At 60.7% G+C, this 56905-nt stretch carries 50 protein-coding genes and 3 pseudogenes; 3 read left to right on the top strand and 50 right to left on the bottom strand.

The window, feature by feature from the left end; translation table 11 throughout:
• Positions 1 to 90 precede the first annotated feature (90 nt).
• Positions 91 to 1368 carry an RsmB/NOP family class I SAM-dependent RNA methyltransferase gene (locus RV045_RS12380; RefSeq protein ID WP_423236100.1) on the top strand — a complete coding sequence of 426 codons (1278 nt, stop codon included), beginning with the start codon at positions 91 to 93 and terminating at the stop codon, positions 1366 to 1368.
• A 16-nt stretch (positions 1369 to 1384) separates the two neighbouring features.
• Here RV045_RS12380 and alr read toward each other — a convergent pair whose 3' ends face one another.
• Together alr and RV045_RS12370 are read right to left on the bottom strand one after the other, a co-directional pair.
• Positions 1385 to 2512, bottom strand: coding sequence for an alanine racemase (alr, locus tag RV045_RS12375; RefSeq protein WP_423236099.1), 1128 nt, complete (start codon positions 2510 to 2512; stop codon positions 1385 to 1387).
• 35 nt (positions 2513 to 2547) lie between these two features.
• Positions 2548 to 3009 carry a CBS domain-containing protein gene (locus tag RV045_RS12370; RefSeq protein ID WP_423236098.1) on the bottom strand — a complete coding sequence of 154 codons (462 nt, stop codon included), beginning with the start codon at positions 3007 to 3009 and terminating at the stop codon, positions 2548 to 2550.
• A gap of 198 nt (positions 3010 to 3207) precedes the next feature.
• On the opposite strand from RV045_RS12370, the gene RV045_RS12365 reads away from it, so the two are divergent.
• Positions 3208 to 5418, top strand: coding sequence for a S8 family serine peptidase (locus RV045_RS12365; RefSeq protein WP_423236097.1), 2211 nt, complete (start codon positions 3208 to 3210; stop codon positions 5416 to 5418).
• Here RV045_RS12365 and RV045_RS12360 read toward each other — a convergent pair.
• From RV045_RS12360 to RV045_RS12285, 16 genes are all read right to left on the bottom strand, one after another.
• Positions 5405 to 5938, bottom strand: coding sequence for a TlpA family protein disulfide reductase (locus tag RV045_RS12360; RefSeq protein ID WP_423236096.1), 534 nt, complete (start codon positions 5936 to 5938; stop codon positions 5405 to 5407). The genes RV045_RS12365 and RV045_RS12360 overlap by 14 nt on opposite strands.
• Before the next feature lie 23 nt (positions 5939 to 5961).
• A complete protein-coding gene (gene sbcB / locus RV045_RS12355; protein ID WP_423236095.1) occupies positions 5962 to 7488 on the bottom strand; it encodes an exodeoxyribonuclease I in 1527 nt (508 codons plus the stop codon).
• Between the two features lie 60 nt (positions 7489 to 7548).
• Positions 7549 to 7902, bottom strand: a complete 354-nt coding sequence (locus RV045_RS12350; protein WP_423236094.1) for an STAS domain-containing protein — start codon at positions 7900 to 7902, stop codon at positions 7549 to 7551.
• Between the two features lie 16 nt (positions 7903 to 7918).
• Positions 7919 to 8611 (bottom strand): MlaC/ttg2D family ABC transporter substrate-binding protein, encoded by a 693-nt coding sequence (locus RV045_RS12345; RefSeq protein WP_423236093.1) that lies wholly within the window; start codon positions 8609 to 8611, stop codon positions 7919 to 7921.
• A 183-nt stretch (positions 8612 to 8794) separates the two neighbouring features.
• Entirely contained in the window at positions 8795 to 9688 is an 894-nt protein-coding gene (locus RV045_RS12340; RefSeq protein ID WP_423236092.1) for an MlaA family lipoprotein, read from the bottom strand.
• Position 9689: 1 nt separating this feature from the next.
• On the bottom strand, positions 9690 to 10178 hold the full coding sequence (mlaD, locus tag RV045_RS12335) for an outer membrane lipid asymmetry maintenance protein MlaD (RefSeq protein ID WP_423236091.1): 489 nt from the start codon (positions 10176 to 10178) through the stop codon (positions 9690 to 9692).
• Between the two features lie 33 nt (positions 10179 to 10211).
• Positions 10212 to 10997 (bottom strand): lipid asymmetry maintenance ABC transporter permease subunit MlaE, encoded by a 786-nt coding sequence (gene mlaE, locus RV045_RS12330; protein WP_423236090.1) that lies wholly within the window; start codon positions 10995 to 10997, stop codon positions 10212 to 10214.
• Positions 10994 to 11812 carry an ABC transporter ATP-binding protein gene (locus RV045_RS12325; RefSeq protein ID WP_423236089.1) on the bottom strand — a complete coding sequence of 273 codons (819 nt, stop codon included), beginning with the start codon at positions 11810 to 11812 and terminating at the stop codon, positions 10994 to 10996. Before RV045_RS12325 ends, mlaE begins: the two co-directional genes overlap by 4 nt.
• 36 nt (positions 11813 to 11848) lie before the next feature.
• Entirely contained in the window at positions 11849 to 12460 is a 612-nt protein-coding gene (gene folK, locus RV045_RS12320) for a 2-amino-4-hydroxy-6-hydroxymethyldihydropteridine diphosphokinase (protein ID WP_423236088.1), read from the bottom strand.
• Positions 12457 to 14088 (bottom strand): polynucleotide adenylyltransferase PcnB, encoded by a 1632-nt coding sequence (gene pcnB, locus RV045_RS12315; protein ID WP_423236087.1) that lies wholly within the window; start codon positions 14086 to 14088, stop codon positions 12457 to 12459. The genes folK and pcnB overlap by 4 nt, the downstream gene beginning before the upstream one ends.
• Complete coding sequence (locus RV045_RS12310) at positions 14085 to 14831, bottom strand: HAD family hydrolase (protein WP_423236086.1); 747 nt, start codon at positions 14829 to 14831, stop codon at positions 14085 to 14087. The genes pcnB and RV045_RS12310 overlap by 4 nt, the downstream gene beginning before the upstream one ends.
• 139 nt (positions 14832 to 14970) lie before the next feature.
• A complete protein-coding gene (locus tag RV045_RS12305) occupies positions 14971 to 15891 on the bottom strand; it encodes a hypothetical protein (protein ID WP_423236085.1) in 921 nt (306 codons plus the stop codon).
• A 787-nt stretch (positions 15892 to 16678) separates the two neighbouring features.
• Complete coding sequence (locus RV045_RS12300) at positions 16679 to 16861, bottom strand: hypothetical protein (RefSeq protein WP_423236103.1); 183 nt, start codon at positions 16859 to 16861, stop codon at positions 16679 to 16681.
• 35 nt (positions 16862 to 16896) lie between these two features.
• Complete coding sequence (locus tag RV045_RS12295; RefSeq protein ID WP_423236084.1) at positions 16897 to 17706, bottom strand: hypothetical protein; 810 nt, start codon at positions 17704 to 17706, stop codon at positions 16897 to 16899.
• Positions 17703 to 18071 (bottom strand): hypothetical protein, encoded by a 369-nt coding sequence (locus RV045_RS12290; RefSeq protein ID WP_423236083.1) that lies wholly within the window; start codon positions 18069 to 18071, stop codon positions 17703 to 17705. Before RV045_RS12290 ends, RV045_RS12295 begins: the two co-directional genes overlap by 4 nt.
• Positions 18072 to 18110: 39 nt before the next feature.
• Positions 18111 to 18341: a hypothetical protein gene (locus RV045_RS12285; protein ID WP_423236082.1), complete on the bottom strand. Its 231-nt coding sequence runs from the start codon at positions 18339 to 18341 to the stop codon at positions 18111 to 18113.
• A 306-nt stretch (positions 18342 to 18647) separates the two neighbouring features.
• On the opposite strand from RV045_RS12285, the gene RV045_RS12280 reads away from it, so the two are divergent.
• A complete protein-coding gene (locus RV045_RS12280; protein WP_423236081.1) occupies positions 18648 to 19691 on the top strand; it encodes a hypothetical protein in 1044 nt (347 codons plus the stop codon).
• Here RV045_RS12280 and RV045_RS12275 read toward each other — a convergent pair.
• The 32 genes and pseudogenes from RV045_RS12275 to RV045_RS12120 form a co-directional block, all read right to left on the bottom strand.
• The gene (locus RV045_RS12275) at positions 19681 to 21132 is read right to left on the bottom strand and encodes an aldehyde dehydrogenase family protein (RefSeq protein ID WP_423236080.1); all 1452 of its coding nucleotides are present in this window, start codon (positions 21130 to 21132) and stop codon (positions 19681 to 19683) included. The two genes, RV045_RS12280 and RV045_RS12275, sit on opposite strands and share 11 nt — an antisense overlap.
• A gap of 33 nt (positions 21133 to 21165) precedes the next feature.
• Positions 21166 to 21990, bottom strand: a complete 825-nt coding sequence (locus tag RV045_RS12270) for a carbohydrate ABC transporter permease (RefSeq protein ID WP_423236079.1) — start codon at positions 21988 to 21990, stop codon at positions 21166 to 21168.
• Positions 21987 to 22868, bottom strand: a complete 882-nt coding sequence (locus tag RV045_RS12265) for a carbohydrate ABC transporter permease (protein WP_423236078.1) — start codon at positions 22866 to 22868, stop codon at positions 21987 to 21989. Before RV045_RS12265 ends, RV045_RS12270 begins: the two co-directional genes overlap by 4 nt.
• A 3-nt stretch (positions 22869 to 22871) precedes the next feature.
• The gene (locus tag RV045_RS12260; RefSeq protein ID WP_423236077.1) at positions 22872 to 24215 is read right to left on the bottom strand and encodes an ABC transporter substrate-binding protein; all 1344 of its coding nucleotides are present in this window, start codon (positions 24213 to 24215) and stop codon (positions 22872 to 22874) included.
• 51 nt (positions 24216 to 24266) lie between these two features.
• Positions 24267 to 25406, bottom strand: a complete 1140-nt coding sequence (locus RV045_RS12255; protein ID WP_423236102.1) for an ABC transporter ATP-binding protein — start codon at positions 25404 to 25406, stop codon at positions 24267 to 24269.
• A 72-nt stretch (positions 25407 to 25478) separates the two neighbouring features.
• Positions 25479 to 26234, bottom strand: coding sequence for a cytochrome b561 domain-containing protein (locus RV045_RS12250; protein ID WP_423236076.1), 756 nt, complete (start codon positions 26232 to 26234; stop codon positions 25479 to 25481).
• Positions 26235 to 26255: 21 nt separating this feature from the next.
• Positions 26256 to 27185, bottom strand: coding sequence for a dihydrodipicolinate synthase family protein (locus RV045_RS12245; protein ID WP_423236075.1), 930 nt, complete (start codon positions 27183 to 27185; stop codon positions 26256 to 26258).
• A gap of 8 nt (positions 27186 to 27193) precedes the next feature.
• Positions 27194 to 28390, bottom strand: a complete 1197-nt coding sequence (locus tag RV045_RS12240; RefSeq protein ID WP_423236074.1) for an L-rhamnonate dehydratase — start codon at positions 28388 to 28390, stop codon at positions 27194 to 27196.
• Between the two features lie 62 nt (positions 28391 to 28452).
• Entirely contained in the window at positions 28453 to 29496 is a 1044-nt protein-coding gene (locus RV045_RS12235) for a 4-hydroxythreonine-4-phosphate dehydrogenase PdxA (RefSeq protein ID WP_423236073.1), read from the bottom strand.
• Between the two features lie 10 nt (positions 29497 to 29506).
• Positions 29507 to 30613 (bottom strand): ABC transporter substrate-binding protein, encoded by a 1107-nt coding sequence (locus tag RV045_RS12230; protein WP_423236072.1) that lies wholly within the window; start codon positions 30611 to 30613, stop codon positions 29507 to 29509.
• 54 nt (positions 30614 to 30667) lie between these two features.
• Positions 30668 to 31765, bottom strand: coding sequence for an ABC transporter permease (locus tag RV045_RS12225; RefSeq protein WP_423236071.1), 1098 nt, complete (start codon positions 31763 to 31765; stop codon positions 30668 to 30670).
• A complete protein-coding gene (locus RV045_RS12220; protein ID WP_423236070.1) occupies positions 31762 to 33294 on the bottom strand; it encodes a sugar ABC transporter ATP-binding protein in 1533 nt (510 codons plus the stop codon). Before RV045_RS12220 ends, RV045_RS12225 begins: the two co-directional genes overlap by 4 nt.
• 17 nt (positions 33295 to 33311) lie before the next feature.
• Positions 33312 to 34241, bottom strand: a complete 930-nt coding sequence (locus RV045_RS12215) for a YncE family protein (protein WP_423236069.1) — start codon at positions 34239 to 34241, stop codon at positions 33312 to 33314.
• A gap of 11 nt (positions 34242 to 34252) precedes the next feature.
• Entirely contained in the window at positions 34253 to 35176 is a 924-nt protein-coding gene (locus tag RV045_RS12210) for an SMP-30/gluconolactonase/LRE family protein (protein ID WP_423236068.1), read from the bottom strand.
• The gene (locus tag RV045_RS12205; RefSeq protein WP_423236067.1) at positions 35176 to 35898 is read right to left on the bottom strand and encodes a FadR/GntR family transcriptional regulator; all 723 of its coding nucleotides are present in this window, start codon (positions 35896 to 35898) and stop codon (positions 35176 to 35178) included. The genes RV045_RS12210 and RV045_RS12205 overlap by 1 nt, the downstream gene beginning before the upstream one ends.
• A 95-nt stretch (positions 35899 to 35993) precedes the next feature.
• The gene (locus tag RV045_RS12200) at positions 35994 to 36209 is read right to left on the bottom strand and encodes a hypothetical protein (RefSeq protein WP_423236066.1); all 216 of its coding nucleotides are present in this window, start codon (positions 36207 to 36209) and stop codon (positions 35994 to 35996) included.
• A 51-nt stretch (positions 36210 to 36260) separates the two neighbouring features.
• The gene (locus RV045_RS12195) at positions 36261 to 36644 is read right to left on the bottom strand and encodes a hypothetical protein (RefSeq protein ID WP_423236065.1); all 384 of its coding nucleotides are present in this window, start codon (positions 36642 to 36644) and stop codon (positions 36261 to 36263) included.
• Complete coding sequence (locus RV045_RS12190; RefSeq protein WP_423236064.1) at positions 36641 to 38947, bottom strand: hemagglutinin repeat-containing protein; 2307 nt, start codon at positions 38945 to 38947, stop codon at positions 36641 to 36643. The genes RV045_RS12195 and RV045_RS12190 overlap by 4 nt, the downstream gene beginning before the upstream one ends.
• 106 nt (positions 38948 to 39053) lie before the next feature.
• Positions 39054 to 39305 (bottom strand): annotated as a pseudogene (locus tag RV045_RS12185) (toxin-activating lysine-acyltransferase); the annotation flags it as partial.
• Between the two features lie 224 nt (positions 39306 to 39529).
• Positions 39530 to 40096 (bottom strand): hypothetical protein, encoded by a 567-nt coding sequence (locus tag RV045_RS12180; protein ID WP_423236063.1) that lies wholly within the window; start codon positions 40094 to 40096, stop codon positions 39530 to 39532.
• Positions 40097 to 40462: 366 nt separating this feature from the next.
• Entirely contained in the window at positions 40463 to 43693 is a 3231-nt protein-coding gene (locus RV045_RS12175) for a hemagglutinin repeat-containing protein (protein WP_423236062.1), read from the bottom strand.
• A gap of 64 nt (positions 43694 to 43757) precedes the next feature.
• Positions 43758 to 44288, bottom strand: a complete 531-nt coding sequence (locus RV045_RS12170; RefSeq protein WP_423236061.1) for a hypothetical protein — start codon at positions 44286 to 44288, stop codon at positions 43758 to 43760.
• A complete protein-coding gene (locus RV045_RS12165) occupies positions 44285 to 44542 on the bottom strand; it encodes a hypothetical protein (RefSeq protein ID WP_423236060.1) in 258 nt (85 codons plus the stop codon). Before RV045_RS12165 ends, RV045_RS12170 begins: the two co-directional genes overlap by 4 nt.
• A 1-nt stretch (position 44543) precedes the next feature.
• Complete coding sequence (locus tag RV045_RS12160; protein WP_423236059.1) at positions 44544 to 44870, bottom strand: hypothetical protein; 327 nt, start codon at positions 44868 to 44870, stop codon at positions 44544 to 44546.
• Entirely contained in the window at positions 44867 to 45865 is a 999-nt protein-coding gene (locus tag RV045_RS12155) for a hypothetical protein (protein ID WP_423236058.1), read from the bottom strand. The genes RV045_RS12160 and RV045_RS12155 overlap by 4 nt, the downstream gene beginning before the upstream one ends.
• 119 nt (positions 45866 to 45984) lie before the next feature.
• Positions 45985 to 46836, bottom strand: coding sequence for an Imm49 family immunity protein (locus tag RV045_RS12150; RefSeq protein ID WP_423236057.1), 852 nt, complete (start codon positions 46834 to 46836; stop codon positions 45985 to 45987).
• Entirely contained in the window at positions 46833 to 50057 is a 3225-nt protein-coding gene (locus RV045_RS12145) for a hemagglutinin repeat-containing protein (protein ID WP_423236101.1), read from the bottom strand. The genes RV045_RS12150 and RV045_RS12145 overlap by 4 nt, the downstream gene beginning before the upstream one ends.
• A gap of 48 nt (positions 50058 to 50105) precedes the next feature.
• Positions 50106 to 50279, bottom strand: a pseudogene (locus RV045_RS12140) (hemagglutinin repeat-containing protein); the annotation flags it as partial.
• A 131-nt stretch (positions 50280 to 50410) separates the two neighbouring features.
• Positions 50411 to 50767 (bottom strand): Imm8 family immunity protein, encoded by a 357-nt coding sequence (locus RV045_RS12135; RefSeq protein ID WP_423236056.1) that lies wholly within the window; start codon positions 50765 to 50767, stop codon positions 50411 to 50413.
• Complete coding sequence (locus RV045_RS12130) at positions 50764 to 54279, bottom strand: hemagglutinin repeat-containing protein (protein WP_423236055.1); 3516 nt, start codon at positions 54277 to 54279, stop codon at positions 50764 to 50766. Before RV045_RS12130 ends, RV045_RS12135 begins: the two co-directional genes overlap by 4 nt.
• A gap of 202 nt (positions 54280 to 54481) precedes the next feature.
• Positions 54482 to 55381 (bottom strand): DUF7832 domain-containing protein, encoded by a 900-nt coding sequence (locus RV045_RS12125; RefSeq protein WP_423236054.1) that lies wholly within the window; start codon positions 55379 to 55381, stop codon positions 54482 to 54484.
• Positions 55382 to 56905, bottom strand: a pseudogene (locus tag RV045_RS12120) (hypothetical protein); the annotation flags it as partial.

The raw sequence follows: 56905 nt of genomic DNA, 5'->3' as shown, positions 1-56905 counted from the left end.
TTGTTTTCGTCAAAAAAATGTCACAGAGACGCCACGCACCCCAGTGCAACACAGGGCCGTCAGAGCAGTGGCTTGTCGTCATAATGGCGCATGAGCCCCAAACAACTCCTTGATCTGGCCCAGCAACTCGTTCACGACGTGCTGACTTTCACCTACGCGTCCGACACCTGCGTGTCGTCGTTTTTCCGGCGCAACAAGCTGCTGGGTCCGCGAGAGCGTCATGCGCTGGCCGAAACCACCTATCAGGTGGTGCGTCAGCGCCTGCTTTATACGCACCTGGCGCTGGACGGCAAAAAAACCACGCCCGAGAACCGGGCCCAGCTCGAGCGTCGTCTGGTGCTGCTGGGCTGGCAGGGCCGTGATGTTGATCTGCACGCTGGATCGACCGTGGACGAGCGCGACTGGCTGGCCAAAATGCGCAAGACCGATCTGGCCGCGCTGCCGGACAAGCTGCGCCACAACCTGCCCGACTGGCTGGCGCAGCGCCTGCGCGATCAGGCTGGGGACGATTTCTGGCCGCTGGTCGAGGCACTGCATACCCCCGCACCGCTGGATCTGCGTGTCAATGCCCTGCGCATCAAGCGCGAGGCCGCGATTGCCGGGCTGCAGGAGGACGGCATGGTGGCTGCGCCCACGCCCTATTCGCCCTGGGGCCTGCGCGTGCAGGGCAAACCCGCGCTGAACCGCAATGAGATGTTCCTGCGCGGCGACATCGAAGTGCAGGACGAAGGCAGCCAGCTGCTGGCCCTGCTGGTGGATGCGCACCGGGGCGAGATGGTCGCCGATTTCTGTGCGGGCGCGGGCGGCAAGACGCTGGCGCTGGGCGCGTCCATGCGCAACACCGGGCGGCTGTATGCGTTCGATACCTCCGGCCACCGGCTTGCGGCGCTGAAGCCGCGCCTGAAGCGCAGCGGGCTGGACAACGTCTACACCGCGCAGATCGCTCACGAGCGCGACGAGCGCATCAAGCGGCTTCAGGGCAAGATGGACCGCGTTCTGGTCGATGCGCCCTGCTCGGGCATGGGCACGCTGCGGCGCAATCCAGACCTGAAATGGCGCCAGTCGCCCGCCGCGCTGGTCGAGCTGGCCGCGCTTCAGACCCAGATTCTGGCCAGCGCGGCGCGGCTGGTGAAGCCGGGGGGCCGCCTGGTCTATTCAACCTGCAGCCTGCTGCGTGAAGAAAACGAGGCCATCGCCGAGGCCTTTGGCAGCGCCACGCCGGGCTGGACCCGGCTGGACGCCGCCGCTGTGCTGGAGAAAGCCGGTGTCGAAAACGCGGCCGACCTGGTGCGCAATGGCGATCTGCGCCTGTGGCCGCACCGCCACGCCTGCGACGGCTTTTACGCGGCGGTCTGGCAGAAGGACTGAAAAAACCGCAGCCGCTTCAGACCACGGTGCGTGGCACGCGGGGTGCCAGCGCGCACATCAGCTCGTAGCCGATGGTGCCTGCGCTGGCCGCGACATCGTCGATGGACAGCACCTGAGCGCCATCGACGCCCCACAGCGTGACGCGGCTGCCGTAGCCGGCCTGCGGCGCGGGCGTCAGATCAACGGCCAGCATATCCATCGAAACCCGGCCCAGCGTGCGTGTGCGCACGCCATCGACCAGCACAGGCGTGCCCGTGGGCGCGTGGCGCGGATAGCCGTCCGCGTAGCCGCAGGCGACGATGCCCACGCGCAGCGGGCCTGAGCCTGAATGCTCGAAAGTGCCGCCATAACCCACGCGGCCACCGGGCGCCACGTCCTGCACAGCGATGATCTGGCTGAACAGCGTCATGGCCGGGCGCAGGCCCCAGCCGGTGGCCGTTTCGTGCGGATGGCTGGGCGAGGCGCCATAAGCCAGCACGCCCGCGCGCATCCAGTCGGCCTGAACGGCTGCCCCCACACCGCCTGAAGCGGCAGCATCGGCGCGCAGTGTGGCCGCGCTGTTGGCGACCGTGCGCTCGCCCGGCAGATGGGCGGTGAACGATTCGAACAGGGTCAGCGCCGAGCCAACGCCCTGCGCCAGACCGCCCGCAGCATCGGCGCAGGCCAGGTGGGTCATCAGGCTGATCTCGTCCACCTGCGTCAGCGCATCCAGCCTCGCCCAGGCGCTGCCCAGGGCCTGCGGCGCAAAGCCCAGGCGGTTCATGCCACTGTTCATCTTCAGGAAAACACGCAGACCCTCGCGGGCCTTGTGTGCGGCCAGGGCGTCGATCTGCTCGGTGCAGTGGATGACAGGCCACAGGTGAAGACGCGAGCAGATTTCGTAATCGCGCGGCTCAAAAGTGCCTTCGATCAGCAGGATGGGCCCGCGCCAGTCCAGATCGCGCAGCGTCTGCGCCTCGTGCAGGTCGAGCACCGCGATGCCATCAGCAGCCATCAGCCCCGGAAAAGCGGCGCGCAAGCCGTGGCCATAAGCGTCCGCTTTGGCAGCGACCATCAGGCGGCTGTCGGGCGCGTGGCGGCGGGCCACCGCGAGGTTGTCGCGGATGGCGCCGGTGTCAATGCGGGCGGAAATCGGGCGGGGCATGCGGACGACGGAAAAAGCCGGGGATGGGCGACGCCTCAGGCGCTGGGACGCGCGGCGTCTTCTTCCTGCGGCCAGTCGCGGATGTAGGCCTTGAGCATGCGGTTTTCGAAATCCTGGCTCTCGACCACGCTGCGCGCCACGTCGTAAAACGAGATCACGCCCATGAGCTGCTCGCCGTCCATCACCGGCATGTAGCGCGCGTGGCGCGCCAGCATCATGCGGCGCACGTCGTCGACATCGGTGTCGGGCGAACTGGTCAGCGGCGCCTTGTCCATCACGGCGCCGACGACGGTATCGCCCACGCTGCCGCCGTTGGCGGTGATGGCCTTGATGACCTCGCGGAAGGTGAGCATCCCGGCCAGCTGACCCTGGTGCATGACCACGAGCGAGCCGATGTCCAGATCGCTCATGGTGTGGGTGGCGCGCGCCAGCGGCTGCTGCGGATCGACCGTGTACAGGGTGTTGCCTTTGACCTTGAGAATGTCGCTGACTTTCATGGGGGGCTCCGAGTTGCGCCGGTACTCTGCTTCCGGCAGGGCCCACAGATGGTAAGCGCTGACACCGGCAATTGACAGGCCGCAAGGCCTTTTTTTCGCCATCCGCGATCCGGGTCTGCCCTTACCCTGAGTGCAGGCGCCGCTGTGGGCGTCGCACTGCTGCGGGCGATCCAGCCCCCAACCAACGACATGCCCCGAATGTCCCGATTTTCCCGACGGCCTCTTTCTGCCCTGCGCGGTCTGAGCGCCCTGCTGGTCCTGGCCCCCGCCGCCCTGACGCCCGCCCTGGCGCAGGATGCGCTGCTGCCCGCGCCGCAGGTGCTCAGTGCGCCCGCTGACACCGCGATCCAGCAGGTCGTGCTGACCTGGCCGGATGCGTCGCAGGCCACCCAGGCGCTGGCGGCAGGCCCCATCCAGACCCAGGTGCCAGACGATTTGACCGGCGCACCAGCGCTGACGCTGACGCCGCTCAAGCGCCTGGGCTCGCGCAGCGCTGTCTTCCGGCTGAGCCGCCCCCTGAGCACCCGTCAGATCCGCCTGCTGGACGCCCACCTGAGCCGCCAGAACGGCCTGCTGCGCATCGAGCCCGACGTGGCGGTGAGCAGCCACGCCCTGGTCACCTACGATCGGGGCAGCAAACCCAGTGACAGCTATTTCAGTGCGCAGTGGAACCTGGACGCCTCCAGCGCCAGCCTGCGGGGTGGCGCCAACTTCTTCGGCGCCTGGGCACGCCAGACCAGCGAGCAGCCGGTCACCGTGGGCGTGATCGACACGGGCTACTCCCCCAACAATGACCTGACCGGGCGCGAGTTTCTGGGCTACGACTTTGTCTCTTCGCCCGAGCAGTCGGGCGATGGCGATGGCCGCGACGCCGATCCCATCAGCCCGGGCGATTACTGCAGCGGCACGCTGGGGGCGATTGGCGCCTGGCACGGCATGCAGGTGGCCGAGCAGATCGCGGCCAACGCCAACAACGGTCTGGGCCTGATCGGCGCGGCCTGGCGCAACGCCCGCATCCTGCAGGTGCGGGCCCTGGGCAGCTGCAGCGGCAGCCTGAGCGATGTCGCCGACGCGCTGCGCTGGACGGCGGGCGAATCCATCGCCGGAATCCCCAACAGCAGCACGCCGGTGCGCGTGATCAACCTGTCGCTGGGCGGCCAGGTCGATGGCGGCTGTCCGGCCTTCATGCAGGACGCCGTCAACGTGGCCTTGGCGCGCGGCATCGTGGTCGTGGCTTCTGCCGGGAACGATGGCCTGGGCACGCTATCGGCGCCCGCGAGCTGCGAGGGCGTGATTTCGGTGGGCGCGCACACCTACCAGGGCGATCTGGCCAGCTATTCCAACCACCAGTCCACGCTGACGCTGACGGCGCCGGCGGGCGGCAACTGCAAGACGCTGACCGACTGCAGGACCAACGGCCTGCCCGCCTGGAACCCGGTCAAGGGCTATTCCAGCATGGGTGGCACCTCGATCGCCGCGCCACAGGTGTCGGCCACCGTGGCCCTGATGCTGGCCGAGGCACCCAGCCTGACTCCCGAGCGCGTCAAGGCCATCCTGCGCCAGACCGCCGTCGCGCACCCGGCGGGCAGCTACTGCGCCAGCCAGCCCGGCGAATGCGGGGCAGGCATGCTCAACGCCAGCGCGGCGCTGGCGGCCGTCGCCCAGCCCACGCTGCTGCTGGAGCGCGCGCCGGACGACGCCACCGTGCCCGGCGGCGCCCGCGTCACGGTGAGCGCCCGCATGGTCACCGCTTCCGGCAACGACACGCCCTCGCTCTACCGCTACACCTGGACCCAGACGGCCGGAACGCCCGTCAGCCCCTCAGCCACCGACGCACCCACGCTCAGCTTCACCACCCCGCCGCGCCGCAGCGACGGCCCGCTGCGCTGGCAAGTCAGCGCCACGCAGATCGCCAGCGGCGAAGTCTTCACCGCCGAGAGCGAGATCCGCATCGACAACCCGCCCGCGCTCACGCCCGCCAGTGCGCCCTCGGGCTGGGGCTGCACAGCCGGTCAGACCTGCAGTGGCCAGCTCGCTTTGAGCGACGCCGATGGCGACAGCGTGATCGCGGTGCAGCTCTCCGGGCCGGAAGGCGCCGTGGCACAGGACGGCCGTATCGCCTTCACGGCCGGGACGACCAGCCCGGTGACGCTGCAGGTGGTGGCGCTCTCGCCCGACACCGGGCTGCGCAGCGCGCCAGTCACGATCAGCATCCCGATCGCCGGAGCGACGTCGGTGGCCCCCAGCCCCGCGCCTGCGGGCGGCGGCGGTGGGGGCGGTGGTTCGGTGGGCGAGCTGATGCTGCTGGCGGGCCTGGCTGCCTGCGGCGCGCTGGCGCGGCTGCGCCGACCAGTAGCCACGCCGGGCACGGGGACAAAGCAAGGCCCGGAAGCGCTCAGGCCGCAGTGATTTGCGCGATGGCCGCGCGCAGTTGCGCCGGATCGGGGGGGCCCAGATAGCGCCGGAACAGCGCACCCGACGCATCCAGCAGCAGCGTGGTCGGCGTCAGGTACACCGGCCCCATCGCCCGCGCGACCTCTCCGCTGGCATCGTGCCCCACCGGGAAAGGCAGTTCGCGGCTGCGCGCAAAAGCGATGACCTGATCGGGCGGGTCGTAATCCATGGCCAGCGCCAGGGCATCAAAGCGCGGCCCGGCGAACTCGCGGTAAATGGCCGCCAGCAGCGGCATTTCGGCCACGCAGGTGCTGCAGGAGGTCGCCCAGAAATTCAGCAGCAGCGCGCGCCCGTGCCAGTCGGCCAGGCGGGCCGTGCCGGGAGTGCCGCCGTCCAACCGCGTGAATCCGATCTGCGCCGCCTGCTGCATCTGCGCCGCGTGCTGCTGCTGGCGCCGCCACAGCAGCGCGCCGCCCGCGCCCGTGACAGCCAGTGCGCCCGCCGCAATCAGCGTCTGTCGCCGTGTGATCGCCATCCCCTCAGCCCCTGTCAAACCGATCAGCCCTGGGGCCACCAGCCGCTGCGGCCCTCGTCCCAGGCCTGCTCGACGGCGCTGGCGTAATCGGCCAGTTCCTCCAGCAGGGTCTGGGCACGCTCATCGTCTTTTTCGAAGGCGGATTCGGCCAGTTCGTCGATGCGTCGGGCGTAGGCGGCCAGCGTCAGCGTGCGCGGGGCCGGGCCGGATCCTTCGCGGCCTTCCTCGCCCCACAGGCGCTGGCGGCCGTGCGCCTGCCAGCGCGCCAGCGCCTCGCCGCCCAGTACGCTGGCCTCGTGGCGACCGATGTAGCGCAGCAGAAGCTCGTCCAGACGTTCGTCTTCGAAGGCCGGCTGGCGCTGGGCCATCTGTGCTCCCATCTGTGCGGCCATCTTCGCGGGCTCAAGCGCGCGCAGGCTGTCCAGCAGGCTGCGGTCAGCGCGGCTGAGGAATCCGCCATAGAGATCGCCGTCCACATCGACCGGGCCAGCATCGCGCTCGCGGGCGTAAACCTCGGGCCACAGCCCGGCCAGCAGCGGTGCCACGCGGGCCGCGGCTTCGGCGTGACGCAGCCGCTGCGCGACATCGATGCCCCAATGCGCGGCGCGCTCCGCAGTCAGCACCTTGAGGTTGCCGACCACAATCGGCGACCGGTTCAGGTGCAGGGTCTTGATGGGCAGACGCTGCACGCCCTCCGGCAGGTCCTCGCTGCGCACGAACAGGCGGGCGCGGATGTCGGCGGCGCGCAGCTCGCCCAGCTCGGCCGGATCCTGCGCCAGATCCCAGACGATGAGCTCGTTCTTGTTCGTCGGGTGCGGCGCCAGCGGGTAGACCAGAGCCATATGGCCCTGAGCGGCCGACAGTCGGCCGGACACATGCCAGAAGGGGCCGCCCGCAGCCACGGTCTGGATCTGTTCGATCACGGCCTCTTTGCGGCGCAAACCGGCAAAAAAATCAAACAGCCGGGGCTGGGCCTGACGAAGCAGGCGGGCCAGCGCCACGGTGGCCTGCACGTCGGACAGCGCATCGTGCGCCTGGCCGTGGTCCAGGCCGTTGGCGCGGGTCAGGTCTTCCAGCCGGAAAGAGGTCCCGCCGCCCTCACGCTGCGGCCAGTTCAGGCCTTCGGGTCGCAGCGCGTGCGCGGCACGCATCACGTCGAGCAGATCCCAGCGGCCGCAGCCGTTCTGCCACTCGCGGCCATAGGGCTCGATCAGGTTGCGCCAGAACAGGTGGCGGGTGACTTCGTCGTCGAAGCGCAGGCTGTTGTAGCCCACGCCCACGGTGTCCTCGCGGGCCAGCTCGGCGTGGATGCGCGCGGCGAACTCGCGCTCGGGCAGACCTTCGCGCCAGCAGCGCTGCGGCGTGATGCCCGTCAGCAGACAGGATTGCGGGTCGGGCAGGTAATCCAGCGCGGGCTGGCAGTACCACATGACCGCATCGCCGATGGGGTTGAGTTCGGCGTCGGTGCGCAGCCCGGCGAACTGCGCGGGCCGGTCAAAGGCGGGCGACAGCCCGAAGGTTTCGTAGTCGTGCCAGAAAAACGTGCTCATGCGCCAGTGTAAAGGGCGGCGCGGGGTTTGCCGCAGCGCCTGGGACGATGTCGAAGCAGGTCAGGCGACTTCGAGCAGATCCTGGGCGCCATAGAGGCGGATCAGGTCGGTGAGCTGGCGCGGCGCGGCGCTGACTTTCAGCCCCGCCCCGTTGGCGCGCGCGCGGCGGCGGCACTCGAGCAGCACCGCCAGCACCGAACTGTCCAGACGCTGCAGCATCGAGGCATCCACCAGCACGTCGCCCCCGGGCGCCTGCGCCAGCGTGGGCAGCAGCATGCTGATCACGTCCTGCGCATTGCCCATGGTGACCTGGTCGGGCAAGACCAGCGTGCGGCTGGCCGGGATGGCGTCCACGGCCGGGGCCGTATCCGGCGCGTCTGCGGGATCCTGCACGGCGGGGGTCTCGGTGCTCATGGTGGGTGCAGGGCGCTTACTGCGCCGCGGCCTTGTTCTGGGCGCTGAGCTTGGCCAGCAGCGCGTCCACGCCGCCGTTCTTCATGGTCTGCGCGAAATCGTTGCGGTACTGATCGACCAGCCACAGGCCGGAGACCGACACGTCGTAGACGCGCCAGTTGCCGTTCAGCTTCTCGACGCGGTAATCGACCGGCAGCGGCTGGCCAGAGCCGATGAACTGCGAGCGCACCACCACCTGATCCGCGTTGGCATCGCCGCGCACGGGCAGAAACTGCACCTTGCGCGAGGCAAACTCTTTGGCCGCGCCCGAATAGGTGTTGATCAGCAGGGTTTTGAACTCGTCCTGCAGCTTGCGCTTCTGGTCGGGCGTGGCCTCGCGCCAGGGGCGGCCCACCGAGGTGGCCGTCATACGGGCAAAGTCCACATTGGGCATGACCTGGGTGTCAACGATGGTACGGATCTTGGACACGTTGCCGCCCAGAGCCGCCGGATCGGCCTTGAGCGCGGCCAGAAGGTCGTCAGAGAGTTTTTTCACGAAGCCGACGGCGCCGCCCTGCTGGGTGTCAGCCGCCGCAGGGGCCGCCGCCGTGGCCTGCTGGGCCAGCGCGGGAGCCGACCAGGCCACAGCCGTCAGGGACAGGACCACCGCAGCGGCGGGAGCCAGCAGTCGGCGGGAAGCGAAAGTGCGGTGGCGCAGGGTATCGGTCATGATGTCCTTTCAGCGCCGCAGACCCGGGAAGAGCCCGCAGCAGATGCATGATTGTGGTGCCGGTTGGATGCCGCGGACGCGCCGGGGTTCCCGAAAACGTCCGGGCCAGCCGGGTAAAGAAGTGTCGTGTGACAGGTGACACAGCGCTGTCGCCCGGGCGCGACCTCGGAAAAGCAGCGCCGCTCAGGGCTGGGCGTCGGGCGCGTTTTCGGCCGCGGTCGGGCCGCTGGCCGGATCAAAAGTGCGCTGCACGCTGTCGTTGCGCTGGGCCAGGTAGGCATTGCGCACAAAGCTGTACTTGTCCAGCGCGGCAACGTTGACGGCGTCGGTCACGGAGAGCAGGCGCGCACGCTGGTCCACCAGGTTCAGGCCGGTGGCGAAATACTGCTGCGCGGGTGTGTCGAGGTAGTAGGAACTGGACGTGGCCGCCATGCCCGAGGCCGTGCCCGCCGTGTCACGCACGGTGGACGGACCCAGCAGCGGCAGCACCACATAAGGCCCGCTGGGCACGCCCCAGTGGCCCAGCGTCAGGCCCAGATCGCTGGGCACGCGGGTCAGGCCCACGGCAGAGCCCACGTCAATCAGGCCGCCAAAACCCAGGGTGGTGTTGGTCGCCACGCGCATCAGCATGGCCAGACCATCGCGCCCGCGCCCCTGCAGGGCCAGGTTGACGGTGGACCACACGTCGCGCAGGTTGCCAAAGAAATTACCCACGCCCTTCTGGATGGGCGTCGGCGTAACCTGCTGGTAAGCGCGCGCCACCGGCGCCACCACGGCGCCATCGATGGCGTCGTTGATGCCGAACATGGCGCGGTTGTAGCCTTCCAGCGGATCGCTGACCGCGTTTTTAGCGTCAGCGGCGGCATCCTGCTCGCCTTCCAGGGCGGCGGCATTCAGGCGGTCTTCCTCGCTTTGCGCGGTGCTGGCAGCGGCGGATTTGGCGGCAGCCGCTGCGGCGTTCTGGGCCCAGGCCGGGCTGGGCGCCATCGTGGCCACCGCTGTGGCCGTGAGCGCGATCAGCAGCGCGATGGCGGAGAGTTTCAGGCCCGCAGGCCGCTGTGTGGCAGTGCGCGTCATGTCATTTGCTCCCGCCGCTGGACGCGGCTTCGTTGGCCTTGCTCATCATGAACTGGCCGATCAGGTTTTCCAGCACCAGCGCCGACTGCGTGCGCGTCACCTTGGCGCCGGGCTTCCAGTTGGCTTCAGAGCCGCCCGCTTCGACGCTCAGGTACTGGTCGCCCAGAATGCCGGAGGTCTGGATCTTGATGGACGAATCGTCCGGGAACTGCAAGCCACTGGTGATCTCCAGAGACACATCCGCCAGGAAGGTCTTGGGGTTGAGCGCGATGCCCGTCACCCGTCCGACCGTGACGCCCGCGCTGCGCACTGGCGCGCGCACCTTGAGGCCGCCGATGTTGTCAAAAGACGCCGTGAGTGAATAGCCGCTCTGGCCCACACTGCCCGCCGATGACGTCAGATTGGCCGATTTCAGGGCCAGAAACAGGATGGCCACCACGCCCATCAGGACGAGCAGCCCAACCCCCAATTCCACTGATCGCTTGTTCATGCCAGGTTCCGGTTGAAAATTAAAGGGACGCGCTCACTGCGCGGTAAACAGCAGGGCCGTCAGGATGAAATCGCTCAGCAGCACCAGCAGCGAAGCCACCACCACCGTGCGCGTGGTCGCGTTGGCGACGCCTTCGGGCGTGGCTTCGGCCGAATAGCCCTGGTAGAGCGCCACCGTGGTGCAGACCACGCCGAACACCAGGCTCTTGATCAGGCCATTGCCCACGTCGCGCCACACGTCCACCTTGCTTTGCATGATGGACCAGAAGTTGCCGGAATCGACCCCGATCAAGCCCACCGCCACGGTGTAGGCGCCCAGGATGCCGACAGCCGAGAACAGCGCCGCCAGCAGCGGCATGCTGATCACCCCGGCGACAAAGCGCGGCGCCAGCACGCGGCGACGCGGATCGACGGCCATCATTTCCAGCGCGGAGAGCTGCTCGCCCGCCTTCATCAGGCCGATTTCAGCGGTGAGCGACGTGCCCGCCCGCCCGGCAAACAGCAGCGCCGTGACCACCGGCCCGAGTTCGCGCACCAGCGACAGGTTGACGATATAGCCCAGCGAATCGGCCGCGCCGTAAGTGACCAGCGCGTAATACATCTGCAGCGCCAGCACGAAGCCGACCGCCAGGCCCGAAGCCCCGATCAGGATCAGCGAGCGCGTGCCCACCGCGTACAGCTGCGGCAGCAGCCAGCGGCCCTGCCCCAGCACGGTGAAGGACAGGCGCAGCACGTTCCAGAAGAACAGCGCGCTGCGTCCGCACCCGGCCACCCAGGCCAGCGTGGCGCGGCCCAGCAGGGCGATGGAATCGGTCATCATGGGGCCACCCCGAAAGCCTCGGCCATGTCCGGCGCAGGCATGTGAAAGCGCACCGGCCCGTCGGGCTGGCCTTTGATGAACTGCACCACTTCCGGATCTTCAGAAGCGTTGAGTTCCTGCGGCGTGCCCTGGGCCACGACCACGCCCCGGCTGGACATCAGGTAAGCGTAATCGCAGATGGCAAAGCACTCCTGCACGTCGTGCGAGACCAGGATGCTGGTGGCGTGCGTGGTTTCGCCCAGCTGGCGGATCAAATTGGCGGTGACGCCCATGGAGATCGGGTCCAGCCCGGCAAAGGGCTCGTCGTAGAGGATGATTTCCGGGTCCAGCGCCGTGGCGCGGGCCAGCGCAATGCGCCGGGCCATGCCGCCCGAAACCTCGGAGATGCGCAGATCGGCCGCGCCGCGCAGGCCCACGGCATTGAGCTTGAGCAGCACGATGTCGCGGATCATGGTTTCGCTCAGGCGGGTGTGTTCGCGCAGCGGGTAGGCCACGTTGTCGAACACCGACAGATCGGTGAACAGCGCGCCGAACTGGAACAGCATCCCCAGGCGGCGGCGCAGCGCGAAGAGCTTTTCGGTGTTGTGCGGATCAACCACTTCGCCATCCACCACCACGCGGCCCTGCGTGGCCGGGAACAGGCCGCCGATCAGGCGTAAGAGCGTCGTTTTGCCGCAGCCCGATCCGCCCAGGATGGCCGTGACCCGGCCCCGGTCGAAACCCAGGGTGACGTCGTTCAGAATCTGGCGCTGCCCCGGTGCGTAGGCAAAGCTGACGTGATCGATGTGGATGAAAGGCGTGTCGCTGGAACTCATGCGGTGGGCGGGCCCGGGTCATGGGGCCTCGGGTCATCAGGCCAAAAGCGGCAGACCAAAAGGAATGCGGATTATCTCACGCGCCCCCAAGCTCACCCGGCTGGACGGGAATTGCTGCACGCCCCCGTCGCGCCCCTGCCTCTGGACGCGGGCGACATCCACCTCGGGCCAGGCCAGCCCGATCAGCGCCGGGTCATTCGCCTGGCGCAGGTCCTGCAGCGGCCAGGCGACAAAGGCCCGCTCGGCCAGACGCGGGTGCGGCAGCTGCAGCGCGGGCCAGTCGCTGCGCACGTCGCCCCAGACCAGCAGATCCAGATCCAGCGTGCGCGGGGCGTTGATCTCGTCCCCCGAGCGATCGCGGCCGTGCTGCAGTTCTAGCGCCTGCAGGCGTTGCAGCAGCGGCCAGGGCGCCAGCGTCGTTCGCAGCGCGATGACGGCGTTGGCGTAATCCGGCCCGCTGGCCTGCCAGGGCGCGCTGCGGTAGAGCGGCGACAGAGCGATGGCGCCAAGCGCTTCGTCCAGAGCCATGGCGCGCGCGGCGCGGGCCAGAGTGCCGGGGGCATCGCCCAGATTGGCGCCCAGCGCCACCAGCGCCAGCACGGCCTGTGCGGGCGGCTGCAGCAGCTCAGGCGGAACGTCTGGCGTCATGCGCCCGAATCTGGGCCTGAAGGGGCCGCACCGCCTTCGCCCGTGCGTGGCTTGCGCCGACGGCGGCGGCGCTTGACGGGCGCGCCGGAATCGAAGGGCGCGTCGTCGTCCACACCGCTGCCGGAGGGATCGGCGTCCGGCGCCACCGCCCCGCGGGGCGCGGGAGACTCTTCACCCGGAGCATCCTGCGCCGCCTGCGCCTTGGCGGCCCGGCTGCGCGTGGGCTTGGGCGCGCGCGGTGCGGTGTCGCGCACAGCGTGCAGCAGGGCGTCGCGCTGGCCTTCGTCGGCCTGCCAGTAGGCCTCCCACCAGTCGGCCAGCGCCGGGTCGGCCTGGCCGATGGCGCCACGCAGGCGCAGGAAATCGACCGCCGCGCGAAAGCGGCTCTGTGTGACCAGGCCCCGCGCCACGCTGGGCACGCGGCGCTCGAAGCGCGGCTGCATGGCCCAGATTTCGCGCATGTCGGCAGCCAGCTTGCCACGTCCGGTGATGCCGCCAATGCGCGCATCGAAGACCGCGTCCATGGCATCGTGCAGGGCGGGCACGGGCTTTTCGCCGCGCTGCTGGCGCTTGCGCCAGGCGCTGTCCACGTCGCCCCACAGCAGCGCCGCCAGCAGGAAGCTGGGCACCACGGGCTTGCCCGAGCGCACGCGCTCGTCGGTGTTGCGCAGCGCGGCGCGCACGAACTCGGTCATGGCCGGATCGCGCTGCGACAGCGCGGCGTCCAGCACCGGGAAGACGCCGTCAAAGCCCAGGCGCCCCAGCATGTCCACGCTGGCCAGGCCGTGACCGGTCTGCAGCAGCTTGATCATCTCGTCAAAAAGACGCGAAGCCGGGACATCCGCCAGCAGCGGCAGCGACTCCTGGACCGGCGCCATCGTGTCCGGCGCTATCTCGAAGCCCGTCTTGGCCGCAAAGCGCAGCAGGCGCACCAGTCGCACCGGGTCTTCACGGTAGCGTTGCGCGGCGTCGCCGATGATGCGCAGGCGGCGCTCGCGCACGTCGGTGTAGCCACCGTGAAAATCAACCACCACACCGCGCACCGGATCGTAGTAGAGGGCGTTGATGGAGAAATCGCGCCGCGCCGCGTCGTCTTTCAGCGTGCCCCAGACGTTGTCGCGCAGCACGCGCCCGCTGGCATCGACCGCGTGCTCGCGCGCCTCGAGCTGGCGGAAGGCCTGGCGCGGGTTGCTGCTGAGCGTGGGCGGCGGGCTGTCGGCGACCATGGCGCGGAAGGTCGAGACCTCGATCACCTCGTGATCGCGCCCGCGCCCGACCATGACGTGAACGATGCGAAAGCGCCGCCCGATGATCATGGAGCGCCGGAACAGCGCCTTGACCTGTTCGGGCGTGGCGTTGGTGGCCACGTCGAAATCCTTGGGCGTCAGGCCGCACAGCAGGTCGCGCACGGCGCCGCCGACGATGAAGGCCTCAAACCCCCCGTGCTGCAGCGTCTTGACGACATCGACCGCACGCGCATCGACCAGTTTCGGGTCGATGTGATGCTGTCCGGGCAGGATGTCCACGCGGTGGCTGCCCTGGGCGACGTGGGTTTTGTGGTGCTGGTGACGCACCTTGGGGGGCGCCGTGGTACGGGCCCAGATTTTCTGGATGAGGCGGCGGATCATGCCTGCGCTCCGGCAGTCGGTGTGGCGGCGCCCGCAGCAGCGGCCTGGCGCGGATCGGCGGCGGCGCGCTGGGCGTCGTCAAACAGATCCAGCACCGGCCAGCCGCGCTCCAGCGCCAGTCGGCGCAGCGCGTCCGAGGGGTTGGTCGCCACGGGGTGGGAGACGCGCTCGAGCAGCGGCACGTCGTTGATGGAATCGCTGTAAAACCAGGTCTGCCCGAAATCGGCCCAGTCGCGCCCCTGGGCCTGCAGCCACTCGGTCACGCGCACCGTTTTGCCCGCCTGGTAGGTGGGCGTACCGTCGATCTGGCCCGTCCAGCCGCCCTGCGGCGTGCGCACCAGTCGAACGGCCAGCAGGTGCTCGATCTCCAGTGCGGCCACGATGGGCGCGGTGACGAACTCGTTGGTGGCAGTGACGACGGCGATCAGATCGCCTGCGGCGCGGTGTTTCTCGATCAGCGCCAGGGCGGGCGGCAGGATCTGCGGGCGGATGCGCTGCGCAATGAACTGCTGGCGCGCCACGTCCTGCTCGGCCGCCGTGCGCGAGCGCCACGCCGACGTGGTGAATTCGATGTAGCGCGGCAGATCCAGCGCACCGCGCTGATAGTCGGCGAAGAAGGCGTTGTTGCGCTCGCGCCAGGCGCCCTCGTCCACCCAGCCCAGATCGATCATGAACTCGCCAAACGCGTGGTCGGAGTCGCCGGGGATGAGGGTGCCGTCAAGGTCGAAAAGAGCCAGATTCATGCGCGCGGATGGCCCGGCAGCGGCCAGGCAGTGGATGCAAAGCGCTCATTAGACCATGAGGCGGGGGGTGGTTTGCCAGCAGTGAGCCAGTCTGCCCCGGTCTGGGCCTCTGGCGTGACCGGCCTGGACGCGAGTCCCATCACACCCTCGACGGCGGCGCCTTCAGCGCCTCCAGCGACACCACCTCGTCAAACTGCGGCCAGTCTTCCCGGGCACGCTTCAGCACGGCCTGGAGCAATTCCGGAATTTCCGGCACAGGCTGCACGGGAGGCAGCCTGTCGAACGGAGCGGCCATGAGCGGATGATCTAGCACAGGGTTCTCCAGCCCCTCCCATTCGCGCAGCCGGAAAATGAAAAGGATTTCAATCGGCGTGCGCTGCAGGAAGTTTTCGCTGTCAAAGTCGTAAAACACCTTGGACCCACCACCCCCGGCCTGATGAGTGTGCCTGTCGCAGGCCGCAAGAAGGCACGGCACCAATGCCTCGGGATCCGGGTTGCGCCAATTGGCCAGCAGGGCTTCGTAGATCGGCTCGTCATAGCCATAAGAAGGCCACTCGTGCGAAACATCGCCCACCCAATCAGAAAACAGTCGAAGCATGAAAGCTTGGGCGCGGCGATGCTCCTCTCTGTACTGCAAGGTCAGCTTGTAGTTTCTGTTCAACCCAGCGTGTGCCATGTAGCCAAGATAGATCGCTTGCTCTTTCCATCCCAGCATGGCACAAATTGCCATCATCTGGGATACCGACGTCATGCTGAAAAGGTTGAGCCCGCGATCAGGGAATATTATTCTGAACCTGTGATGCCAGAAAAAATTGAGCCGCTCACCCACAAAATAGTATACAGACCAATAGGAAAGTTTATTTAACCATTCACCATCATCCGGCGCTGAGAACAGGACTTCCAGCGCTTTTCCTTTTCCCAAGTGAGCCGCCTTTGATTCAACGACTTTCACCATGTTCACCTGAACATCCAGCTCATCTACTGGCGAACTTCTAAAGGCATATCGAATCATTTTCCTTTCATAAAAATCTTGATCCACCTTGGGGAATTTTTCAAACAATTTAACGCAAGTTTTACGGGAAGGCCATCGAGGCGAAATCACCATACGATCACAATGCATCACTCACCTCCAAGTCTGAAACCTTAATGCACCGCATTGACATTGCCCTGCCTCGGCACTGAAGCCTTCGTAACGCCCATAACCTGAGCCGCCACGACGATGGTGTCGCAGCTAAACTGCTGCTCGTTGCCGCCGCTGTATAAAAGTCATGGATACATGCACCGCGCATCACATTGCTCGATGTATGTGTACCCTTTTGATTTCATGCATATCAAAACTTGATCGACGTGCGAATTGAATCCGCTAAAAAACTCCGCAACTGACTCATCAGATTTTTTGCCATACCCCTCACGCAAATCAGCACCTCCGCCGCACTGAATATAGTCCTCTCTACGCCCCGAAGCTGACATGCCTTCTTTGATCCAGTGAGCGCCATAGGGTTTTATTCCCGAAACAATGCGAGAATGCTCCAAAGCACAAGGACCATTCATGCATTGACCGGATATGCATCCTGTCAGCAGAACCATTATGCCAAACAAAAACAGTAGATTTCTTGATTTCATTTTGCACTTTAAAGAAATTTAAAATATTCTTCCACCTGCCCGAAGGAGGCGCCACACAGCGACAAAGGGTGCCTTTGGAGCTTACTAAATTTCACCTCGTAGATCTTGTGCGATTTTGACAATGTCACTACGTCCGCGCGCTGCATCGCACTGATCATCGCACGAACCATTCATCCCACCATCGATTCATGTCGACATTTCTTTTTCTTCGAATATTTAAAAGCTCATCCGCGATATTTTAAAAACAAAGTGCCATAGCCTGCCTTAATGCCGGTGGTGGTCTGCGTGCTGGCGTAGTCGCTGCCGCCCTGCTGCGTTTCGTCCTGGCTGTCCAGCACGCGCACGCGGTTGTCGGCCTTGAGCGCAATGTCGCCGCCGGATTGGATGCTGCCGCCGTGCACGGTCAGGTCGCCTGACAGACTGAGAGGCGATCACCGTCAGATCAGCGCTTGACCATCCGTTTTATCCTGTCCATGAAACTTTGCTTTGGCGGCTCCCAACCGGGTTTTAAAAACTCGTACTCAATTTCGTAATGATCTAATGGCCGCACAGGCATCAAGTCCATCGGAACCAAAGGGTGATCAACTTGAACCTCGATACCTTTGATCCAGCAAATTTTTGCGCACACAGATGCCCATGGGTTAAGAAACTCGCCATCAATTAAGACGCTGGTTTTTTTGTGAGCTAGCGCCTCGATATGCGCCTCCAGCCCCGCTACATCGCGATTAATGATAAGTGTAAAAAAATCCTTCCCCTCGATTAATTGATTGCGAAAATCTCCTGAGCATCTTTTTTTTCCATTTTCCAAAAAGCCTTGTATTGCTTCGAAATCGTCTTTTAGCAATAACTGCAAAAGATGGCAGTAAAAATGATACCCTTTGTAATCATCCTTGTTAAATAATTCAACTTCAGAAATCGCCTTAACACAGTCGGAGCTGTCAGAGAGCAGGGCGTAAGCAAAATAATGTACCGGAAACCCAAGGGCGCGAAATTCCGGATCAAAACCTTTTTTATTGGCCTCACTCGAAGTCAAATATGCCAAATAAAAATTCTGTCGAAACAGTTTGTAATTGCTTTTTAAAAATCCCTCTTCCAGGGCCAAATTGGCATGAAACTCAGAAAGCTCAGCAAGAATAAATCCCTTATTGACCTTAGGTTGATCACTCAAATACAGATCAATTCCGCTCGATAAGTTATTTTTATAAAATTCCAGAATATTAAATAATTTTTCTTCGCGGGAAAGCTGCTTCATATTCGTTTGCCCCCTATGACTGTTACGCCATCAGGCCGAACTCCTGAAATAATCTTGACCAATCGCTCACCTCTGGCCGCATTAATAATCATACGCCCTGCTTCAATTTTTGCCGGATCACCTGATTTTATCAATTCTTCGGCCCTATTCAAAACCCATCGATCCGACATCTGAACGTGGATGCCGTTTGGCGAAGTGGAGTTATCACTCAGCGAAATAGTATTTCGTGCGGTAATCGGCTTCACCTCATTAATGTACACCTGCCCATTTTTCACATAAACCCCATCGAAGCAATTTTTATTCCCCGCGCCACACTTGCCGTCCAGCGCCGTGAATCCATTCCGTCTGAAGTAAGAATCTGTCACCTCTTCGCGCAGCGCACCTGCCGCATTTGTGTCAAAAAGCTACAAAATCCCCGCTTTTTCCAAATGCCTCGGCAATATAAAAATGCAAAATGGAAAGAATGCAATCAGAACTGGCAATCCCACCCATAAAATTGAATTTTGCTCACCAAGCCCGAACAACCAGCGTGCAAGGCCAGCCAACAGGACGGCCCAAATAATTCCAGCGCCAAGCCAGGCGCCGCCAATAATCAATATCTTACGGATAAAACGATAAACTACTAACCAGTTCATTTAAACACCCTCGCTTTATCGATGTCTTTAACAACGGCTGGCATCTTTGTGCCACCCCCAAAAAGTAAATCTACGCGATGAATTCCATCAGATGCGCCAAATTTTAAAGAGACGACGGCCCCAGAGCCAAAGCAGTCAAGCCCGGCAGGCGCAGGCTATGCCGGACGTACTGAAACAGACGTAGCTGATGCTGGACATCGGCGAAAACCCGATCCGCTCGGGCAAGACGGCAGCGCTGCGCCATAGCGGCATCTTGCGCGATGAACGCACGCAAGAGCAGCCCAGCCGACACCCACATCCTGTCGCTTGACGATCCTGATGCCCCATTTCAAAGAGCGCTTTGAGCGCTTCGTGATCAACAGACGCAAAACTGAACCCGCTACATCTCGTCTGCTGAGCACCAGAGATGGCACGCTGGATCGCGCCGAGGTGGATGAGTATGTCCATCGGGTCATGCGCCACATCGCCTGCGACGGCGAACTGCGGCTTTACCACGCGCGCTACTCGTTTGCCACCTGGATGGATCTGGACCTGAGCTCGTGCGAACTGCCGCAGCTGCGTGAGCGTTTCACCCATCTTCCACTGACGCACGCCTTCCTGTCGCGGAGCGAAAAGCTGACAGGGCAGCTTTTCGGATCGCGCAATGCCGCGCAGGGACGAACGTCCTACGCGATTGCCTGCCTCGTTGGTCACATCGGCCCGGCCATCACACACATGCACTACACATCCACGACGAGGGCCTTGTTCGCGCAGCAGCCACCGCAAGGGAAGCCGCGCGGGTGTCCCGCTTGGAATAGGGCGAGCTGCTGGTCTTTGGCCGTGCTGCCGCTTACCGGTCCAGACGAATGCACCTCCAAGGTCCGCGCGCATCAGCGGGCCAGCGCCGATGCCGCGCAGCTCCAGGACGACCTGCGCTTCCTGATCGGACGCTATGACAGGCGCGACCGGGATTTCCATGCGGCGAAGCCCGCCGACCTGCAGCGGCTCTTTCGCCTGATGGCCGAGCTGGGCCTGGACCCGTCAGCGTCCCAGATCATCACGCGGGCCGCTGACCCCAAAGAAGAGGGGGCTCACCTGACCAGCAGGCTGCCGCGCAAGGAGCTTGGCGTCTTCGCCGACTGCGCGGTGAAATGCATCAAGGTCCGCTCGCTGAAAAAAGCGTCCAGCTACCGCCAGTGGGTCGGGTTGATGCCGTTTGCCGGTAGCGAGAGCTGCGGCCATTCGCTGGCGGTGGCGATGGTGGTGGCGTTGGTGGTTGTGGGGGCAAGGTGGGCGGTTGAAGCCAGTCCCGATTCAGCAGAGAGTGTAGGTGCAGTGCAGGAAGCTATCGTCTCAAACGTTACCCCATGATATAGGCCGTTTTGACTGTGGTATAGAACTCTTTGGCATAACTCCCTTGCTCACGCGGCCCATAGCTGGACCCTTTTCGGCCGCCAAACGGAACATGGTAATCAACTCCCGCCGTTGGAAGGTTAACCATCACCATACCCGCCTGCGCATGTCGCTTGAAGTGCGTGGCATATTTCAGGCTGCTTGTCGCAATACCTGCGGAAAGGCCAAACTCCGTGTCGTTAGCGACCGCCAGCGCTTCCTCATAATCCCTGACGCGAATGACGCTGGCAACAGGTCCAAAGACCTCTTCCCGGTTGATCCGGTGGTGCGCATCGGTTCCAACAATGAGCGCAGGGGCCATGAAATACCCTTCATGGCCACTTCCCGTGTGACATTTCACAGCGGTCCCACCCACGAAAAGCTGCGCGCCTTCAGAAGTTGCTGTATCCACATACTGAAGATCCTGATCCAGCTGAGCCCGGCTCACAACAGGCCCGATGTCGGTGCCCGCAGCCAGCGCATCGCCTACTTTCAGACTGGCCAGCCGCTCTTTGACCGCGGCAATAAACCGGTCATGGATATGATCTGTAACAATCAGGCGGCTTGAAGCCGTGCAGCGCTGACCCGTCGAGAAAAACGCCGATTGAACAGAAAGTTCAACCGCCTGTTTGAGGTCTGCGTCGTCCAGAATAATCTGGGGATTTTTACCGCCCATCTCCAACTGCACTTTTTTACCGCTGGCTACGCACTTCAGCGCCAAGGCGCGGCCGACGCCAACCGATCCTGTGAAACTGATCGCATCAATGCCAGCATGATTAACCATTGCCTCTCCGATCACACTGCCACGCCCCATCACCAGGTTAAAGACACCAGCGGGAATGCCACTTCGTAGAATGATATCGGACAGCGCCCATGCTGAACCAGGCACCAGATCAGCGGGCTTGAACACGACGCAGTTGCCAAAGGCCAATGCAGGAGCAATTTTCCACGCCGGGATGGCGATCGGAAAATTCCACGGCGTGATCAAGCCGACAACCCCCACAGGTTCACGCGTGACCTCGATGCCAATGCCCGGTCGCACCGAAGGCAGAACCTCACCCGCCAGCCTCAGACATTCACCTGAAAAAAATCTGAATATCTGCCCTGCCCGTGTCACCTCACCAATTCCTTCAACCCGTGTTTTTCCCTCTTCACGGGACAGCAGCTCACCCAGCTCTTCGCGACGGGCGAGAATTTCATTCGCAATTCGCTCGAGCGCATCTGCTCTTGCCTGAACCCCACTGGTTGACCAGGCAGGAAACGCTGCTCGGGCGGCCAGGACGGCGTTGCCAAGAGCCTGTGCATTTCCTTGTGCATACTCGCCGATAATATCGCTCAGATGCGAAGGGTTGATATTTATCGAAGACTCCGTGCTGGCGACCCATTCGCCATTGATAAGATTGGCGTATTGCTGACTCATGATTGACCTTTGCATATGATTCGTTGAAAATTATTAGCCTTTAACGGCACCTGCCGTGAGCCCTGTAATAATCTGTCGAGCCGCAATGAATGTAAAAATTAGCGGCGGAACAGCAATCAGTGTTCCCAAGGCCATCACTTTGCCCCACTCGACACCCATATCCGTGATGTACAGCGATGCTGCAACAGGCAAGGTTCGCGTGGCCCGGTCACTGAGAACCAATGCCAGAATGAACTCATTCCACGCAATCCGGAATGTGAAAATTGCTGCGGCCGCAAGCCCGGGCCGGATCAACGGCAAGACCACTTTGTAGAAAACCCGTAAAGGCCCACAACCATCAATGGCCGCAGCTTCCTCAAGCTCATGTGGAACTTGCTGGACAAAACCATACAGCAGCCAAATTGTGAAAGGCAGGTTAACAGCCACGTACAGCAGAACCAAACCCCACAGGGAATTGACCAGCCCGACTTCACTCCAGAGCCTGTAAACCGGAACAGCCAGAACGGCCAGCGGAACCGTGCGCAGCAGCAGGCTGGTGTAGGCCAGTGTACTTCGGCCATGAAACCGGAAGCGAGCCAAACCGTATGCCGCCATGCAACCCAGAAAAACAGTAATTACTGTAGAAATAATTCCGACGAAAAGACTGTTGCCGAGATAACGCGTAAAGCCCCCCTCGTTCAGAACATCCCGATAGTTGTCCAGAGTTGGCACAAAAAGGAAGTTGAGTGCAGTACTGAAAATCTGGTTCTGCACTTTGAACGAAGTCGCTACCATCAGGACAATCGGACCAATACACAGTGCAGCGAGAATCACCAGCGCCAGCTGTCTCAGTAAAGCAACTGCAGGATGCGTATTCATGCCCGCTCCTCAGCAGCAAATGGATTGGCCAAGCGAAGTGCCGCAAAAGACAGCCCTGCGACCACAATCAGCAACAGCACTGAAACAGCGGATGCGGCCCCCAGATGCTGACCAATAAATGCCGTTTTATAAATGTGCATGGAGAGAATCTCCGTGCTGTCACCCGGGCCGCCAAAAGTCAGAATATAAATAACCTCCAAAACACGGAACGCATCAATCAAGCGCATGAGAAGCGTGATCATGATGACATTACGCACCATGGGCAGCTTGACGCGCCAGATCACCTGATACCAGCGGGCTCCGTCAATTCGGGCAGCTTCCACCACCGATGAATCCAGGCCCGCGAGGCCTGCGATCATCATGATAAAAACAAATGGAGTCCACTGCCAGATGTCCGCAATAATAATGGCCGCAAAAGCAGTCTCTTCCTGCGACAGCCAGCCCACGGGCGCCAATCCAACAGCGCCAAGCAGTGCATTCAGAGGGCCAAACTGCGCATCAAACAGATAGCGCCAAATCAGTCCAACAGCGATAGGCGCCATCATCATGGGAAGGATGAAAAGCGTCCGGTAGACAGCCATGCCCCGAACCCGGCCTTCAAGGGCCAAAGCCAGAGCAGTCCCCAGAACCATTTCAGCCGTCACGCAAATGGCAGCAAACAGCAGTGTGGTCCACAGTGAGCGCCATACCGCCGGGTCACCCAACGCCGTCCCAAACGCCTGCCACCCCACCCAGCGCGCTTCGCTCCAGGGGGTTCCCATACTCCAGTCGTAAAACCCGAGCTGAAGCGCCGAAAGCAGAGGCAGCAGGCAGGCCAGCGCCATGATGACAGCCGCAGGACCAACATAGGCCCATGAGATCCAGGTGGGGGTGCGCATGACTCAGGCCTTCAGGTAACCACCGCGGACCATGATGTCCGTCACCTTGGGAACCATGCCATTCAGTGCCTCGGCAGCTCCTTTCTTGCCCGTCAAAGCCTCCGAAATGGCAACGCCCAAGGCCTGAATATTGATCTCATCCCACTCGGCAATAATGGGGCGCCAATCCGGATCCGAATAGCGAATCTGCTCGGCCAGCATGATGTATTCGGGGTACATCCGCACCATGTCACGATCCATCATGGTGGACATGCGGGAAGGAACTCCACCCAGCCGACATACCGCTTTGTCCTGTGCTTTACTGGTCAGCCACTGCATCAATAGAAAAGCCGCATCCGCATTCCTGGCATTTCGGGGAATAGCCAAACCCAAGCCGCCAGACTGCGACGAATAGCGCACGCCTTTCGGATGGAGCAGGTAACTGACCTTGCCGGAAATCCGTGATTTCGATGCGTCGTTCACCTGACCAAAAATCAGCGATGAATCCAGATACATCGCCGACTGCCCCTGCAAGAAGGAAGTGATCATTTCACCCTGCCCATAACCCGGTATTCCGACCGGACCCGTGTCGGAGATGAGCTTGAGCAAATTCAGTGCCTTGACCCCCACGGCGTCATTGAAGCGCGGCTTCCAGTGATCATCAAAAATATGTCCACCCAGCGGATTCAGATGCAGAAGCCATGCATGAACACACTGGTGACCCGCTTGGCCCCGGGACGTCATGGCACCCATGCCCGCCTTTTCTTTCAAAACAGGCAGCAACTGCTCTAGTTCAGCATAAGTCGCGGGAGGCTTGAGCCCGGTTTTTTCAAAAATATCACGGCGATATGCCAGAATGGAGGTCTCCGCACCATAAGGCAATCCATACAGCTGCGCTCCTGGTCCGGGCAGGTAGCCCTTGGGCCCACCGACCAGACCAATGTTCTCGACATAACGCGGCACCAGATCGGCACGGTCGTACTGCGGGTCGGCCAAGGTCGTATTTTTAAAGAATGGCTCCAGGGGACGGAGCAGATTTTTCTTGACGTACTCACTTTTCCACATCACCACATAACTGATCATGTCGTAATCCCCTTGGGGCTTGGACATTTCCAGCAGCTGCTTGTCTTTCAGGCGCGCCATCGCCAGCTTATCCACCTCAACTTTAATCCCTGTTTCACGCGTAAATTCGGGGAGCAGCTTCAGCATGGCATCGTAATGTGGATGCGCGGGTATATTGATGACCAGAGTCTGGCCTCGATACTTTGCATAGCGATCCTGAGCCCGTGCGAGGCTGGGCAACATCACCCCACTGATTCCCAGTGCTGTTGCAGTGCCCATCGATTGAATCAGCGCCCGTCTTTTCATGGTTGTCTCCCAAAGTGTTCTCTAGTAAGAAAAATTAAAATCAAATACCCATCAGCCTAACTTGATCCGCAGCCCAGTCTTTGTATCAAACCAGTGTATTTCTGCAGGGTCGACCTGCAAAATCACGGTCTGATGCAAGAGATCCGTGCGCTGACCGGGAACCTGTGCAGTCAAACGCTGGGTTTTCCCGTCTGCAGTCGCAAGCTGACCGACCAGCACAGACTCTGTCCCCAGATACTCAATGACATCGACATGCACTGCGAGTTCACCCGCAGAAGAATCCCGTGGTACATCCGCACTGCACAAACGCCAGGATTGCGGCCTGATCCCAGCCACCCACTCAGAGGTGGCACCATGATGCGCATCCACGACCAAGGGCACGGGACAGGAAAATCCGCTCGATCGGAACAGTTTTGTGCCGTCTACAGATTCAATCTGTCCGGACAGAAGATTCATGCTGGGTGAGCCAATAAACCCGGCCACAAACAGATTAGCGGGCTGATTGAATACCTCGTTCGGTGTGCCCACCTGCTGAATCTGACCCCGATCAAAAATCACGATACGGCTGGCCAAAGTCATCGCTTCAACCTGATCATGCGTGACATACACCGTGGTTTTTCCCAGGCGTTCGTGCAACAGCGACAGTTCGGTTCGCATCTGCGCCCGCAGCTTGGCATCCAGATTGGACAGCGGCTCATCGAATAGAAAGACCGCCGGTTCGCGCACAATGGCCCGCCCAATCGCGACCCGCTGGCGCTGACCGCCTGACAGCTCTTTGGGCTTGCGCTGGAGCAGATGCTCGATGCTCAGAATCCGGGCCGCCTCATTCACCCGGCGGTTAATTTCCGAGGTCGACACCCCCGCCAGACTCAGCGCAAAACCCATGTTCTGGGCCACATCCATGTGCGGGTACAGCGCATAGTTCTGGAATACCATGGCAATGTCACGGTGCATCGGGGCGGCCTGCGTCACATCGCGGCCTCCGATTTCAATGCGCCCTGCACTGACTGATTCAAGGCCGGCAATCATGCGCAGCGTCGTCGATTTGCCGCACCCGGACTCACCCAGCAGAACGACAAACTCCCCCGTACCGATGTCCAGATCGAGGTCGTGAACAACCCGGACTGTGCCAAAGCTCTTCTGCACCCCGCGCAAACTGAGCCCGGTGGTTTGGGGGCTGTCTCGCCCCATCCTTGAGGCCTGTCCGGTCTGGGGCCTGGCGACTGTCTCCAACATGTTTCTCTCCTGAACAATCCGTAAAAATCAGGGCGCTGGGTCCACCGGGTAGCGTTTGATCCCCCAGCCGATCGGCGGGCGTTTCAGGCCGGGCAGATCAGGGGTGCGCCCCCAGATGGCCTGGTAGGTGTCGATGCACCGCTGCTGGCGCTGCCACCCGGCGAACAGCGCAAGCAGCACAAACCACCAGGTCGCCAGGGTCAGAACCATCCATCGGGGTGCATCGACAGTCACCAGACCCATGAAAATCGTCAGCTGGGCCAGCAGAATGGCCAGCCAGCCCAGTGACTTGTGCAAGCGCTCGAACCAGACGCGACGAGGCGTCATGTCAAAGTGATCTCCCCGCATCTGCGGGGCGGTCGGCCCGCCTTTGCTGCCCCGCAGCAGCCCCCCCAAGGCCTGCAGACCGCCCAGTGTCATGACTGTCCAGCCCATCAGGGTGTGCGCGCGCAGCAGCACCGTCTGCTTCTCCTGAGTCAGCACTGGCCCCCCGGCCAGGACAAGGGCCAGTGCCACGACAGCCAGAACCAGCGATGCAATCTGCCCCAGCAGATGAATTCGCCACCACGTGGGCCTGTCCAGCTCCCGGGGCCAGTCCTGACCCGGCCACACTTTGAAAAACCGGGCGACCAGAACGCCGCACGGCAGTCCCACACCCCAGGCCAGCACCATCAGACGGGCATGCCAGTAGACCGCCGGATCCAGCGCATGGTCAGACAGCCCGCTCAGAGGCAGCAGCAGCCAGCTCACCAGCGCTGCCGGGAGCGTTTTGAAGCTGTCCATGGCGGGCCCCGGCCTCCTGACTCAGCGACCCCACCGCAGAACCAGCGGGTCCAGCCGGCGGGCGATGTCGATCAGTTGCGCGCGTACCTCGGGGTGCATGGGCGGGAAGGGGTGACGACCCGCCTCACAGGCGATCACGCCCCCTTCTTTCATCAGGGCCTTGGCCGTCAGGATGCCGCCCTGGCGGTTTTCATGGTTGATCAGCGGCAGCCACTTCTGGTAGAGCTCAAACGCCTGGTCGCGCTGACCGTCACGATGTGCCACAAGGATGGGACGTATGCCGTCCGCAAACGCCCCGCCCGTCATGGCGCCGGTGGCGCCCGCGTCCAGATCCGCCAGCAAGGTGATCGCCTCCTCGCCGTCCCAGGGGCCTTCGATGGCCTCGCCGCCCAGCCGGATCATTTCGCGAAGCTTGCTGGCCGCACCGGGCGTTTCAATTTTGAAATAGGCTAGCTGCTCGATCTCCTGCGCCATCCGGGCCAGAAAGGCCGCCGACAGGACAGTTCCGCTGGCGGGCGCGTCCTGAACCATGATGGGGATATCGACAGCATCAGAAACCCGGGCGTAAAACGCATGGATCTGCGGTTCAGGCACGCGGAAGGTGGCCCCGTGATAGGGCGGCATGATCATGAGCAGGGACGCGCCCATATCCTGCGCGCGCCGACTGCGGGCTGCGCAGACTGCCGTGCCGTAGTGGGTCGTCGTGACAATCACGGGCACCCGCCCCGCCACGTGCTCCAGCGCGGTGCGGGTGATCAGCTCGCGCTCGTCATCCGACAGTGAAAACTGCTCCGAGAAGTTGGCCAGTATGCACAGCCCATCCACGCCAGAATCGATCATGAAATCGAGGCAGCGTTTCTGGCTGTCCAGGTCCAGCGCACCATCCTCGTGAAAGGTGGTTGGCACGACTGGGAAAATGCCGCGATAGCGCGGGTTTGAAAGTCCGGGCATATCTGACCTCACTCAATAATATCGAACTGATCAAGGAACTCTGTCTTAAGCGTCAAGCCAAGACCCGGAACATCGTCGCGCAACTGCAGGAAACCGTTTTCTGCGACCGGCTCACCCTCAAAAATGTAGTAGAAGAGCTCATTTCCCACCTCGACATCAAACATCGGGAAATATTCACTCATCGGGCAGTTGAGACTGCTCATGGTCAGGTGGTAGTTGTGCATCTGACCGGCATGGGGAATCACCGGCACGCTGTAGGCCTCGCACAGCGCATTGATTTTGTGGGCCATGGTGATGCCGCCCACGCGGTTGGTGTCATATTGCACCACACCCACGGCCTTGCGTTCCAGCAGCTGCTTGAAACCGTAGAGACTGAATTCGTGCTCGCCGCCCGAAATCGGCATGATATTCATGGCGCTGAGCTCGGCGTAACCGTCGATGTCATCCGCAATCACGGGCTCTTCCAGCCAGCGGGGCTGGTATTTGGCCAGTTTGGGCAGCATGCGCTTGGCGTATTCCAGGTTCCAGCCCATATAGCATTCAAGCATCAGATCATTGTCGTACCCGATGACTTCGCGGACGGCTTCCACGGATTTCAGATTTTCAACCACCCCCTGCTGTCCATGCGCAGGGCCATAGCCGAAACGCATCTTGAAGGCACGGAAGCCCTGATCCACAAATTTCTGGGCCTCGGCCTGCATCTCTTTCAGGTCAGTCCGGTACAGCTTGCTGTAATAGCAGGGGATTTTCTCCTTGGTCCGCCCACCCAGCAACTTGAAAACGGGCTGGTTGACACTTTTTCCCAGAATGTCCCAGATTGCAATATCAACCGCCGAAATGGCCGCCATGCCCACCCCTTTGCGGCCCCAGGCGTGCGTTGCACGGTACATGCGCTGGTTGAGGTATTCGTAATCCCACGGATCCTGTCCCATGAGCAGCGGCGTCAGATACTCATCAATGATGGCTTTGGCAATTTTGGGGGCCAATGCGACATTACCAAGGCCTGTCAGGCCAGTATCGGTTTCAATTTCGACCACCGTCCAGCCATGAAACCGGAAGGTGTTCATGGTGTCCTGGCCGGACGCATGCTGGTTTTTGCGGTTGTCATACACCAGATCCATCGCGTTGGAGCAGAAATTGCCCTGCGGTGGAACCGTCTTGCCTTTCCATTCAAAGACGCGGGCACGGACAGAGGTGATACGCATGATTTTTCCTTTCAGGAAAATAAAGGGGCCGATCGGCAGGGATCAGGACAGGGGCAGCGGGGTCATCCGCCAAACAGGGTCTTGCCGTCGCGATAGGTCCGCCCCATGCGGCAGGCAATCCGGAAGGCGTTGGCTGTGGCGTCCACGTTCGCGCGTCCCTGACCGGCGATGTCGTAGGCGGTGCCGTGTGCCGGGGTGGTGATGGGAATGGGCAGGCCGCCCTGGACGGTCACCCCCTGGCTGAAACCCAGCAGCTTGATGGCGATCTGGCCCTGGTCGTGATACAGGGTGACGATGGCGTCCAGCTGCCCCTCGCGGGCACGCAGGAAAATGGTGTCGGCAGGGTAAGGTCCTTCAACCGCCATACCCTGCGCCTGGAGCGCCGCAACGGCTGGTGCGATGATGTCGATTTCCTCGCGTCCGCAGGTTCCGCCGTCGCCGTTGTGGGGGTTGAACCCCGCCACAGCCACCCGCGGTTTTTCGGTGCCGTTCGCCTGCAGCGAGCGGTAAATCAGCGTGGCCGCCGCGATGATGCGGTCCTGAGTCAGGTACTGCGCCACATCGCGCAGCGGCACGTGCGAGGAGATGCGCGCCGTCCACAGCCCGCCCAGGGTGTTGAACTCGCAGAAGTAGCCAGTGACCCCCAGATGCTGGGCAAAGTGGTGGAGTTCGTCCTCGTGCTTGAGACCGCCCATCTTCATGGCCTGCTTGTTGAGGGGCGCAAAGCAGATGGCATCAATGTCGCGGGAGCGGGCGGCATCCATGCACAGATCCAGCACCTTCAGCACAGAAGCGCCTCCCGGCGCCTCTGCCTGACCGGTGTGGACCTCCGCGGGCTGGATCGTGTCCACAGCCAGAAAAGCGGGAGGCTGACCCGCCGCGCGGCCGCGCACGTCCGCCAGCGCGGCGACCGGGGTGGTCGCCACGTGCACGCCAGCCACGCGCTGACCCGCCTCCCACAGCCACGGATCGCCCACCAGGACCACGCTGGCCTGCTGCATCAGTTCGTTCTGGGCCATCAGACGCGCGATCAGTTCAGCGCCAATGCCGGCCGGATCGCCCAGGGTCAAGGCCACAACGGGCCGCTCATTCAGGGATGTGTTCATCATGCTGTCCTTACTTGCCCCAAATGCGGCGGTACTGGTCGCGGTAGCCGTTGTCCGGATCAAAAACATTGCGGGCGCCGCCGTCCAGGCCAACGTTCTTCTGCAGAACCAGATGGACTTTGGGCACATAGCCCGACCACGGTTGCTTACTCAATGCGCGGTTCATTTCGTCGACGATCTGCCAGCCTTGCATGTTGAGCGGCTCAGGGACCGTCCCGGCCTGGTAGCGTCCTGTCCGGATGCGCTGGTAAGCCGCTTCCGAGCCATCGCCTGCCGACATGGCTTTGGGCTCGTCCGTGCCCTTTTTGCCCGCCGCCTGCAAGGCCGGGCCCATGAAATCGAAGTACAGGTCGTTGATGGCCAGAGAGTGGGTCCAGCGGCTGCCAAAGCGCTGCAGCAGCGAGGTCGTCAGCTGGGGCATGCGGGTGGAGCTCTCCGAGATCGGACTGTCTTCAAAAGCCAGCACTGTGCAGCCCCCGCATTTCTTGATCACGGCCTCCATGGCGCGCGCCTTGTAAACCGCGATCGAGTACTGGCTGTCGGTGAAAATCACCACTCCGGCTTTGCCATTCGAATCCGCGACTGCCCATAGCGCAGCAGCCTCCGACACGCTGTCGGGCGTGGTGGTGATGTTGGCAAACAGCCCCGCTTCGGGATTGGGGCCGGTTTTATCGCCCGCGTGCCAGCCCACCAGCGGCGTGTTTGATTTGGCGGCGTTGGCCAGAGCCGCTTTCTGTTCGGTGGTGTCAAAGCCACCGATCACGATGCCCGCCGGTTTCAGCGCCAGCGCCTGGTTGAGCGCTGCCGTACGGCCGCTGACTGTGCCCTGTCCGTCGATGACGCGGACTTGCCAGCCTATGGCTTTGGCCGCCTCTTCCACGCCTTTGGACACCCCCAGGATGCCGCCATTCTTCAGGTCAGCCGCCACAAAGGCCAGGGTTTTACCGGGCTGGGCCTTGGGGCCGCTGGTGGGCCCGTCCCACTTGTCGGCTGGGGCCGCTGCGGCCTCGACTTTCTTTTTGGCCTGATCAACAAAATCATCGGCCCGGGCCAGGCTGGTGGCGCCCAGAGCCGCAAGGGCCAGCAGGGCAAAAGTGCTGCGACGGAACAGGTTCATGACAGTCTCCAGATAGTAAAAAGGTGGTTTATGGTCAGCCGTGGGAAAAGGGAATCAGCTTTGGGAGGCTGCAGGCACTGGGCCTGGGGCGGCCGCCCCGTCAAGCTGGCGGGCCGCGATGCGGCGCTTGATGGCGACGTTGCGGCGCTGCTGGGCCCAGCCTGCGATGCCGATGGACACCAGCAGCGTCAGCCCGTTGAACAGGGGCTCGACATAAAACGCACCGCCAAACTGCTGGATGCCCGAGATACCGATGGCGAGAATGGCCACGCCCACCAGTGAGCCCCAGACATTGACGCGCCCGGGCCGGATGGTGGTTGACCCCAGGAAAGCACCGACGAGGGCGGGCAGCAGGAACTCCAGCCCGACACTGGCCTGTCCGATCTGCAGGCGCGAGGCCAGCAGCACACCGGCGAAGCCAGACAGCGCCCCAGACGCTACAAAAGCCCCCATGACATGGCGGCGCACGGCAATGCCATTGAGCTGCGCTGCTTTGGGGTTCGCTCCAATCACGTAAAGCGCACGGCCCAGGGGCGTGAACTCGGTCACCAGCCAGAGCACGATGCTGATCGCCAGAACGTAAAACGTCCCAATGGGCAGCCCCAGCAGGCTGCCGCCAGCAATGCCGATGAAGCCATCGGGGAGATCGCCCACCACCTGACGGCCTCCGCTGTGCCACATGGCGACGGCGTACAGCACGGTGCCCGTCCCCAGGGTGGCGATAAAGGAATCGATCTGGGCCAGTTCGACCAGCAGACCGTTGATCAGGCCAAACAGGGCAGCACAGACGATCACCAGCAGCACTGCCGCCGGCCACGGCAGGCCCATCTGCGTCTGCAGGCTGATGGCCAGGATATGCCACAGCACAATGCCGTAGCCCACCGTCAGATCGATCTTGCCGGTGATCATCGGAATGGTCGCCGCCAGAGCCAGCAGGGCTATCACCGACTTGTCGGCCAGGATGGAGCGCAGGTTGAACAGGGTCGGGAAAGTGTCTGGCAGCATCAGCGAAAACAGCAGCGCCAGCAGAACGGTCAGGATGACCAGGCCGTAAGTGGGCAGCAGCCGCGTGATTTTCTGCCCCAGTGTGAGTGCATCGCCATCCAGAGATGCGTCGGGTTCAAGGGCCGTCGAGCGGATCGAAGCAGTCATGCCATGGTCTCCAGTGTGTTGTGTTGGGGCGGCGCCTCACCCTGCCCGGCCGCCAGTGCCAGCAGGCGTTCCACCGTGATGTCTGCCCCGGTGAGTTCGCTGTGAATCAGCCCGTGACGGAACACGAGCACGCGCGTGCAGACCGTGGCGATTTCCTCGAAATCTGTCGATACCACCACCAGCGCGGTGCCCGACTCTGCCGTCTGGCGCAGGATGCTGTAAATCTGCCGCTTGGCCCCCACGTCCACCCCGGCGGTGGGCTCTTCAAGAATGACCAGCGGCTTGTCGAGATTCAGCCAGCGCGCCAGGACCACTTTCTGCTGATTGCCCCCCGAAAGCTGCTGAACGGCCGCATCCGGTGCGGGCGGATTCACGTCAAAGCGGCGGATCAGCGCCTGTGCAGCATCCGACTCCCGGCGGCGGCGCTGCCAGCTGAACCCGGCATCGCCATTCAGCGCCGGGTTGGGGAAAAGGTTTTCCAGCACCGACATGGACCCCGCCAGGTTTTCCTCCATGCGCTCGGCCGCCACGCAGGCCACACCGGCGCGTATGGCCTGCTGCGGGGTGTCAAAGCGCACGGCCTGACCGGCCAGACGCATCGTTCCGGCCGAAAGCGGCTCCCGGCCAAACAGGGCCTTGCTCAGGGCCTCGTGGCCCGCGCCGCGCAGACCCACCAGGCCCAGCACCTCACCGCGCTGCACCGAAAACGACAGGGGGCCGGCATTGCCGCTGGCCACGCCTTCCAGCTCCAGAAGCGGTTCGGCACCGGGCTGCTGGGTGGCCTTTTCCACGCTGCCCGACAGTGACTGGCCGACGATCAGCTGGATCAGCTCATCCTGGCTGGTCTCAGCGGTTTCGCGTACGGCCACCAGCGCGCCGTCGCGCATCACCGCGCAGCGGTCGCTGATGGCCATGATTTCATCCAGCCGGTGCGAGACATACATCATGGCCATGCCCTGCTCCCGCAGGCGGCGCAACACGGTGAACAGGCGCTCGACGTCTGCCATCGGCAGGCTGGCCGAAGGCTCGTCCAGCACCAGCAGGCGCGCCTGAACCTCCAGGGCCCGACCTATGGCCAGCAGCGATTTTTCGGCCCGCGTCAGGGTGAAAACACGCCGGTCCGGCTCAAGCTCGCAACCCACCCGGGCCAGCACGCGGCGTGCCACGACGCTGGCTTCTTTCCAGTCGATCAGACCAAAGCGGCGCGGATAGCCCATGCCCAGAGCGACGTTTTCAGCCACCGTCATCCACTCGACAAGCCCCAGATCCTGGTGGATGAAAGCCACCGGCTGACGGTTGCGGGAGGAGGAGCGCCAGGCGCTTTCCGGCTGCCCGTCCAGCAGGATGCGGCCGCTGTCTATGGGGTAGATGCCGGCCAGCAGCTTGATCAGCGTGGATTTGCCCGCTCCGTTCTCGCCCAGCAGGGCCACGATCTCGCCCGGATGAATGTCAAAGCTGACGTCATCAACCGCCTGGGTGCCCCCGAAGCGCTTGCTGACATGGTCAAAAGTGAGCAGTGGAAGTGCCATGGCGTGTTCCTGCGTCTTCACTGGAAAACCACCCGCGAAACATCAGGTTCGCGCTGGGTGGCGATATGGCGCAGCACCTGCATCCTGTCGATGTCCAGCACCGCGACGCGGTCGTCGTCCAGTGACACGAAGGCCAGTGGCTGCAGCGGGTGAAACGACAGCGCAATGGCGCGCGCGCCCAGGGGCAGATAGGACAGCTCCTGGAGGGTCTGCGGGTCCACCACCGACAGGCTGTTGTCGCCGTAATTGCTCGTGAACAGGCGGCCGTCGCGGTAGCGGTAGATGCGCGTGACGTCGTTGCGCGAGCCGGCTGTCAGCCGCACTGCCATGCTTTGCGTGTCTATGGCGCACAGGGTGTTGCTCCAGCGGTTGCTGACGTAGAGCGTGCCCTCGTCCTCGCTGAGTGCATAACCCTCGGGCTTGTCACCCGGGTGGCAGGCCAGCACAGGGGCCAGCGGCTCCCAGGGCCGAACCCGCGTCACGGTGTGGCTCAGCAGATTCATGCAAAACGCGGTCTGCCCGTCCTGGGTCAGCGCAAAAAGGTGGCTTTTGATCCCGCCGCTGGGGACAGCACGGCGCGGACCGGTGTCCGTCGCGGGCTGATCCAGCACGAGCAGCGTAGCCTTTTCTTCGCTCAGGGCGTACAGCCTGTCCTGCTGGTCCATCTGCAGACCATGCAGGCGGTTGAAGGGTGACAGGTCTATAGACCGGACCAGTTGGCGCGATAAAAGATCAATCTGCAGCAGCGAGTGTCCCCCCGCGCCACTGTGGCCCGAGGTTTCCACCCCGTAATGCCCGACCCAGGCGTACCGCGCTTCGCGGTCGATCACGAATTCATGGGGAAAATCAGGCAACGGCAGCGAATGCAGGCGCTCGCCGCTGGCGATGTCATACCAGCTGAAGCAGTGCGAGCACTTTTCCACCAGAAGAAGAATGTCACGGGACATGGGTTGACTCCTCAAGGGCGCTGGATGCCACAGGCATTCAGGCGGATGCGATACAGCGATGCCGATGCGGCCACATACAGCTCGTCACGGCTGGGGCCGCCAAAAGTCAGGTTGCCGACTTTTTCGGGCACGGGAATCCGCGCCAGACGTGTGCCATCGGGGTGGTAGACCTGCACGCTGTCAGCGCTGCTGGTGAAGATCCAGCCCCGGCTGTCCAGCCGGAAACCATCCGACAGGCCCGGGGACACCTGCGCAAAAATGCGTGGGCGTGCCAGGGTGCGACCATCCACCACGTCGAAAGCCACGATGTGGTGGTGGCCCCCACCGTCCTGACGCAAGGCAGCCGACGTGTCGGAGACATAAAGCACGCTCTCGTCCGGCGAAAACGCCAGCCCGTTGGGCTCTTCCACAAAATCGCTGACGATATCCAGCGCCCCGCTGCGGGGATCAAAGCGGAAGACGTAGTTGTCGCCCAGTTCGGACTCGGCCTTGTGTCCTTCGTGGTCCGACACGATGCCGTAGGGCGGATCGCTGAACCAGATCGTGCCGTCGCTCTTGACCACAATGTCGTTGGGCGAGTTGAGCCGCCGCCCCTGGTAGCGATCAACCAGAACTTCGTCGCCCAGCGGCTGGCCCTGCGGACCAATCCGGGTGCGGACAATCGCCCTTTGTCCATGCGAGCAGTGCAGCAGCGATCCATCGGCTTCGCGGGTGTGGCCGTTGACAAAATCAATGGCCTCGCGCCAGACCGACATCCCTTGGGCCTCATGCCAGCGCAGCATGCGGTTGTTGGGAATGTCGCTCCACAGCACGCTGCCATCCTCGTGCATCCAGACCGGTCCTTCGCCCCAGGCGGCACCTGTTGCCAGGCGCTCGAGAACCTCACCCGGTCGCAGCAGGTCGGCTGCGCGAGGATCAAAAATTTCAGCGGCCATCACCGGTTCATCTCCTCAAGCGTGGTCTGGCGGACCACATCCAGGTGACGGCCCACTGCCGCAACCGCCGCTTCGGGAACGCGCTGGCGCAGAGCCTCAACAATGGCGGCGTGGTCGGCCACGCTGCGAGCGATGGCTCCGGGACGCTGAAGCGCCATGCGCCGGTATTCCAGCGCGTAATCGTAAAAATCAGACACCACATCGCACAGCAGCGAGTTGCCGCAAGCCCGGTACAGCGTGACGTGGAACTCGCGGTCCGAGATCTGAAACTGCACCGGATCGTCAAGCATGTCGCGCTGCTCTTCCACCAGGTCGGCCAGGCGGGACAGCGTGCTGTCACTGATGCGGCCCGCCGCCAGGTGAATCACCTGTTTTTCGACCGCTTCGCGCGCTTCAGCGACCTCGGTGAAGGGGCAGTCTTTCAGCCGGCCAAACACGGTGATGGATTCGTGCAGCGACATGGCCCCCGGCCCGATCACGCGGGTGCGCGCGCCCTGGCTGACCTCGATCATTTTGCGCGCCTGCAATACACCGATGGCCGCCCGGACCGTTTCCCGGGCCACACCCAGCGTCGCGGCCAGCCGACGCTCGGACGGCAGCGCATCCCCCGGCCGCAGCAGCCCGGAATGGATCATGTACGCCAGCTTGTCACTGAGCTGGTCTTTGACGGGACGCTTGGCGATGTCGCCACTGTCACCGGGGATGCGGTCGATGAGTTTCATGATTTCTGGTTGACTGGTTCAATCACTGTACCAGTTGAAAAATTGAAAAATACTGGGGCAAACCCCTGGCGGTATGGGTGTCTGATCTCATCAAATCAGATGGCTGGTGTTGGCCTGGACCGTCTGGGCGCTCTTGCCGTTGCGTTGGTTGACCCAGCCGCCAGCGTGCTGCTCAGGCCCGTATCGCCCCTGTACGTGCTGCTGCCCAGCGACACGTTCAGGCTGACGCGATCGCTTCGGGTGTCTTGCACCACGCCGGCCATCTGCGCCACGCCCTGCACCGCTTCGATCACCGGCACGCTCAGCGCCACGGTGATGCCGCTCTGGCTGAACTTCTGCTCGCTATTATTGCCACTCGAAACTCAGGGATACATGCACCGCGAATCACATTGTTCGATGTACGTGTACCCTTTTGATTTCATGCATGCGCCCCACTGATCAAACAATCGATCTCTCGGTCCGTAATCATTTTTATCAAAATTTTTTCTTTCTCGATTAATTTTCTCATCGCTGAAAATTGGACCATTTGCACCAGGTACCGTCGCCGCTGCACCGCATGCCCAAGAGTCAGACATCCTACTTTTGCTTGTAGCGCCTTCTTTGACCCAATGCGCACCATTGGGCTTTATATCAGCAACAATGCGCGAATGCTCTAATGCACATGGCCCATTAATGCACTGCCCATAAACACATCCAGTTAGAAGCAAAATTGTGCCAAATAAAAAAAATAGAGTCTTTGATTTCATTTTACATTTTTAAAGAAAATTCCAATAATCTTCCACACATCAGCAGGAAGAGCCTGCGCTGCTGCAAAAGGAGCACTTGGAACCAGTGCAATTTCACTCCAGCGATCTTGTGCGATTTTAGTGATATCACTACGTCCTCGCGCCGCGTTACCCTGATCATCATACAATCCGCTCAGCCTTCCTCCAACAAAATCATGGGTCCCGGCAAAGGCCTCGATCAACTTGTCTTGCCAACTCCCGGCTGCATATGGCACCCCAAATAAAGTTCCTTTGGCACCTTGAATTCCACCTGTCAAGCCCGACAATTTTTTACCTTGATCTGTATTGAGGAATTCGTTTAATGATAATCCTGATACTTTGTCTTCAAACTGGACCCTACCCTGCGGATCCAATTTCAAACTACCATCAATATTTTTAACACACCGCTCATTGTTTGAACCACACAGTAAATCCAAGTCCACGCGCGTACCACCCAGTTTTACACCATCCCCCTTGACGCCCTCACTTGTACCACTGACATTGCTCAAAATATTCCCGGCAGCATCCACCACACCAGCAAACTTGCGCGAATCTTCAATCATCAGTGCTCGCATTTTATCAGCCGCAGCACCCAAAGCTTCTTTGGTTACTGAAGCACCAGCAGTACCTGTCAGAGCGCCCGCCAGAATATTCAATGCTCTCTCCTGCATATCAAGGTCTTTTATTTCCTTTTCTGCACTTGCCTTTTGATCGGGTGTGCTCGAATTTTTTACTTTATCCAGCAGTTCTTGTCGTTGACCTTTGACATAAATTTGGATAGCCTGATCCGCTTTTGCACCAAAATCTTTTGTGATTGTGACCTGAGCTTCTATCTCCTTCCTGACTTTATCGGCATCGAATATCGGCTTGATCCCGCTGCCCACATCGCCGCTGCGCACAGAAGTATCTCCAGCGATACCGCTGATACCCGCTTTAGTCACGCTGCCAGCACTGCCGCTGTCACTGCCAATTCCTGCGCTGTTCAGCGCTGGACCGGATTTACTGTCCGATGCTGCACCAGAGATTCCTACCCCAACGCTCACGCTGTCCGCACTGTACTTGGCCGAATTGGTGATGTCCTGCAGCTCCAGCCCGCCTTCGCTGCGGAAGCGGTTTCTGCCCTCCTGCACAGCCTTGTCGCTGCTGGCGATCACGGCGCCGTCCAGCGTGGTTTTGCCCTTCACCTGCACATCAAACCCGCCATCGCCCGACTTGATGCCGCTGGTGGTCTGCGTGCTGGCGTAGTCGCTGCGGAGGGCTGTTTTGCCTGCGCTGAGGGACGCGCTGGCGGTGCCCGTGGACATGCCCGGAATCGGGATGCTGGCGTTGAAGCCGGCGTTTTTGCTGTCCTCCTTGAACTGCGCCGTGTCCTGCAGGCTGGCCAGGTTCAGGTCGCCGCCCACCCGCGCCCTGACGGTTTCGCCGCTGGCCGTGCCGCCCAGGATGTCGGTGTCACCGCCGCTGTCTATCGTCAGGGTTTTGCCCGCTGCGACCGTGCTGTCCTGCTGGGTGGTCGCGCTGCCGTTGCGGTGGCCCAGGGCACGGCTGGCCGCCAGGGTCAGCGACAGGCCTGCGCTTTGCCCGCTCAGCCCCACACTCAGGCCGATGGCGGCGCTGCCCGAGCTGTCGCTGCCGCCCTGCTGCGTTTCGTCCTGGCTGCCCAGCACGCGCACCCGGTTGTCGGCCTTGAGCGCAATGTCGCCGCCCGACTGGACGCTGCTGCCGCGCACGGTCAGATCGCTGCCCTGGCCCGCGCCCGTCGCCTGGATGGCGATGTTGCCGCCCGCCGCCAGCGTACTGCCCCGGCCGCTTTCGGTGCTGGACGTGCTGCTGCTGCGGCTTTGGCTGCTGCCCAGCGACACGCTCAGGCTGACGCCATCGGGCACTTTGCCGTCTTGCAGGGATTGGGCCGTCGCCTTTGCGGCTTCCAGCGCATCACTGGCCTTGACGGCCGCCATCGCGGTGCCCATGGCCTGCATCCGGGCGCTTCGGGTGTCCTGCACCGCGCTGGCCATCTGCGCCACGCCCTGCACCGCCTCGATCACAGGCACGCTCAGCGCCACGGTGATGCCGCTCTGGCTGAACTTCTGTTCGCTGCTGTCGCTGCGCTTCTCGCGGGCTTCGGTGATGTCCACCTTCTTCGCCTGGATGCCGATATCGCCCTGCGGGGCCAGCACATCGCTGCCGGTCTGCGTATAGGTCTGACCGGCCTGGATGCTGACGTTGCCGCCCGTGCTGCCGATGACGCTGCCTGCGGCGGTGTCTCCGATAGTGATACTCGACATGTGAAAAAATTAAACATTTCTGTTCTATGAGCCATCCCGCACTGGATTTTCCGCATCCAGAATGCGGTCTGATTTTTCTCACATTCACACCCCGCCACGTCAGAATCCGGAGCCCTCGTTCATCACCCCGGTGATAAAGCGAACGGAAAATCGAGGCGGGGAAGATATCGCGCCGCAAGCTTCGTGATAGCTGTATAGCATAACCAAACAGCGCCACAAAATCCGTTATCCAGATTCTATCCCCAGACCGCCAATCGGACAATGTGGTGAGATTTTGAGGTTGCCGCAAATAAATGGCTTCACATGCCCCATCGAACCTAGCCAATGAGGTCCATGCAAGCGGCTGCTTGTTCTGTATGAGGACCTACATACTGCTGCATTCTTATGGGAGGCAGCAGCCTCATCTGCAGGCCGAAAAGGGGCATTTCACGGTGACTGACCGACTGCATCCACAGTCACGCCATGGCATCTAACGCCTCAAGTTCGCTGCCGAAGCCCATGTTCTCAAGTGGACCCACAGTGAGGATTTTTTCTGGCATGACGAAATTTCAGTGGCAGTTGAATCAGCTCCGAACTTGAGGCTTACTTACTCTGACTTTCGCTCCTGCGCAGCATTTTATTCATCTGGGTATTGCTGCTTTTCTGAACCTGCTCCTGATTCTTTTGCGCAGCGCTGGTGGACGGAGCAATCGTGACGGGCGCAGCGTCAGCACGGTTGTTTTCAGGCGCAATCACATCGACTTTCAGCCCTTTGCTTACTGCAAAGAGGGAGATAGCTTCGAAATCGGCAGGCTGACCCACAATCACCAGCTGGCCATTTTTCGGTAGGCCCGCCCCCGCATCTTCAATCGCCCGGCGTATGGTAGCGGCTGTCACACGATCCGACTCTCCTGCCACGGCTACAGCCACCTTGTTGCTCATGCGCAGCATCTGAGTCAGCGCCTCCGAAGTCGTTGACGACGACAGCTTGAGATGCGTCACCATCAAAGTACTGGTAATCGCATCATTTGGGGCATCAACATAGATAAATAGTACATCAGAGTATTTCCCCCTTATTGTATTCAACGCCTGATTTTTGGTGACTGTCACGCAAGCACTCAACATCAGGACAAGGGACAGAAAAATCAGTTTTAATTTTTTAATCTTCATTTAATTCGCTCGAGAATTTTAACTCAGTGTAAACATGTCATTGCCCAATTGATTTGCAGGCTGGACCGCCACCGTACCAATCCCCGCTGCAGTAATTTGCCGTTTGAGACGATCGATAGTTGGTAAATTTGTAACCCAGCTTTAACATGCAATTCTCCACATAATGCATTCGCTCATTGCCATAAACCCCCGTCCGCTTTGCCTTGCCATAACATGTATTGTAATTTTCGCTCATTTCACCAAGGGTTGTTAAGTTCTTGGACCATACCAGCTGATAGTCCGGAGGGAACTTCATATAGCCAGAAACTCCAGAACATCCGGATATAAAAAAAACAATTGCAATTTGGTGCGCTAATTTATGTCGCATCATTTTTTATTTCCAAAATTTTTTCGATTCAAGCCGTTAATGAATGGAACAACCAAAGGCGCGCTAAATTGGTTAGGCAACCATGCTTTATCAGTGAAATTTCTGATTGCGCGAGGTGATGGAACATTTGGAAACTGCGGGAGCGCACTCTCACTAGATGTCAAATCCCCTGTATATGAACTGTGCGAGGGCAACGAGCCTATCTCTGGACTTCCTCCCGTTGGCGAATTGCCCCCGAATAACGACCCTACAAAATCATTGACATGTGTCGATTGCTGCGTAACACCCTGACTATTTGTTACTTCACCAACCCTGTTCGACGTGCTTTGTGCGTTCACAGGCGAGCCAAACATAGTCACTGTGCCAACGGCAGCATCTTTTACACCGCTGTCCTGCAACTTTCGCAGCATCTCATCCACCGCAAAATTTCCTGCACTGTGACTGATTGTATCCAGTTTAGCGCCCTGCGAAGCAGCAATAGCCACTAATGCCAGATTCAATTCGCCTGCACTGCTGGTGCCAAAGCCAAAAACCTGCTCAATCTTTTTCCACGTCACCCAAGCGCCTTCGGATATCACATCATTTGCTTGCGGATTCACAACCACCAGCACGCCATCCTGCAACTGTATTCCTGTGGACTGCATATAGCCCACAATCAGAGTCTGCTCTTCCGAATTTAACATCCCGTTATTAACAGCGGTGATCTTTCCTTTTATGGCCTTGATCTGATCCAGCGTGACACTGTCTTGCCGTACGCAATTTTCTTTGTTGGCGGTTTCACATTGAATCCGAATCAGTTTTTTCTCTTCAGTTTCCTTGCGATAGATCTTGTCGCCAACCACGGCAAGCGCATTGATCAGCAGCTGCTGAGAAGCCTGCTTCTGCTGTGCCTTGTCCTGCAATGCAACAACATCCGCCTTGTCCAGCGCCCGGTGGGTATCCTCCGTGGCCGTTTTTACCGTCTTTCCATCGCTGTCCAGCAGCGTCTCACTGCCAGTATCGGTGGTTTTTCCGCCCACGGTCACCTTCGCAGCGCTGATGGCGCTGGCTGTGGTGCTGACATCACCGGTTGAGGCACCTCCCTTGTTCAGCAGGTTACCGGCAATGCCCTTGGCCAGGCCATATTTGCCACTGAGCATCTCCGTGCCCGCGCTGATGCCGCTGCTGGATGCACTGGCCGACATGCGGTTTTCCAGATCGCCCGTGGTCAGGGACCCGGTGTCCAGCCGGTTCGCACCGGCATCCGCGCTGCTTGACAGCACTGCGCCCTTGAGGTCCGTATTGCCCTGGACCCTGATCTGGAAGCCGCCGTCGCCGGCCTGAATGCCGCTCTGCTCGTGGACCGAGGCGTAACTGCTGCTGCTTTTCTGGCTGGCCAGACTCAGATTTGCGCTCCCTCCAGAGCCCGCGACAGGGACGCTGGCCGAAACATCGGCGTTTTTCTGGCTGGCGTTGCTGGTGGCCGTGTCCTGCAGGCTTTCCACATTCAGGCTCCCGCCAGACTGAACCACCGTCTGACGGCCTGACACGTTGCCCCCTTTGATATTCGTATCCGCTCCACTCGAAATCCTGACGGCGTTACCCGCCACAATCCGGCTGTTGTCGTACGTGGCACTGTCACTGTTGGCCTGGCCTTTGCCCCGGCTGGCAGCTACATCCACACTCAGGCCAGCACCGCCGGAACCGATGCCCACGCTTCCACCAATGCTCGCAGCACTGCTGCTGTTGCCGGCCCGCGTGGACTCGGCGCTGGAACTGGCTATGACGTTCACATCCATGACCCCGTCAAGTTCCACATCCCGACCGGCCTCAACGCGGGAGCCACGGACGTTCAGACTGTCTTCGGCACTGCTGATGCGGACATTGCCTCCCGCCTTGACCGTGGCGCCCGAAGCCGAATCCGCAGCGGTCGAACTGCTGCTCTGGCTGCGGCTGGAACCTGCACTGATGCTGAGCCTGATCCCGCTGGCTGCCGCCGCACCCGGTTCAGCCTTGCCATCGGCCCCCGTGGTTCCCATGACGCCGTTCCGGTCGGCCGCATTGACCACCGCTGCTCCCTGAGCAACGAGGTCGGCCCCCTTGGCATAGGCGACAAGGGCATTGAGCGCTTTGCTGCGCCTGGCGCCTCCATCAGCCAGCCCCTGAATGCCCTCGACGGTAGCCCGGGCCGTGTCGATGATCCCGCCTCCCAGACTCACCGACAGCCCGCTCTGGCTGAACTTCTGCTCGCTGCTGTCGCTGCGCTTCTCGCGGGCTTCGGTGATGTCCAACTTCTTCGCCTGGATGGCGATATCGCCCTGCGGGGCCAGCACGTCGCTGCCGGTCTGCGTGTAGGTCTGACCGGCGTGGATGCTGACGCTGCCGCCCGTGCTGCCGATGACGCTGCCTGCGGCGGTATCACCGGGCTGCTTCTGGTCGCTGCTCTGGCTGCGCGTGCCGATAGTGAAGCCCAGGCCTCCGCCGCCCAGAGGGCCACTGCTGCGCTTGCTGTAGTCGCTGCTCGAGGCATTGTTTTGCGTAACGGCGGTGATGTCCACGTTGCGGCCCGCCATGATCGACGTGCCCGCATCGCTCAGGACGTTGCTGCCCTTCGCGGCCACGTCACGGCTGGCGTTGATGTCCACATTGCGGCCCGAGAGTTCGCTGGCCACAGCCTTGGTCTGGTCGCTCGTCGTGCGGCTGGCGATGGTTGTGCTGCTCAGGAAGCCGGAGCTGGTGTGGCGCTGCGCCTGGTCGAAGCTGCTGCTTTCCCCGGCGGCCAGTTTCACATCCCGGCCAGCAGCTGTCACCGACCCGGCGCTGCTGGACACCGTGGCCGCACGGCCACTGATGTCGCCGCCCGCCTTCAGGGCGATGTCGCCTGCGGCCTGGACTGTGGTGCCCACGTCCTGGCTCTGGCTGGCCTTGAGGTGGTTGTCAGCGTCCCAGACGATGCTCTGCAACCTGCCGGTCCTGACGGCATCCAGCGTCAGATCACCCCCGGCCTGCAGCAGCGTGGTGCTGCCTGCACCGCCTGCATGGGCCACCTGCGCGGCCGTGAGCTGGATGTCCTGGCCCGCTGTCGCCTGCAACACCGTGGCACCGGAGCCCGTCACATACAGGCCCGCAACGCGGTCCAGAGCGGTGTAGCTGTGGCTGCTGGGGCCATCCTGGCTGCTGCCGCCCACGGTGGTGGAGGCCACGACCAGGTTGCGCCCGGCGTCCAGCTTCAGGCTGTCCCGCGCATCCACCGTTCCGCCTTGGACGAGAATATCCCGGTCAGATTTCAGGGCAACATCCTAGTCGGTGAATAAATTATGGTTGAAAGTCACCTTCACCGATGCAGCGCAAATATCTCTCTTTCATCCCGTGCCACATCAAATCAACACGGGTCTTAAAATCGAAACGAGAGTCAAAAGTACCATTACGCATAGATGCCAAACCTCCTTTGGTATCAAACAATGGGATAAGCCCATCAATCGCCTCTAAAGTATCATACAGGTTTCCAATTTTTTTTTCATTTTCTGATAAAAAAATTTCTTTGTCCGGATGGTTTTTTAAGCCCAAGTCTCTTTTTTTTAATTTTAACAAGTCTTGATTTCCAATATCCAAACCACAAGCAAGGGCACAATTCCCAACAATATATAGATCACTGTTTAGATCTGAAAAATAAATTTCTAAATAATTTTCAATCAAGGCATCCTTAAATTCAATAACATATGGAATTTTGTGCAAAACAAAACTATAGTCTTTGCACTGCGTTGCCATCTTAAAATCGTTACGCCTCATGAAATCTTTAACGACTTCCGTCTTTGCCAAACGATCAATATTTTTATTATAAATCACTGAAACCAGTCCTTTATTATTTTCCACTGAGAAGAAGTGACGTTCACGGGTTTGTAATTATTGCGTACCAAATAATCAAGCTCCTTAGCAAAATTCCCATTAAGCCCTCCGGTTTTTAAGTCAAATATTTTATATTTATCATCAGGAATCGTCGCCAACGCAATATCATCCCCTCGCTTTATAGCCTCATCCAAGAATAGCTTATTGACCGGCGCTTCCTTAAGCAAGCGCTTTTCAGGAAAGAAAGGAGTCATCTCAATAATTTTTCCATGCTGAACATCGCTCTTCGTGTAGGCGGAAGTAATCTTCCAGCTCCTTTTTCAGTTGTTGAGCCATACTCTCGCCCAAGCAATCAAAGCTTAATGCGAATGGAAAATCCGTCCAGAAGACTTCAATTTCTTTGCCTTGATAGGAGATATGACCAATACCAGACTCAATACCTTGATGCCAATCTAAAAAAATAGCTTTCAGTACAGGGCAAATATCTTGCAGGAAAGATTCGTAGCCGCCACTTGGTTCAAATTCATTCAAATTGACGGAAACCCCTGGACCGTTTACTGCTTTCCATAAATTAATATTCATTTATTTCCTCTGAACCCGGGAGGGGAAAAATCTTGATCCCCGCCACCAGGACGTGCAGATTTTTCGATAATTTGCTGCCAGCCATACCCTTGTTTCCTTAGTTGTTCAACAGTAGGGCCAAGTTTACTGCCGTATGTTTTTAAATTTCTCGTTTCATATTTGGCAACTTCTTCTGGGGGAGTCAGAGCACGGTATTCGACCTTCAGTTGGTTCCGTCGATCGACCGCCCAGCGAGCGGCTTGTTCTTCGCTGAAGCCGGTGGCCTGCATTTTTTGTGCTTGCGTCAAAAGATCACGTGATGCTTGCTCATACTCTAATCTCAAATTCGCTTTAGGAACACCATCAAAAATATTGCTCTCGAACTGGGCACCATCCCGATAGAGGTTGTTACCCTCCCGCGCCTTCGCCACAGCCTGCGCTTCACTCTTTGTGACGGCCACAGCAGCCTTCGCTTCCTGCACCGCCGTCTTCAGCATCGAGATTCTGCTCGCCAGCCTGGCGGCTGTCAGCCCCGTGAACGCCAGACGGCTGGAGCCAATCGCCTCTCCCGAGCCCTCTGCCCATTCCCGGTGGCTGGCCGGATTGGTCAGTCCGGCGATCTGCATCGCCTGAAGCTGTGCCACCGTGCTCTTGCGCAGGTCCTGGTCGCTGAACTCCAGCTGGCTCAGGCGGCTGACGATGGCATCCGCCCGGGCGGTATCCTGGACCGACCTCTGCCCCTTCGCCGCACGGGTGTGCAAGGCCTGCATTTCCTCCATCAGGGACAGCTGCTCGGCCTTGTCCGCCAGCCGCTGCGTCCGCAGGCTGGCCAGCACCTCCCACTGCACGGCAGGCGGCTGCTGGCGCATATCCGCCAGATCGCCTGCGGCCTGCTGCAGCGCCAGGTCAGAGCCCGTGGTCGCCCCCGCAAAACTGCCGTTCACGCCCTGCAGCGTCTGGGCCCCGGGCGGCGTCATTGCCGGCGCATAAGCCCCGTACAGCTCCGCGCCGGCCATCTGCGTCCGCCCTGCACCGCCTCGATCACCGCCTCGATCACCGCCTCGATCACCGGCACGCTCAGCGCCACGGTGATGCCGGCTTGGCTGAGCTTCTGTTCGCTGCGGGCGTCCGCACCTCAGCGCCGGAAAACTCTGTCTAGGAAGCTTTTTTTGGGCTTTTCGACTACAGGCACATAACCTGGTTTCAAAAAGTCATATACGTCATCATAGTGCTCAAGTGGTCTGATCGGCATCAACGCCATCGGCACGAGCGGACTGTCGATTTCAATCTCTAAACCGTGCATCCAAGCCAGCTTTGTGAACATGACGGGATGATGTGACCAAACTTGGCCTGAAAGCTCCCTAAAACGCTCCTTGTTTCTTGCTTTATGAACGCCGGGCTTTAGCAGTTTATAAATTAATTCAATGATTTCATCTTTATTTGAATCTCTTAGCGCCGCGCCAACAGAAAACCATTCCAAATCAACGGCACTCATTTTTTTAAAGCTTCTCCTTACGCAAATCTCTATATTGCCCGCACAAGTCCAATCACGCCTAATAAGCGCCTGCAAATAGTGAACCATGTATCTAAAGTCATGTCGACTCGGCCTGAGAGCCGCCTCATTGAACGACGGCAATTCTAGATGAGGCTTCGCAATCGTACTTAAATTTCCATACCTACCAATCAATGGGGCGCAATCACTTAACAAGGCAAAAATCAAAGGGTCAGGAAACTCCATGCTCCACCCGTTCGAGAACTTACAGCACTCTTCACGCAATCGTGACGCCAAGTAAAACCATTGCCGACACATAGAAAAATTATCCTCAACATAGCACGAATAGAATCCATGTAACTCTGCTCTTTTCACAAGACCATCAAGTCCAGCCAATTTCCCGGAAACCAAGAAGCAATGAAGATCCTCGGATTCCGATTTGTCGCAGTTTGGCAATGTATAAATAAAATCATTGAGACCCATAAAAGTGGTCATTTGTTCACCTTCCCAAGACTCACTGTCATCATTCGACGATCGTCGACGCCAACAACAATTTTATTAATCCCAACTCCAGATTTTTTAGCATTTTTCAGAATTTCAGCCGTTTCCCTTGCCGAGGCACTGCCTGCTCTGGAAAGAGCATCAATGCGGTTCTCAACCCATGCATCAGACATTTGAACAGGCAGCCCGGTCCCCTTATCTCCCGACGATAGCTTTAGTGCTCCGTGTTCTTGCAATGGCTTCACCTCGACAATATAAATTTCACCATTTTTTGTATAAACGCCATCAAAGCAGTTGGAGCCGCATTTCCTGTCCAGCTTGGTAAAGCCATCCTTCAGAAAATAAGCATCGGAAATCTCTTCCCTTAGCACCCCTCCTTTGGACTTATCAGAAATAATTGCCAAATCAGCCTGCTTCAAAGTCACAGAATCTGGAAGATCTACAATTCGATCACTCTCTCTAATTTTCGACGAGTTAATAAATCCTCCCGGAGCTGGTTCAATAACGGGCAATTTGGCTGGGTCATTATCAAATATCCTCGCTATATCCTTGCCGACTGCGACAGTTTTTCCTGTCGCTCCAGCCGCCACATCACCCACAGCGACAACGGTCTTGGCAACCGCAGCAGCCCCAGTGATCGCAGCCAGCCCACGCCCTGTTGTAATAACCGCCTGTGCACCCGTCATATCCTGACCGTAAAGATCATTCAGCAGCTTGCGGCTGGCTGGATCAAGCAACGTCGCCGCGCCTTCACCCAGCGCCTGGCCCGTGTTACTCAAGCTATCTGCGGCACTTTTCAGCGTCTTGACACCACAGTCAATGGGCGATCCCAGGCAATCCACTGCGCCGCCCGCCAATGACCCAACAACGCTCCAACCGGCTTGACCCGCCGCCTTCGCAGCGCTCACTGGGTCGTTCGCCACAGTCCGGCCAACCTGCCCAGCAGCGTCTTTCAAGCCCTGACCCGGCGTGCGGGTTGTACCTGGCAGAATGTTTTTCTGCACAAACGCCATATCGGTGTCTGGTCCGTACATTTCAGGCCGAAGATACTGATTTCCCGTTGTAGTGAATAGCTTTTGCCGATTACCTTCTTCACTGACAAATGTGTCACTGTTGCCGGCCAGAAACTTCTCAGCCGCAGCATCCGTGCGGCCAATACTTGGTCCGCCATCCTGCAAAGTCAAGTAGCGCAAGAAATCCGTGTCGCGTGCGGCTTGCTGGGCCAGCCGTTTCTCGGCAACGTCCAGCGGAATATTTTCCTTGCTGGCAAACACCACAGCGTTTTTCTTGATCCAATCAACTTCATCCGGATGCAGCTGCCTGTTATTCGCATCCTCGTTCAGCGACGCCGTGCCCGCCGCAGTGCCACCGGCCACAGCACCCGTCACGCCCGCAGCCGTCGCCACCGTGGTGCCCGCAAGGGATTGGGCCAGCTTGTCAGACAGGCCTGCACTCGCAAGCCCCGCAGCCAGTTTGGACTGAACGTCCCCAAGAACTGGCGCGGCAAGGCTGGACGCCGATGCGCCCACAGCACCGGCCGTGCCGCCTGTCAAGCCACCCAGCACTGCATGGCCTGCCGCGCGGTAAGTACCGCCTCCCGCCCATTTCTGGACATCCTCCTCACGGCCTTCCGCCTGCGCCTTCTGCGCCATGCTGTTTGCCAGAGTGCCCCATTCCTTCGCCGCAATGGGGCCAAACTCCTTCGTAATCACCCCCTGCGCATTCACATCCGCGCGCACTGTGTCGGCATCAAATATCGGCTTGATCCCGCTGCCCGCATCGCCACTGCGCACGGCAGTATCTCCAGCAATACCGCTGATACCCGCTTTAGTCACGCTGCCAGCACTGCCGCTGTCACTGCCCAGGCCCGCACCGTTCAGCGCCGGGCCGGACTTCTGGACCGGTTTGGCACCGGTGTCCTTTGATGCTGCGCCAGAGATTCCCACCCCAACGCTCACGCTGTCCGCGCTGTACTTCGCCGAATTGGTGATGTCCTTCAGCTCTGTGCGGCCTTCGCTGCGGAAGCGGTTTCTGCCCTGAGCCACCGCAGCATCACTGCTGGCGATCACCGCGCCATCCAGCGTGGTTTTGCCCTGCACCTGCACATCAAACCCGCCATCGCCCGACTTGATGCCGCTGGTGGTCTGCGTGCTGGCGTAGTCGCTGCGGAGGGCTGTTTTGCCCGCTCTGACCGACGCGCTGCCGCCGCTGCCCACCAGGGGGATGCTGGCGTTGAAGCCGATGTTTCTGCTGTCCTCCTTGAACTTCGCCGTGTCCTGCAGGCTGGCCAGGTTCAGGTCCCCGCCCACCCTTGCCTTGACGGTTTGGCCGCTGGCCGTGCCGCCCAGGATGTCGGTGTCGCCACCGCTGTCTATCGTCAGCGTTTTGCCCGCCGCCACCGTGCTGTCCTGCTGCGTGGTCGCGCTGCCGTTGCGGTGGCCCAGGGCACGGCTGGCCGCCAGGTTCAGGGAGAAGCCCGCCTTGCCCTTGCCGTCGATGCCCAGGCTCAGACCGATGCTGGCGCTGCCCGAGCTGTCGCTGCCGCCCTGCTGCGTTTCGTCCTGGCTGCCCAGCACGCGCACGCGGTTGTCGGCCTTGAGCGCAATGTCGCCGCCGGATTGGATGCTGCTGCCGCGCACGGTCAGGTCGCTGCCCTGGCCCCCGCCCGTCGCCTGGATGGCGATGTTGCCGCCCGCCGCCAGCGTGCTGCCCCGGCCGCTTTCGGTGCTGGATGTGCTGCTGCTGCGGCTTTGGCTGCGGCCCAGCGACACGCTCAGGCTGACGCCATCAGGCACTTTGCCCTCGTTCAGCGACTGGGCCGTCGCCTTTGCGGCATCCAGCGCATCGCTGGCCTTGACGGCCGCCATCGCCGTGCCCATGGCCTGCATCCGGGCGCTTCGGGTGTCCTGCACCGCGCCGGCCATCTGCGCCACGCCCTGCACGGCTTCGATCACCGGCACGCTCAGCGCCACGGTGATGCCGCTCTGGCTGAACTTCTGTTCGCTGCTGTCGCTGCGCTTCTCGCGGGCTTCGGTGATGTCCACTTTCTTTGCTTGAATGTCGATGTCGCCCGCTGGTCTCAGCACGTCGCTGCCCGTCTGCGTGTAGGTCTGACCGGCCTTAATGACCACATCCCCGCCCGTGCTGCCGATGGTGCTGGCCGCTGCTCTGTCCCCGGCTTGCTTCTGGTTGCTGCTCTGGCTGCGCGTGCCCAGGGTGAGGCTGAGGCCGCCGCCCAGCAGGCCGCTGCTGCGCTGGCTGTAGTCGCTGCTGGAGGCGCTGTTTTCTGTCGCGGCGGTGATGTCCACGTTGCGCCCGGCCGTGATCGCAGTTCCCGCATCGCTCAGGACGTTGCTGCCCGTCACCGCCACGTCACGGCTGGCGTTGATCGCCACAGTGCGGCCCGAGATTTCGCTGGCCACAGCCTTCGTCTGGTCGCTGGTCGTGCTGCGTCATCATCCGAACAGCCGGATGCCTTCGCCGTGCAGGTTGCCACTTCGGCACGCATCTTGGCAGTCTGAGTGTGCGTCAGGAATATCTGGGCGCGCGTCCGCCACCCAATCAAAAACTATGGAACATAATCTTCAAACTCCCAAATAAAGTATCGACATAACATTTCTAGAGACTTCTCCCATGTCGGTCGAGAGCACTGCAACACACGCTCCGTAATAGCCTTCCGAATTTCTTCAGCATTGTATTGACCAACCAATAACAAATGCCGCCCCCATTGCGGCCCCTCATTACTATAGTGATGCGCAAGCCACGTAAATGAACAAACGGTTACAGAGAATGTACTTTTGGTTGCCAGGGATTTATGACCAACCTCTACGTTAATTGAACGATAGAAGTTATGAGGAAGCTCCGGCACAAAATTCTCAAAGTCAACATCATAGCACCACACCCCATGAAATATGATCTCACTCATTTGATATTCAAGTGCCCATTTGTCAGCACTTTCCCATTTCTCAATGTTACAAAATTCGCCTGAATTCCGGTTGGATTTAATACAGATGATGCTCTTGTCTTTTGAGCCGGCGGCCTGTACAAGCGAGTACCATCCGAGCTAACCAAACATCCCGGACACTGCTCCTGATTACTAACAAATCTAGCATCCTGACCTACCCAAATCTTACCCAAGCGATCCGCCTCGCCTGCCGTAGATTCACCAATGCCAAAATTTACTTCACCGTGCCTGTTAGAAACTGCCAAGTCACCTCCTCCACGCACTGCGGCAGCTAAACGTGGATCCTTCACGGCAATCGCGTTCAGAATCGCGTTCAGCTCTGAATGTCGGAGGTCTTCAGCCAACCTTGCACCGCTTGCAGCATCCGCTGTACCATTGGCAGTGGGAGCACTGCTTATCTTGGGCGTAGTGATTGCATAGGGGTCAACACCTGCATCACGGGAAAAGTTGTTCTCGACTCGTGCACGAGCAATCGCCTCCGCTTCCTTGGACCCAAACTTCGCAGTCGCTCCATCGACAAATCGCCAAACTTTTTGCCCACCGACCAGTGCAGCCTCTGCAATCATCTGGCCTGTTTTTGTGGCCAGTACCGCTCCGAGCACAAAATCTTCGGGGCCGGGTAGCAACAGAAGAGTACCAGTTGCAGTGCTCCTTGCCGCCCGAGAATGAAAATCCTCCCTTTGGGACGGTGGCCCAGCAACTGCGACGTTCAGCGGAAAGCTGGCATTCGGACTATCCGCCCAAACAAATTCCCCTGATTTGCCTTTAGTGATATTCCCCTTAGCGACTGCATCCTGGATAAGGCTGTTGCAGGCCACCGAACTGGCTTCGGGACCGCCACCGCAGGCCGCGCCAAGCTTGCGATCTCTCCCTTGCGACAGCGCTGTCAACTCCTTGACCTTACCGCACGCGTCAGGATCGCCCGTTTTGCTGCAGCTTTCCGAAGCCTTCTGGAACTGTTCGACTTCAGACATATTCAGCATGTTGCCACGCCGGTGATGATCCAGATAGTTATTCGCCACCTCATTCATCGCCGCAGCACCGCCCGCCGTGCCGCCCGCGATGGCGCCCACCGTCGTGCTGGCTGCGCCCACGATTCCTTTGGCCAGATCCTCCGGCAAACCCGACTTCTCAAGCTGTGCCATCACGGCCGGGGCCGTCACCGTCCCCGCGCCAGCGCCCACAGCGCCATCCACCCCGCCTGCCAGTGCGCCCACTGCCATGTGTGCCAGCACCCGCAGTTTGCCGTCAGGACCCCAGTTGTCTTTCAGTTCCTGCGCCTGCAGTGCCAGGCGGTCAGCCAGTTCCGTGTTGCCCGCTTCGCGTGCCCGGGTGGCCTGCACCTCCAGCGCCGCTGCCTCATCGAGGTGCCCGTCACCCACTTTGCCGATGTAATTGCTGGCGGCCGGGCTGAAGTCCTTCGTGATGACCACTTGCGCATTCACATCCGCACGCACTGTGTCCGCATCAAATATCGGCTTGATCCCGCTGCCCACATCGCCGCTGCGCACGGCAGTATCGCCCGCAATGCCGCTGATACCCGCTTTAGTCACGCTGCCAGCACTGCCGCTGTCACTGCCCAGGCCCGCACCGTTCAGCGCCGGGCCGGACTTCTGGACCGGTTTGGCACCGGTGTCCTTTGATGCTGCGCCAGAGATTCCCACCCCAACGCTCACGCTGTCCGCACTGTACTTGGCCGAATTGGTGATGTCCTTCAGCTCCAGCCCGCCTTCGCTGCGGAAGCGGTTTCTGCCCTCCGTGACAGCCTTGTCACTGCTGGCGATCACCGCGCCATCCAGCGTGGTTTTGCCCTTCACCTGCACATCAAACCCGCCATCGCCCGACTTGATGCCGCTGGTGGTCTGCGTGCTGGCGTAGTCGCTGCGGAGGGCTGTTTTGCCTGCGCTGAGGGACGCGCTGGCGGTGCCCGTGGACATGCCCGGAATCGGGATGCTGGCGTTGAAGCCGGCGTTTTTGCTGTCCTCCTTGAACTGCGCCGTGTCCTGCAGGCTGGCCAGGTTCAGGTCGCCGCCCACCCGCGCCTTGACGGTTTCGCCGCTGGCCGTGCCGCCCAGGATGTCGGTGTCGCCACCGCTGTCTATCGTCAGGGCTTTGCCCGCCGCGACCGTGCTGTCCTGCTGCGTGGTCGCGCTGCCGTTGCGGCTGCCCAGGGCGCGGCTGGCCGCCAGGTTTAGCGACAGGCCTGCACTTTGCTCGCCCAGACCCACGCTCAGGCCGATGGCGGCGCTGCCCGAGCTGTCGCTGCCGCCCTGCTGCGTTTCGTCCTGGCTGCCCAGCACGCGCACCCGGTTGTCGGCCTTGAGCGCAATGTCGCCGCCCGACTGGACGCTGCTGCCGCGCACGGTCAGATCGCTGCCCTGGCCCGCGCCCGTCGCCTGGATGGCGATGCTGCCGCCCGCCGCCAGCGTGCTGCCCCGGCCGCTTTCGCTGGTGGATGTGCTGCTGCTGCGGCTTTGGCTGCTCCCCAGCGACACGCTCAGGCTGACGCCATCAGGCACTTTGCCCTCCGACAGCGACTGGGCCGTCGCCTTTGCGGCATCCAGCGCATCGCTGGTCTTGACGGCCGCCATTGCCGTGCCCATGGCCTGCATCCGGGCGCTTCGGGTGGCCTGCACCGCTCCGGCCATCTGCGTCACGCCCTGCACGGCTTCGATCACCGGCACGCTCAGCGCCACGGTGATACCGCTCTGGCTGAACTTCTGCTCGCTGCTGTCGCTGCGCTTCTCGCGGGCCTCGGTGATGTCCACCTTTTTCGCCTGGATGCCGATGTCGCCCTGCGGGGCCAGCACATCGCTGCCGGTCTGCGTGTAGGTCTGGCCGGCCTGGATGCTGACGTTGCCGCCTGTACTGCCGATGACGCTGCCTGCGGCGGTGTCACCGGCCTGCTTCTGGGCGCTGCTCTGGCTGCGCGTACCGAGGGTGAGGCTGAGGCCTCCGCCGCCCAGCAGGCCACTGCTGCGCTTGCTGTAGTCGCTGCTGGAGGCACTGTTTTCTGTCGCGGCTGTGATGTCCACGTTGCGCCCGGCCGTGATGGCCGTGCCCGCATCGCTCAGGACGTTGCTGCCTGTCACCGCTACGTCCCGGCTGGCGTTGATGGCCACATTGCGGCCTGAGAGTTCGGTGGCCACAGCCTTCGTCTGGTCGCTCGTCGTGCGGCTGGCGATGGTTGTACTGCTCAGGAAGCCGGAGCTGGTGTGGCGCTGCGCCTGGTCGAAGCTGCTGCTGCTTTCCCCGGCGGCCAGCTTCACATCCCGGCCAGCGGCCGTCACCGACCCGGCGCTGCTGGACACCGTGGCCGCACGGCCACTGATGTCGCCGCCCGCCTTCAGGGCGATATCGCCTGCGGCCTGGACTGTGGTGCCCACGTCCTGGCCCGTGATGCGGCCCAGGTTCGTCACGTCACCTGCACTGATGTCCACCACGCGCCGCCCGGCCAGCGTGCCGGAGTTCACCAGGCCACCTGACACATTCAGCTTCAGGCTGTCGCCAGAGGCCAGATCTATCCACTTGCCGCTGATGTGGCTGTTGCGCTGCTCGTGCTCTCGCCGTCCGAGTGGCTCAGCGCGAGCTGTATGGCAGTGGTCAGGGTAACGCCCGTCACCACGCAGATGTATCTTCAGAGCGTTATTTTATGCGGATGAACATCGATATCATCTACCCTTGACATTTGCTCCACTCCTGAAAACGCTCTTCAATTACCGGAGCGAGCTTGTCATACGTCTCCCATGTGTCTGGCACTAAATAAGTGCTGGATAAGCCTGCCGCAACACTGGACTCGTAGTCAGCTATATAGGCCCCCTGCTTCATATCGTAATAAAATGCCGAAAATTTATTACCAACAGCATTGATGTCATCGCTGACAAACTTTCCATCACAAAAGCGCAAGAAATAAGCGCCTGGAGTGAAATTTCTTTGCCTCAATTCATCAATATTTGTGCCGAATGCACCCTTGTAATCATTGCTGGTCATATTATTCAATACCAGCCAAGAAAAAAACATTCCTATATGTGTTCCAGCCGCATCAGGTGGAATGTCAGAAGGAAAATCGCCTTCACTGTGCCAGCTTGCATCATCGTACTTCACAAGGGGAATGAATTCATCCGCCTCTACGGATTCAGACGCCGATAATTTCGATCTTTTTACAGGCGAAGGGAGCGGTTTTTTTGCCATGGCCACCTTGGCCCGCATCTCTGCCAAAGCCTTCTCCATGATTCTGACGTCCGATGGATCTGCATTCGTATTACGGTTTATATGGTCAAGCCATTTTTTATAACCAGTACGATAGAAGTCCAATCCCTCCGGAGTTATATCACGCAGATAGACGAAAAAGTTATCAGGGATATCCGGCGCTGTAGTGCACAAAACATGACGAGTCAGGCCGTGATCCTGAATAAACTTAACAACGCTACCTATTTCCTTTATCCGAAATACTCGATTTGCCTCTGTTGCCTCTGGAGTCGACTCCTGATAATATGAATCAGTCTCCCAAAGGATCCAATCGGGGAATTTTTCCAACATTTCTTCGTAACTCAATATCTTGCCAATACGAGACATTCACTCTCTCCTTTCAATTCGCGAAACCTTCGGAACTTCAATATATCCCCCTGTATCACGATCACGAATATATACACCCCCAGCCCTTCTTGTCTCCTGCTCATGCAATAACTGTCGATCTTTTTTCGCATTAGGGCTTGTGGTCTCAACCACATCAACAACCTTTCCGCCGATCACAACCACATGATCCAATCGTCGGCCAGTTCCAGTGTTGGGATCAATGGCAATATTACCGTCTTTATCGCGAAGATACTGCTGATTCTGAATACTGCCCAGTGGGTATTGACGCTGCAGGTCAGCCGCAACCTCACGCTCTCGGCGGTTTCCCGCCACCTGATTATCGTGCACCGACATCATGATGAGGTCGGACAAACTTTGCTGCTGAGCAGCAGGTAGCGTGCTGATGAACCCTTGTGCCCATTTTTGGGCCTCGTCTGCCGACGAACCGTCCAGAACACTGCCCAACCAAGCCCTGAGCCTATCGGGGTCATTCAATGGTGGAGTCCCGTACTCACGCACAGCGTCTGCTGGCGTTATTGTCGGCGCTGCTGGCGGCAGCGGACTGGCTTGTCCAAATCCCGGAATCTGGGACTGCTCTTCGGGCGTCAGCAAGCTTGCCATCCTGGCGAGTGTCGCGGTTCCGAGCAGACGCACTGCATTGGCACAGGCAGGGGAAGCGATGCAAACACGAATAGCTGCATTGCCTCCAGCGATCACTCCCTCGACCAAAAGGGGTAGAGCAAGAATCGCATTATTTCCGGTTTCATTTGCAGCACCCGCGCCAGCCGCAGTTCCACCCGCTGCGCTGCCAGCGCCGATTGCTGCCAATTGCGTAATGGCTCCCGCTGCTGGCGCTGGTATCCCTTGATCTATCAGAAATGCCTGCACGTGTGGAGAAGCCACACTAGAACCAGCCGCACCAGCCGCACCTGCTACGCCGCCCCCTAGGCCACCGATAACAGCATGGCCTCCTGCACGGCAGACACCATCGGGTGCCCAGCAGCGAGCCTCGTCTTCGTCCCCGCTCTTGAGCGCCTCCTCAAATTTCCGATTAGAGTAACTTCCCCATTCCTTGGCCGCGATGGGGCCAAATTCCTTCGTAATCACCCCCTGCGCATTCACATCCGCGCGCACTGTGTCGGCATCAAATATCGGCTTGATTCCGCTGCCCACATCCCCGCTGCGCACGGCAGTATCGCCCGCAATGCCGCTGATACCCGCTTTGGTGATGCTGCTGGCATTACCGCTGTCAGTGCCTATTCCTGCGCTGTTCAGGGCTGGGCCATCCTTGGATTTGGGGGCGCCAGAGATTCCCACCCCAACGCTCACGCTGTCCGCACTGTACTTGGCCGAGTTGGTGATGTCCTTCAGCTCTGTGCCGCCTTCGCTGCTGAAGCGGTTTTTGCCCTCCTGCACAGCCTTGTCGCTGCTGGCGATCACGGCGCCGTCCAGCGTGGTTTTGCCCTTCACCTGCACATCAAACCCGCCATCGCCCGACTTGATGCCGCTGGTGGTCTGCGTGCT

Source organism: Amphibiibacter pelophylacis (genome assembly GCF_037688875.1).
GTDB classification, from domain to species: Bacteria; Pseudomonadota; Gammaproteobacteria; order Burkholderiales; family Burkholderiaceae_C; genus Amphibiibacter; species Amphibiibacter pelophylacis.
The sequence above is the reverse complement of the archived record's forward strand: the minus strand, read 5'-3'. Positions and strand labels throughout refer to the sequence as shown.

What these genes read in the sequence shown, in the direction of transcription:
- RV045_RS12135 (WP_423236056.1), bottom strand. Translation starts at nt 50,767, where the DNA reads ATGAGTGAGATCATATTTCATGGGGTGTGGTGCTATGATGTTGACTTT.
- RV045_RS12295 (WP_423236084.1), bottom strand. Translation starts at nt 17,706, where the DNA reads ATGAAGCAGCTTTCCCGCGAAGAAAAATTATTTAATATTCTGGAATTT.
- RV045_RS12285 (WP_423236082.1), bottom strand. Translation starts at nt 18,341, where the DNA reads ATGAACTGGTTAGTAGTTTATCGTTTTATCCGTAAGATATTGATTATT.
- RV045_RS12205 (WP_423236067.1), bottom strand. Translation starts at nt 35,898, where the DNA reads ATGAAACTCATCGACCGCATCCCCGGTGACAGTGGCGACATCGCCAAG.
- RV045_RS12195 (WP_423236065.1), bottom strand. Translation starts at nt 36,644, where the DNA reads ATGAAATCAAAGACTCTATTTTTTTTATTTGGCACAATTTTGCTTCTA.
- RV045_RS12245 (WP_423236075.1), bottom strand. Translation starts at nt 27,185, where the DNA reads ATGCCCGGACTTTCAAACCCGCGCTATCGCGGCATTTTCCCAGTCGTG.
- mlaE (WP_423236090.1), bottom strand. Translation starts at nt 10,997, where the DNA reads ATGATGACCGATTCCATCGCCCTGCTGGGCCGCGCCACGCTGGCCTGG.
- folK (WP_423236088.1), bottom strand. Translation starts at nt 12,460, where the DNA reads ATGACGCCAGACGTTCCGCCTGAGCTGCTGCAGCCGCCCGCACAGGCC.
- RV045_RS12240 (WP_423236074.1), bottom strand. Translation starts at nt 28,390, where the DNA reads ATGCGTATCACCTCTGTCCGTGCCCGCGTCTTTGAATGGAAAGGCAAG.
- RV045_RS12345 (WP_423236093.1), bottom strand. Translation starts at nt 8,611, where the DNA reads ATGACCGATACCCTGCGCCACCGCACTTTCGCTTCCCGCCGACTGCTG.
- RV045_RS12190 (WP_423236064.1), bottom strand. Translation starts at nt 38,947, where the DNA reads ATGTCGAGTATCACTATCGGAGACACCGCCGCAGGCAGCGTCATCGGC.
- RV045_RS12255 (WP_423236102.1), bottom strand. Translation starts at nt 25,406, where the DNA reads ATGGGGCGAGACAGCCCCCAAACCACCGGGCTCAGTTTGCGCGGGGTG.
- RV045_RS12125 (WP_423236054.1), bottom strand. Translation starts at nt 55,381, where the DNA reads ATGTCTCGTATTGGCAAGATATTGAGTTACGAAGAAATGTTGGAAAAA.
- RV045_RS12160 (WP_423236059.1), bottom strand. Translation starts at nt 44,870, where the DNA reads ATGAATATTAATTTATGGAAAGCAGTAAACGGTCCAGGGGTTTCCGTC.
- pcnB (WP_423236087.1), bottom strand. Translation starts at nt 14,088, where the DNA reads ATGATCCGCCGCCTCATCCAGAAAATCTGGGCCCGTACCACGGCGCCC.
- RV045_RS12380 (WP_423236100.1), top strand. Translation starts at nt 91, where the DNA reads ATGAGCCCCAAACAACTCCTTGATCTGGCCCAGCAACTCGTTCACGAC.
- RV045_RS12270 (WP_423236079.1), bottom strand. Translation starts at nt 21,990, where the DNA reads ATGAATACGCATCCTGCAGTTGCTTTACTGAGACAGCTGGCGCTGGTG.
- RV045_RS12155 (WP_423236058.1), bottom strand. Translation starts at nt 45,865, where the DNA reads ATGGCCGGCGCGGAGCTGTACGGGGCTTATGCGCCGGCAATGACGCCG.
- RV045_RS12350 (WP_423236094.1), bottom strand. Translation starts at nt 7,902, where the DNA reads ATGAGCACCGAGACCCCCGCCGTGCAGGATCCCGCAGACGCGCCGGAT.
- RV045_RS12230 (WP_423236072.1), bottom strand. Translation starts at nt 30,613, where the DNA reads ATGAACCTGTTCCGTCGCAGCACTTTTGCCCTGCTGGCCCTTGCGGCT.
- RV045_RS12310 (WP_423236086.1), bottom strand. Translation starts at nt 14,831, where the DNA reads ATGAATCTGGCTCTTTTCGACCTTGACGGCACCCTCATCCCCGGCGAC.
- RV045_RS12370 (WP_423236098.1), bottom strand. Translation starts at nt 3,009, where the DNA reads ATGAAAGTCAGCGACATTCTCAAGGTCAAAGGCAACACCCTGTACACG.
- RV045_RS12250 (WP_423236076.1), bottom strand. Translation starts at nt 26,234, where the DNA reads ATGGACAGCTTCAAAACGCTCCCGGCAGCGCTGGTGAGCTGGCTGCTG.
- RV045_RS12165 (WP_423236060.1), bottom strand. Translation starts at nt 44,542, where the DNA reads ATGACTCCTTTCTTTCCTGAAAAGCGCTTGCTTAAGGAAGCGCCGGTC.
- RV045_RS12340 (WP_423236092.1), bottom strand. Translation starts at nt 9,688, where the DNA reads ATGACGCGCACTGCCACACAGCGGCCTGCGGGCCTGAAACTCTCCGCC.
- alr (WP_423236099.1), bottom strand. Translation starts at nt 2,512, where the DNA reads ATGCCCCGCCCGATTTCCGCCCGCATTGACACCGGCGCCATCCGCGAC.
- RV045_RS12210 (WP_423236068.1), bottom strand. Translation starts at nt 35,176, where the DNA reads ATGGCCGCTGAAATTTTTGATCCTCGCGCAGCCGACCTGCTGCGACCG.
- RV045_RS12325 (WP_423236089.1), bottom strand. Translation starts at nt 11,812, where the DNA reads ATGAGTTCCAGCGACACGCCTTTCATCCACATCGATCACGTCAGCTTT.
- RV045_RS12220 (WP_423236070.1), bottom strand. Translation starts at nt 33,294, where the DNA reads ATGGCACTTCCACTGCTCACTTTTGACCATGTCAGCAAGCGCTTCGGG.
- RV045_RS12235 (WP_423236073.1), bottom strand. Translation starts at nt 29,496, where the DNA reads ATGAACACATCCCTGAATGAGCGGCCCGTTGTGGCCTTGACCCTGGGC.
- RV045_RS12215 (WP_423236069.1), bottom strand. Translation starts at nt 34,241, where the DNA reads ATGTCCCGTGACATTCTTCTTCTGGTGGAAAAGTGCTCGCACTGCTTC.
- RV045_RS12260 (WP_423236077.1), bottom strand. Translation starts at nt 24,215, where the DNA reads ATGAAAAGACGGGCGCTGATTCAATCGATGGGCACTGCAACAGCACTG.
- sbcB (WP_423236095.1), bottom strand. Translation starts at nt 7,488, where the DNA reads ATGAGCACGTTTTTCTGGCACGACTACGAAACCTTCGGGCTGTCGCCC.
- RV045_RS12150 (WP_423236057.1), bottom strand. Translation starts at nt 46,836, where the DNA reads ATGACCACTTTTATGGGTCTCAATGATTTTATTTATACATTGCCAAAC.
- RV045_RS12275 (WP_423236080.1), bottom strand. Translation starts at nt 21,132, where the DNA reads ATGAGTCAGCAATACGCCAATCTTATCAATGGCGAATGGGTCGCCAGC.
- mlaD (WP_423236091.1), bottom strand. Translation starts at nt 10,178, where the DNA reads ATGAACAAGCGATCAGTGGAATTGGGGGTTGGGCTGCTCGTCCTGATG.
- RV045_RS12360 (WP_423236096.1), bottom strand. Translation starts at nt 5,938, where the DNA reads ATGGCGATCACACGGCGACAGACGCTGATTGCGGCGGGCGCACTGGCT.
- RV045_RS12225 (WP_423236071.1), bottom strand. Translation starts at nt 31,765, where the DNA reads ATGACTGCTTCGATCCGCTCGACGGCCCTTGAACCCGACGCATCTCTG.
- RV045_RS12180 (WP_423236063.1), bottom strand. Translation starts at nt 40,096, where the DNA reads ATGAAGATTAAAAAATTAAAACTGATTTTTCTGTCCCTTGTCCTGATG.
- RV045_RS12265 (WP_423236078.1), bottom strand. Translation starts at nt 22,868, where the DNA reads ATGCGCACCCCCACCTGGATCTCATGGGCCTATGTTGGTCCTGCGGCT.
- RV045_RS12365 (WP_423236097.1), top strand. Translation starts at nt 3,208, where the DNA reads ATGTCCCGATTTTCCCGACGGCCTCTTTCTGCCCTGCGCGGTCTGAGC.